This is a genomic window from Phycisphaerales bacterium, from assembly GCA_040217175.1.
Lineage (GTDB): Bacteria > Planctomycetota > Phycisphaerae > Phycisphaerales > UBA1924 > JAHCJI01.
Map to the genome: position 1 here is coordinate 1,265,233 of JAVJNT010000001.1, position 57,671 is coordinate 1,322,903.

At 68.4% G+C, this 57,671-nt stretch carries 51 protein-coding genes (2 of these 51 only partly in view); 25 read left to right on the forward strand and 26 right to left on the reverse strand.

The features are described 5' to 3' along the window. The 3 genes in view from RIA68_05485 to RIA68_05495 are tightly spaced (at most 50 nt apart) and all read left to right on the forward strand, a layout consistent with a single transcriptional unit that may run on beyond the window. On the forward strand, positions 1–985 hold the 3' portion of the coding sequence (locus tag RIA68_05485) for an MFS transporter (protein ID MEQ8316888.1). Its footprint begins 482 nt before the window's first position; 985 of the gene's 1,467 nt are visible here — the last part of the coding sequence; its start codon lies beyond the left edge, outside the window; it ends in the stop codon at positions 983–985. A gap of 50 nt (positions 986–1,035) precedes the next feature. Next, the gene (locus tag RIA68_05490) at positions 1,036–4,230 is read left to right on the forward strand and encodes an amidohydrolase family protein (GenBank protein ID MEQ8316889.1); all 3,195 of its coding nucleotides are present in this window, start codon (positions 1,036–1,038) and stop codon (positions 4,228–4,230) included. Then, the gene (locus RIA68_05495; protein ID MEQ8316890.1) at positions 4,230–5,576 is read left to right on the forward strand and encodes an amidohydrolase family protein; all 1,347 of its coding nucleotides are present in this window, start codon (positions 4,230–4,232) and stop codon (positions 5,574–5,576) included. Before RIA68_05490 ends, RIA68_05495 begins: the two co-directional genes overlap by 1 nt. Positions 5,577–5,582: 6 nt before the next feature. Here RIA68_05495 and RIA68_05500 read toward each other — a convergent pair whose 3' ends face one another. Beyond that, complete coding sequence (locus RIA68_05500) at positions 5,583–6,167, reverse strand: hypothetical protein (protein ID MEQ8316891.1); 585 nt, start codon at positions 6,165–6,167, stop codon at positions 5,583–5,585. A gap of 19 nt (positions 6,168–6,186) precedes the next feature. Between RIA68_05500 and RIA68_05505 the strand changes: the two genes are divergently transcribed. Further along, positions 6,187–7,560, forward strand: coding sequence for an aminotransferase class V-fold PLP-dependent enzyme (locus tag RIA68_05505; protein ID MEQ8316892.1), 1,374 nt, complete (start codon positions 6,187–6,189; stop codon positions 7,558–7,560). Further along, on the forward strand, positions 7,557–8,096 hold the full coding sequence (locus RIA68_05510; protein MEQ8316893.1) for a cysteine dioxygenase family protein: 540 nt from the start codon (positions 7,557–7,559) through the stop codon (positions 8,094–8,096). The genes RIA68_05505 and RIA68_05510 overlap by 4 nt, the downstream gene beginning before the upstream one ends. A 13-nt stretch (positions 8,097–8,109) precedes the next feature. On the opposite strand, the gene RIA68_05515 is transcribed toward RIA68_05510, so the two are convergent. Further along, on the reverse strand, positions 8,110–9,072 hold the full coding sequence (locus tag RIA68_05515; protein MEQ8316894.1) for a hypothetical protein: 963 nt from the start codon (positions 9,070–9,072) through the stop codon (positions 8,110–8,112). A gap of 28 nt (positions 9,073–9,100) precedes the next feature. Further along, on the reverse strand, positions 9,101–9,790 hold the full coding sequence (locus RIA68_05520; GenBank protein MEQ8316895.1) for a hypothetical protein: 690 nt from the start codon (positions 9,788–9,790) through the stop codon (positions 9,101–9,103). A gap of 176 nt (positions 9,791–9,966) precedes the next feature. Here RIA68_05520 and RIA68_05525 point away from each other — a divergent pair, with 176 nt between their 5' ends. Together RIA68_05525 and RIA68_05530 are read left to right on the forward strand one after the other, a co-directional pair. Continuing rightward, on the forward strand, positions 9,967–10,773 hold the full coding sequence (locus RIA68_05525) for a PEP-CTERM sorting domain-containing protein (GenBank protein MEQ8316896.1): 807 nt from the start codon (positions 9,967–9,969) through the stop codon (positions 10,771–10,773). 98 nt (positions 10,774–10,871) lie between these two features. Beyond that, on the forward strand, positions 10,872–11,645 hold the full coding sequence (locus RIA68_05530; protein ID MEQ8316897.1) for an NAD-dependent deacylase: 774 nt from the start codon (positions 10,872–10,874) through the stop codon (positions 11,643–11,645). On the opposite strand, the gene RIA68_05535 is transcribed toward RIA68_05530, so the two are convergent. From RIA68_05535 to eno, 10 genes are all read right to left on the reverse strand, one after another. Next, positions 11,642–12,613 (reverse strand): SDR family oxidoreductase, encoded by a 972-nt coding sequence (locus tag RIA68_05535; protein MEQ8316898.1) that lies wholly within the window; start codon positions 12,611–12,613, stop codon positions 11,642–11,644. The genes RIA68_05530 and RIA68_05535 overlap by 4 nt on opposite strands. Continuing rightward, positions 12,610–13,635: an NAD-dependent epimerase/dehydratase family protein gene (locus RIA68_05540; GenBank protein MEQ8316899.1), complete on the reverse strand. Its 1,026-nt coding sequence runs from the start codon at positions 13,633–13,635 to the stop codon at positions 12,610–12,612. The genes RIA68_05535 and RIA68_05540 overlap by 4 nt, the downstream gene beginning before the upstream one ends. A gap of 37 nt (positions 13,636–13,672) precedes the next feature. Beyond that, positions 13,673–14,398, reverse strand: coding sequence for a LysM peptidoglycan-binding domain-containing protein (locus RIA68_05545; protein MEQ8316900.1), 726 nt, complete (start codon positions 14,396–14,398; stop codon positions 13,673–13,675). Next, on the reverse strand, positions 14,399–17,968 hold the full coding sequence (secD, locus tag RIA68_05550) for a protein translocase subunit SecD (GenBank protein ID MEQ8316901.1): 3,570 nt from the start codon (positions 17,966–17,968) through the stop codon (positions 14,399–14,401). Positions 17,969–18,034: 66 nt separating this feature from the next. Next, entirely contained in the window at positions 18,035–18,577 is a 543-nt protein-coding gene (yajC, locus tag RIA68_05555; protein MEQ8316902.1) for a preprotein translocase subunit YajC, read from the reverse strand. A 48-nt stretch (positions 18,578–18,625) separates the two neighbouring features. Next, on the reverse strand, positions 18,626–19,891 hold the full coding sequence (locus RIA68_05560) for a tRNA guanosine(34) transglycosylase Tgt (protein ID MEQ8316903.1): 1,266 nt from the start codon (positions 19,889–19,891) through the stop codon (positions 18,626–18,628). 3 nt (positions 19,892–19,894) lie between these two features. Beyond that, positions 19,895–20,791, reverse strand: a complete 897-nt coding sequence (locus RIA68_05565; GenBank protein ID MEQ8316904.1) for a rhomboid family intramembrane serine protease — start codon at positions 20,789–20,791, stop codon at positions 19,895–19,897. Positions 20,792–20,870: 79 nt separating this feature from the next. Next, positions 20,871–21,878, reverse strand: coding sequence for a hypothetical protein (locus RIA68_05570; GenBank protein ID MEQ8316905.1), 1,008 nt, complete (start codon positions 21,876–21,878; stop codon positions 20,871–20,873). Continuing rightward, positions 21,875–22,450 (reverse strand): NUDIX hydrolase, encoded by a 576-nt coding sequence (locus RIA68_05575; GenBank protein ID MEQ8316906.1) that lies wholly within the window; start codon positions 22,448–22,450, stop codon positions 21,875–21,877. Before RIA68_05575 ends, RIA68_05570 begins: the two co-directional genes overlap by 4 nt. After that, positions 22,451–23,743 carry a phosphopyruvate hydratase gene (eno, locus tag RIA68_05580; protein MEQ8316907.1) on the reverse strand — a complete coding sequence of 431 codons (1,293 nt, stop codon included), beginning with the start codon at positions 23,741–23,743 and terminating at the stop codon, positions 22,451–22,453. A 168-nt stretch (positions 23,744–23,911) separates the two neighbouring features. On the opposite strand from eno, the gene RIA68_05585 reads away from it, so the two are divergent. Beyond that, on the forward strand, positions 23,912–24,607 hold the full coding sequence (locus tag RIA68_05585) for a PhoU domain-containing protein (GenBank protein ID MEQ8316908.1): 696 nt from the start codon (positions 23,912–23,914) through the stop codon (positions 24,605–24,607). Continuing rightward, positions 24,604–26,064, forward strand: coding sequence for an alpha/beta fold hydrolase (locus tag RIA68_05590; GenBank protein ID MEQ8316909.1), 1,461 nt, complete (start codon positions 24,604–24,606; stop codon positions 26,062–26,064). Before RIA68_05585 ends, RIA68_05590 begins: the two co-directional genes overlap by 4 nt. 2 nt (positions 26,065–26,066) lie before the next feature. Here the strand turns inward: RIA68_05590 and RIA68_05595 are convergent, their stop codons facing one another. The 4 genes from RIA68_05595 to hppD all read right to left on the reverse strand — a co-directional run bounded on the left by RIA68_05595 (position 26,067) and on the right by hppD (position 29,069). Next, the gene (locus RIA68_05595) at positions 26,067–27,044 is read right to left on the reverse strand and encodes a hypothetical protein (GenBank protein ID MEQ8316910.1); all 978 of its coding nucleotides are present in this window, start codon (positions 27,042–27,044) and stop codon (positions 26,067–26,069) included. Positions 27,045–27,119: 75 nt separating this feature from the next. Further along, positions 27,120–27,386 carry a hypothetical protein gene (locus tag RIA68_05600; GenBank protein ID MEQ8316911.1) on the reverse strand — a complete coding sequence of 89 codons (267 nt, stop codon included), beginning with the start codon at positions 27,384–27,386 and terminating at the stop codon, positions 27,120–27,122. Positions 27,387–27,393: 7 nt separating this feature from the next. Beyond that, positions 27,394–27,846 (reverse strand): DMP19 family protein, encoded by a 453-nt coding sequence (locus RIA68_05605; protein ID MEQ8316912.1) that lies wholly within the window; start codon positions 27,844–27,846, stop codon positions 27,394–27,396. 26 nt (positions 27,847–27,872) lie between these two features. Then, positions 27,873–29,069, reverse strand: coding sequence for a 4-hydroxyphenylpyruvate dioxygenase (gene hppD, locus RIA68_05610; protein ID MEQ8316913.1), 1,197 nt, complete (start codon positions 29,067–29,069; stop codon positions 27,873–27,875). A 226-nt stretch (positions 29,070–29,295) separates the two neighbouring features. Here hppD and RIA68_05615 point away from each other — a divergent pair, with 226 nt between their 5' ends. The 3 genes from RIA68_05615 to thrS all read left to right on the forward strand — a co-directional run bounded on the left by RIA68_05615 (position 29,296) and on the right by thrS (position 33,973). Beyond that, positions 29,296–30,231 carry an MBL fold metallo-hydrolase gene (locus tag RIA68_05615; protein MEQ8316914.1) on the forward strand — a complete coding sequence of 312 codons (936 nt, stop codon included), beginning with the start codon at positions 29,296–29,298 and terminating at the stop codon, positions 30,229–30,231. A 100-nt stretch (positions 30,232–30,331) separates the two neighbouring features. Then, positions 30,332–31,666 carry a hypothetical protein gene (locus RIA68_05620; protein MEQ8316915.1) on the forward strand — a complete coding sequence of 445 codons (1,335 nt, stop codon included), beginning with the start codon at positions 30,332–30,334 and terminating at the stop codon, positions 31,664–31,666. Between the two features lie 216 nt (positions 31,667–31,882). Further along, the gene (thrS, locus tag RIA68_05625) at positions 31,883–33,973 is read left to right on the forward strand and encodes a threonine--tRNA ligase (GenBank protein ID MEQ8316916.1); all 2,091 of its coding nucleotides are present in this window, start codon (positions 31,883–31,885) and stop codon (positions 33,971–33,973) included. A 36-nt stretch (positions 33,974–34,009) separates the two neighbouring features. On the opposite strand, the gene RIA68_05630 is transcribed toward thrS, so the two are convergent. After that, positions 34,010–34,468: a hypothetical protein gene (locus tag RIA68_05630; protein ID MEQ8316917.1), complete on the reverse strand. Its 459-nt coding sequence runs from the start codon at positions 34,466–34,468 to the stop codon at positions 34,010–34,012. Between the two features lie 192 nt (positions 34,469–34,660). Here RIA68_05630 and ispF point away from each other — a divergent pair, with 192 nt between their 5' ends. Then, positions 34,661–35,209 carry a 2-C-methyl-D-erythritol 2,4-cyclodiphosphate synthase gene (gene ispF, locus RIA68_05635; protein ID MEQ8316918.1) on the forward strand — a complete coding sequence of 183 codons (549 nt, stop codon included), beginning with the start codon at positions 34,661–34,663 and terminating at the stop codon, positions 35,207–35,209. Positions 35,210–35,226: 17 nt separating this feature from the next. Here ispF and RIA68_05640 read toward each other — a convergent pair whose 3' ends face one another. Then, positions 35,227–35,679: an HU family DNA-binding protein gene (locus RIA68_05640; protein ID MEQ8316919.1), complete on the reverse strand. Its 453-nt coding sequence runs from the start codon at positions 35,677–35,679 to the stop codon at positions 35,227–35,229. 203 nt (positions 35,680–35,882) lie between these two features. On the opposite strand from RIA68_05640, the gene RIA68_05645 reads away from it, so the two are divergent. Next, the gene (locus RIA68_05645; protein MEQ8316920.1) at positions 35,883–36,836 is read left to right on the forward strand and encodes an NAD(P)-dependent oxidoreductase; all 954 of its coding nucleotides are present in this window, start codon (positions 35,883–35,885) and stop codon (positions 36,834–36,836) included. A 10-nt stretch (positions 36,837–36,846) separates the two neighbouring features. Here the strand turns inward: RIA68_05645 and RIA68_05650 are convergent, their stop codons facing one another. Beyond that, positions 36,847–37,254 (reverse strand): hypothetical protein, encoded by a 408-nt coding sequence (locus tag RIA68_05650; protein ID MEQ8316921.1) that lies wholly within the window; start codon positions 37,252–37,254, stop codon positions 36,847–36,849. Between the two features lie 178 nt (positions 37,255–37,432). On the opposite strand from RIA68_05650, the gene RIA68_05655 reads away from it, so the two are divergent. After that, positions 37,433–38,317, forward strand: coding sequence for a hypothetical protein (locus tag RIA68_05655; protein ID MEQ8316922.1), 885 nt, complete (start codon positions 37,433–37,435; stop codon positions 38,315–38,317). 39 nt (positions 38,318–38,356) lie between these two features. Further along, complete coding sequence (locus RIA68_05660; GenBank protein ID MEQ8316923.1) at positions 38,357–38,896, forward strand: GNAT family N-acetyltransferase; 540 nt, start codon at positions 38,357–38,359, stop codon at positions 38,894–38,896. A 3-nt stretch (positions 38,897–38,899) separates the two neighbouring features. On the opposite strand, the gene RIA68_05665 is transcribed toward RIA68_05660, so the two are convergent. Both RIA68_05665 and RIA68_05670 read right to left on the reverse strand, forming a co-directional pair. Next, complete coding sequence (locus RIA68_05665) at positions 38,900–39,595, reverse strand: hypothetical protein (GenBank protein MEQ8316924.1); 696 nt, start codon at positions 39,593–39,595, stop codon at positions 38,900–38,902. Between the two features lie 38 nt (positions 39,596–39,633). Further along, a complete protein-coding gene (locus RIA68_05670; GenBank protein ID MEQ8316925.1) occupies positions 39,634–41,103 on the reverse strand; it encodes a DEAD/DEAH box helicase in 1,470 nt (489 codons plus the stop codon). A 294-nt stretch (positions 41,104–41,397) separates the two neighbouring features. Here RIA68_05670 and polA point away from each other — a divergent pair, with 294 nt between their 5' ends. From polA to prmC, 3 genes are read left to right on the forward strand one after another with little or no spacing between them, the layout of a single operon-like run. Then, entirely contained in the window at positions 41,398–44,328 is a 2,931-nt protein-coding gene (gene polA / locus RIA68_05675; GenBank protein MEQ8316926.1) for a DNA polymerase I, read from the forward strand. Continuing rightward, entirely contained in the window at positions 44,328–44,942 is a 615-nt protein-coding gene (locus RIA68_05680; protein MEQ8316927.1) for a GNAT family protein, read from the forward strand. The genes polA and RIA68_05680 overlap by 1 nt, the downstream gene beginning before the upstream one ends. Further along, a complete protein-coding gene (gene prmC, locus RIA68_05685) occupies positions 44,939–45,820 on the forward strand; it encodes a peptide chain release factor N(5)-glutamine methyltransferase (GenBank protein MEQ8316928.1) in 882 nt (293 codons plus the stop codon). Before RIA68_05680 ends, prmC begins: the two co-directional genes overlap by 4 nt. Before the next feature lie 47 nt (positions 45,821–45,867). On the opposite strand, the gene RIA68_05690 is transcribed toward prmC, so the two are convergent. Beyond that, entirely contained in the window at positions 45,868–46,392 is a 525-nt protein-coding gene (locus tag RIA68_05690; protein MEQ8316929.1) for a hypothetical protein, read from the reverse strand. 180 nt (positions 46,393–46,572) lie between these two features. After that, a complete protein-coding gene (locus RIA68_05695; protein MEQ8316930.1) occupies positions 46,573–48,498 on the reverse strand; it encodes a M28 family peptidase in 1,926 nt (641 codons plus the stop codon). 97 nt (positions 48,499–48,595) lie between these two features. On the opposite strand from RIA68_05695, the gene RIA68_05700 reads away from it, so the two are divergent. Continuing rightward, a complete protein-coding gene (locus RIA68_05700; protein MEQ8316931.1) occupies positions 48,596–49,912 on the forward strand; it encodes a hypothetical protein in 1,317 nt (438 codons plus the stop codon). Here RIA68_05700 and RIA68_05705 read toward each other — a convergent pair. Further along, positions 49,909–50,475 (reverse strand): hypothetical protein, encoded by a 567-nt coding sequence (locus RIA68_05705; GenBank protein ID MEQ8316932.1) that lies wholly within the window; start codon positions 50,473–50,475, stop codon positions 49,909–49,911. The genes RIA68_05700 and RIA68_05705 overlap by 4 nt on opposite strands. A gap of 96 nt (positions 50,476–50,571) precedes the next feature. Between RIA68_05705 and RIA68_05710 the strand changes: the two genes are divergently transcribed. From RIA68_05710 to RIA68_05725, 4 genes are read left to right on the forward strand one after another with little or no spacing between them, the layout of a single operon-like run. Next, complete coding sequence (locus RIA68_05710) at positions 50,572–51,258, forward strand: ABC transporter ATP-binding protein (protein ID MEQ8316933.1); 687 nt, start codon at positions 50,572–50,574, stop codon at positions 51,256–51,258. After that, positions 51,255–52,427 carry a hypothetical protein gene (locus tag RIA68_05715; GenBank protein MEQ8316934.1) on the forward strand — a complete coding sequence of 391 codons (1,173 nt, stop codon included), beginning with the start codon at positions 51,255–51,257 and terminating at the stop codon, positions 52,425–52,427. The genes RIA68_05710 and RIA68_05715 overlap by 4 nt, the downstream gene beginning before the upstream one ends. A 33-nt stretch (positions 52,428–52,460) precedes the next feature. Further along, on the forward strand, positions 52,461–53,531 hold the full coding sequence (locus RIA68_05720) for a metal ABC transporter substrate-binding protein (GenBank protein MEQ8316935.1): 1,071 nt from the start codon (positions 52,461–52,463) through the stop codon (positions 53,529–53,531). Between the two features lie 18 nt (positions 53,532–53,549). After that, entirely contained in the window at positions 53,550–54,773 is a 1,224-nt protein-coding gene (locus RIA68_05725) for a PQQ-dependent sugar dehydrogenase (GenBank protein MEQ8316936.1), read from the forward strand. Between the two features lie 23 nt (positions 54,774–54,796). Here the strand turns inward: RIA68_05725 and RIA68_05730 are convergent, their stop codons facing one another. Then, the gene (locus tag RIA68_05730) at positions 54,797–56,494 is read right to left on the reverse strand and encodes a cation:proton antiporter (protein MEQ8316937.1); all 1,698 of its coding nucleotides are present in this window, start codon (positions 56,492–56,494) and stop codon (positions 54,797–54,799) included. 210 nt (positions 56,495–56,704) lie between these two features. On the opposite strand from RIA68_05730, the gene RIA68_05735 reads away from it, so the two are divergent. Continuing rightward, on the forward strand, positions 56,705–57,671 hold the 5' portion of the coding sequence (locus RIA68_05735) for a tetratricopeptide repeat protein (GenBank protein MEQ8316938.1). The gene runs 668 nt beyond the window's last position; 967 of the gene's 1,635 nt are visible here — the first part of the coding sequence; its start codon is at positions 56,705–56,707; the stop codon falls past the right edge of the window.

The window sequence follows — 57,671 nt, forward strand, 5'->3', positions numbered from 1 at the left end:
CTACCAGGTGGGCGAGAACTTCCTGGCGTCGTTCCTGCCGAGCGTTTCGACGCGGCGGACGATCGGGCGTGTGAGCGCGATTGGCTGGACGATGGGCTACGTGGGCGCCCTGTCGCTGCTGGCGATCGTGCTGGGCATGATGCTGGCATTCGGGCTGCAGGACCCCGGTCGCTGGCGTGTGTTCTTCGTGTTCGCGGGGGTGTGGTTCCTGCTGGGCATCATCGCGCCGGGGGTGATCCTGAAGAAGGACTGTCGGCCGGCGATCGAGGCGGTTGACCCGTTGCGAGAGGCCGTGCGGCGGGTGCGCAAGTCGCTGGCCGGCGCCGGTCAGTTCGGCGAGCTCCGGCGGTTCCTGATTGCCTTCCTGGTATACGGGTTCGGGGTGCAGACGTTCATCGCCTTCGCGGCGATCATCGCGCGGGACTTTAACTTCACCGACGAGCTGCTGGTCGTGTTTACGGCTCAGTTGACCATCACGGCGGGCATCGCGGCGGTGGTGACCAGCACGTTCCAGGATCGTGTTGGTGCGAAGGTGACGGTGCTGTTCTACCTGGGCGTGTGGGTGGTGAGCTGCCTGGCGATGGTGGCGATGAGCATCGTCTGGCCGCACGGCGGGCCACAATGGCCGGTGTGGGTCGTGGGCAACGGGCTTGGCTTCGGGCTGGGGGGCATCGGGACGGCGTCGAGGTCGATGGTCGGCCGGCTGACGCCCGAGCACCGGACGGCCGAGTTCTTCGGGCTCTGGGGCATGGTGTACAAGTTTGCTGGCGCGGTGGGCGTGCTCGGGTTCGGCATCGTGGCCCGATTTGCTGGCGAGACCGCGTCGTTGCTGCTGCTGGCGGGCTTCTTCGCGGGCGGCTTGCTGCTGACGCTCCGCGTGCACGAGACGCGGGGCGTGCGGCAGGCTCGGAAGGCCGAGCGGAGCTTTGCGCTCGAATCCGGCGTCTCGCCCAGGGCGAGCGAGCGGCCGAATTCACAGGACTGATCGGGGAAAACGCGTCCGCCCGGGCACCCGCGTCTTGCTATGCTGGCGGCATGAACACATCCCTGCGATCTGCCGTCCGGCGCGTGCTGGCTGTCGGCCTGATGCTCGTGGGCGGCGCGGCCTTGGCCCAGCCCACCCAGCAAACGACGAGCGATTCTCCCCTAGCCGACCGACCGAACGGACCGCGGCACGCCGAGCCTGCGCGGTTCGCGCTGGTGGGCGGCACGGTGCACGCGAGGGCGGGCGAGGCGCCGTTCGAGGGCACCGTGTACATCGAGCACGGGCGGATCACGCTGGTCGATCGGCAGGGCGGCGAGCCGCCGGCGGGGTTCGCGATCATCGACGCGAGCGGGCTGCACTTGTACCCGGCGTTCGTCGAGGCGTATTACGAGGTCGACGCACCGTCGCCGGGCGAACCGGGATCTCCGGGCGTGCACTGGAGCAGCCTGGTCACGCCGCAGCGCTCTGCGCTCGACGCGGCGTGGATCGATTCGGGCGCTCGCTCGAGCCTTCGTAAGCTGGGCTTCGGCGCCGTCGGCATCGCGCCGGGCAGCGGCATCCTTCGTGGCTCGAACGCCGTGATCTCGCTTGGCGAGCCGTCCGACGACGCGAGCGGGTACCGGCCGTTGGTGCTCAGCGACTCGGTCGGGCAGGTGGTTGCATTCGAGAGCAGCGGCTGGGGCAGCCGCGCGTATCCGACGAGCCAGATGGGCTCGATTGCGCTCGTGCGGCAGACCTTGCTTGACGCGCAATGGCAGGCCTCGCAGGACGACGTAGCGAAGAACGCGCTGACGCCGCTCGAGGACGGCGAGGTGGCGCTGTGGTTCGACGTGCCGGGCGAGCTCGAGGCGCTGCGCGGCGTTTCGATGGCGCGGGAGTTCAATCGACCGGCGGTGATCGTCGGCAGCGGCAGCGAGTATCAGCGGCTCGACGCCTTTGCGCGGGCGGCCGAGGACGGCGCGCTCGCGATGATCGTTCCGTTGCGGTTCCCCAAGGCGCCGAGGGTGAAGGCGATCGCCGACACCGAGGCGATCGATCTCAACACGCTCATGGAGTGGGAGCAGGCGCCCACGAACGCCCGGCGGTTGCAGGACGCGGGCTTCGACATCGTGCTGACCAGCAGCAAGATCCCCAGCGGCATCGGCGGGCGGGGCGGCTTCCACAAGCTGCTGCGGCAAGCCATCGAGATGGGTTTGAGCGAGGACGACGCGCTCGCGGCTCTGACGACGCGGCCGGCGGACCTGTTGGGCGTGTCGAGCGAGGTCGGACAAATCGCGCCCGACATGCTGGGCAACGTCATCGTCGCGACGGGGCCGATCTTCGAGAAGGACACGACGATCCTCGACGTGTGGGTCGAAGGTCGCCGCCACCAGATCAACCTGCCCAAGCTCGAAACGCTCGAGGGCACGTGGGAGCTCACGCTCGCCGGCCGATTCCGGCTCGATCTGGCCGTCGATGACAAGGGCAAGGGCACGATCACCGACCCCGTGGCCGAGGTTGCCGAGGGCGAGGACCAGCCCAGCACGAAGGCCGTGCTCGATCGCACCGCCGACACGCTGACGGTGCTATTCGACCACGAGCCGTTCGGCATGCCGGGCGTGTTCACGCTGACGGGCACGGTGGTTGGCGACGAGATGGTGGGCGCGGGCGCCCGGCCGGATGGCGTGGCGTTCGAGTTTACGGGCTCGCGCGCCGCATCCGAGGACGAGGACGAGACCGCGGACGAAGAAGCGATGGACGAGGAAGATGCTGACCTGCCGCCCCAAGACCTGGGCGGATATCCGTTCGGCGCGTACTCGGTCGCTGCGATCCCCGAGCAGGGCTCGGTGCTGATCACCAACGCCACCATCTGGACGGTGAGCGACCGGGGCATCATCGATCGCGGGTGGATTGCGATCAATGACGGCAAGGTCGCCGCGATCGGTCAGGGCGATGCCCCGAGCCGGCGCGATGCGATCGTGATCGATGCCCGGGGCAAGCACGTGACGCCCGGCCTGATCGACGCCCACAGCCACACGGGTACGTGGACGGCCGGGACCAACGAGAGCGGCCAGGCCGTGACCGCCGAGGTGCGCATGGGCGACACGACCGACCCCAACCCCGTGAACTGGTACCGCCAGCTCGCAGGCGGGGTCACGACCGTGAACACGCTGCACGGCTCGGCCAACCCCATCGGCGGGCAGAACGTGATCCAGAAGGTCCGCTGGGGGTCGGTGCACCCGACCGACATGCACTTCGAGGGCGCCAAGCCCGGCATCAAGTTCGCGTTGGGCGAAAACGTGAAGCAGAGCAACTGGGGCAGCACCTTCACCGGTCGCTACCCGCAGACTCGGATGGGCGTGGAGACGCTGATCCGCGACCGGTTCGTCGCGGCGCGTGAGTACGCAGCCAACGGAATGAAGACCGAGAGCGGCCGGACCGACACCGAGCTCGAAGCACTCGCCGAGATCCTTGCGGGCGAGCGGCTGATTCACTGCCACAGCTACCGGCAGGACGAGATCCTGATGCTGTGCCGCGTGGCCGAGGAGTTCGGCTTCAAGATCGGTACGTTCCAGCACGGGCTGGAGTGCTACAAGGTGGCCGAGGCGGTGCGGGAGCACTCGATCGGCGCGAGCCTGTTCAGCGACTGGTGGGCGTACAAGGTCGAGGTGCAGGACGCCATCCCGTACGCCGGCCCCATTCTGCACGAGGCGGGCGTGAACGTCAGCTTCAACAGCGACAGCGACGAGCTCGCGCGGCGGATGAACGTCGAGGCGGCCAAGGCCGTGAAGTACGGCGGGCTGTCGCCCGAAGAGGCGATCAGGTTCGTGACGATCAATCCGGCGATCCAGCTCGCCATCGACGATCGCGTGGGCTCGCTCGAGGCCGGCAAGGACGCGGACCTGGTGATCTGGAGCGGCGACCCGCTCTCGACGATGAGCCGGGCCGAGCGGGTGTACGTGGACGGGCGGGAGTACTTCAGCCTGGAGCAGGACAAGGCCCACCGCGATCGGATCGCCAGCGAGCGTGAGCGGCTGATCCAGAAGCTGATGCGTGAGCAAGCCAAGCTGCCCGAACAGGAAGACGAACCCGAGCCGGAGAACGGAACCGACGAGGCAGAGGACGACGAAGATCCCGGCCGCCGAGGCGTGTACGCGTGGTTCTACGGGCACGACGGACGTGGCGGCGCTGGCGCAAGCCTGTGCGGCGCGTGCGGCGTCATCCCCGCCGAGTACTTCGAGATGATGGAACGGGAGGCCCGCTGATGCGCACTGCTATCACGACGCTGACGACCCTCGCGCTGGCGGCCGCCGGCATGGCCCAGGACCTCACGCCCCGCGGCGAGGTGCCCGATCACCCGATCGCCATCACGGGCGCGACCATCCACACGATGGTCGAGGGCGAGGCGCCGATCGAGGACGGCTGGGTGATGTTCGAGGACGGCGAGATCACGGGCGTGGGCTCTGGCGAGCGCATGTTCATCGCCACGACGCGGATCATCGACGGTACCGGGATGCACGTGTATCCGGGGATGATCGCGGCCATCACGCGGCTGGGGTTAACCGAGATCGGCTCGGTCCGGGCCATGCGCGACTACAGCGAGACCGGCAGCGTGAAGCCGGAGGTGCGGGCCGTGGTGGCCGTCAACCCCGACTCGACGCTGCTGCCGGTGGCGCGGAGCAACGGCATCCTGCTTGCAGGCACGTTCCCCACCGGCGGGCTCGTGAGCGGGCAGGCGGGCGTGATCAAGCTCGATGGCTGGACGTGGGAGGACATGACCGCCAACGCCAACGCGGGCATCATCCTGAATTGGCCGAGCGTGCGAGATCGGCACCGTCCCTTCGGCGGAGGGCAGTCGCTCTCGGCCAACGACGTGCGCGAGCGGATCGGCCGCATCGATGCGCTCTTCGACACGGCGGAGGCCTACCGCGATGCGCGGGCTGCCGACCCTGCAACGCCCGTCGATCTGCGAATGGAAGCCATGCAGAGCCTCCTGCCCAGCGCCGAAGAGCAGACGCCGGTGATCATCAACGCCGACAGCGTCGAGCGCATCCAGTCGGCCGTGACGTGGGCGGCCGGGCGCGGGCTGGAGGTGATCATCCAGGGCGGCCGTGATGCACCGCTACTGGCCGAACTTCTGAAGAAGCACGACGTGGCGGTCATCGTCGAGGGCGTGCACAACTTCCCGAGGCGCGGCGACGCGGACTACGACGAGGCGTTCACGCTGCCCGCACGGCTCGATGCGGCGGGCGTGCGGTGGTGCCTGGCGCCGGGCAACGTCGACGAGAACGTTCGCAACCTGCCGTACGAGGCGGCGATGGCCGTGGCGTACGGCCGCGACCTGGGCTTCGACGAGGCCGACGCGATGGCGTCGATCACGCGCGACGCGGCGCAGATCCTGGGCATCGGCGACGAGTACGGCACCATCGAGGCCGGCAAGAGCGCGACGCTCATCCTGACCGATGGCACGCCGCTGGAGATGACCAGCAGCATCGAGGCGGCGTACATCGATGGGGCCCGCGTCGACCTGAGCAACAAGCAGACGGTACTTCGGGATCGATACCGCGAGAAGTACCGCCGGCAGGGAATCATCGACGACGAAGGCAACTAGGCAGACTCAGCCCGGCGCGAGCACGAAGTCGTTGCTGGCGACGACTTCTTCGCCATTGGCCATGGTCGCTCGATAGACCACGCGGATGGTGAGCCGCCCGGCGAAGCTGCGGTAGGCGACGCCGCCGTCCAGGCGTGCGGCCTCGAGCTCTTCGAGGGCTCGGGGCAGCCATTCCGGCATCGCCGATTGGGGGACTTCGAGCACGTAGGTGCGCGTGACGTTGTCATAATGGCTGCGATTGGTCGCCAGGTCGTTGAGATTGATCTGTTCCCACGCCACCGGCTCGATGCGGTCGCCGTCGACTTCGCCGTCGGCGAGCAACTGCACCTGTACCTGGCCCAGGCCCTTGACCTGATCTTCCCAGGCATCGAGGAACAAGAAGTGCACGCGGAGTCGCCAGTCGCCCTCGCGAGACTCTGCCGCACGCGTGAGCGGGTGTACGAGGACGCGATTGGGTACGAACGGGTAGTCGGGCGGCGTCTCGTTCCACAGGCCCGTCTTCCAGGGCTCGTCGGGCGTGGCGCACCCGGAGAGGCCCGCGGCGCAGGCGGCGAGGATCAGGAGGCTCGTTGCGAGACGCCGGACGATCACGCCGCAACGATACCCGCGTATGGCACACCACGGACGGCATCAGAACCACTTGCGCACGCCTCCGGCGGCCGACCCGCTGGCACGCTGGTGGATTCATGAGCCCGGCGTGACCTTCCTCAACCACGGATCGTTCGGCGGGTGCCCGCAGGCGGTGCTCGAGACCCAGGCGGCCTGGCGGGCGCGGCTCGAGGGCGAGCCGGTGCGGTTCTTCGCCGAAGACCTCTTCGACCTGATCGACTGGGTCCGCGACGACGTGGCCCGGTTCGTTGGATGCGACCGGGGCGGGCTGGTGTTCGTCCCGAACGCGACGACCGGGGTCGCCACCGCGATCCACAACCTCATCGCCAGCGGGCAGGCGGCCGAGGGCAGCCAGGTGCTGCTGACCGACCACGAGTACCCGGCGTGCGCGAACAACCTCCGAAACATGGCCGGAGCGGCGGGGCTGGAGGTCGTGACGGCGAAACTGCCCTTCCCGGGCGCGACGCCGCAGGGTGTGGTCGACGCGGTGCTGGCGGCCGTGACCGAGCGCACGAGGATTGCGCTGCTCAGCCACATCACGAGCGCCAGTGCCATGGTGCTTCCGGTTGCCGAGCTCGTGGCAGAGCTGGAAGGCCGCGGCGTCCGCGTAATCGTTGATGGCGCGCACGCGCCGGGTCACGTCGACCTCGACATTGAGTCGCTCTCGCCGAGCTACTACGCGGCGAACCTGCACAAGTGGGTGTGCTCGCCCAAGGGCTCGGCCATCCTGTGGGTACACCCCGAGCAGCGGGCAAGGTGCCGGCCCATGATCCTGTCGAACCTCGCGGACAAGCCGATCGAGGGCCGTCCGCACCTGCACACCGAGTTCGACTACGTGGGGACGAATGATCCGACGTCGGTGCTGGCGGTGCCGGCGGCGATCCGGATCATGGCGGCAATCGCGACCGATCGGCACGCCCGTCGCTACCCAGCCAAAGCGTTCGATCTCGATCCGGCAGGCCTCGACGAGGCCTGGCACCAGATACGCACACGCAACCATGATCGTGCAGTAGACGGCCAGCGCACCGTGAGCAACGCCCTTGGGACCGAGTCGCCGGCTCCCGCGTCGATGATCGGCTGCATCGCGATGATCGAGTTGCCGATGGCGGATGCGGACGCCTGGGGGCAGCTCTCGGGGCGGCCGACGCGGTACGCCGACGCGTTGCAGGATCGGCTCATCGCCGGCTGGGGCATCCAGGTTCCGGTACTGCACCCGATTGCGAGCGAGACCGCCGGCGTTCCGAGACGTTTCGTGAGGATTTCGGCCCAGTTGTTCAACAGCCCGGCTCAGTATGCGTACCTGGCCGAGGCCCTGCAAGCTGAACTATCCGGCGAACGCGGTGAGGCACCGTATACTGACTCTGCAGCATCATGAGCACGCCCCAAACCACCTGCACCGTGACGCCGAAGCTTGCCGACCTCGTCGGCTACCTGGCGTCGCTGCGCGAGCGGGCCGACCTGGGCGAGCTCGAGCGACACCTGGCGGCCCTCGACCTGACGCGGCACGACATTGCTCCGGCGTGCGTCTTCGGCACGCGTGGCTATCGGCGCAACACGATCGCACGCGGGCAGTGGTACGAGCTTCTGGCCCTGTGCTGGCGGAGCGGCGATTGCACGCCGATCCACGACCACGAGGGCTCGAGCTGTGCGTTCAAGGTCATCGAAGGTCGCGGGACCGAGATTCGCTACGAGCCGACCGAGTGCGGCAAGGTGTGCCCCACGGGCCGGCGGATGCTCGAGCCCGGCACCGTGTGCGCCGCCGAGGACGACGACATCCATCAGGTCGCCAACATGCAGGCCAAGGGCGTCGACCTCATCACGCTGCACATCTATTCGCCGCCCATCAAGCAAATGGGCACGTACGACTTCGCAACCGGCGAGGTGACCCAGGCGAGCCCGGACGAGGTCTAAAGCTCCTGCCGGGTCATGCCAGCCCGACCGCGGCGTGCAGCTCCCGCAGCAGGCTTGCCGCGCGGGCGTGCGGCACGCTGTGCAGCACGATGGCGTCCGGCTCGTCGTCGGCGCCCGGCCCGAGGGCGGCGTGCGCTTCGTCTCGGACGTTGGCGGGCAGGTCTCGGCCGATGAGGGCGATCGTTGATCCGGTGTCGTGGCGGCTACTGGCGCACGCGATCGGGCCGGCGGGCCAGGCGTCGGCTTCGACGAGCGTGCCCTCGCCGGCGAGGGCGGCGTGGCGGACGCGGACGGGCAGGCGGGCGGCCTGGGCCATCTCGGCGGCATCGATCGCAAGCACGCGGGCCCCGTGCCGCGAGAGCGCTGTCATCGCGGGCCAGGCGAGCGTCTCGATGCGGCGGGCCTCGGGCACGATCGCGGGGTCGGCGGTCATGACGCCCAGCGTGTCGGTGTAGATCTCGCAGAGATCGGCGCCGAGCGTGACGGCGAGCGCGACGGCGGTGGTGTCCGACCCGCCGCGGCCGATGGTTGCGCGGTCGCCCGAGTCGAGCTCGCCCTGGAAGCCCGCGACGACGGCGATACGACCCTGGCTGAGCACCGACTCGATCCGGCTGGTGTCGATTCGGCCGATGCGGCTGCGGCCGTGCGGACCGTCGACCGAGATGCCGGCCTGCCGCGCATCGAGGCCGACCGCCGTTCCGCCCAGGGCATTGATGGCGATCGCGGTGAGGGCGACGGACACTTGCTCGCCGGCGGCCAGTAACTGGTCGAGTTCGCGCGCGGGCGGGCTCGCGTCGATCTCCATCGCGGTGCGCAGGAGGGCGTCGGTCGTGCGCCCCATGGCCGACACGACGACCGCCACGCGATCGCCCGTACGAGCCGCATCGACGGCTCGCTGCGCGCAAAGCCGGATGCGGCCGGCGTCGGAGACCGACGTGCCGCCGAACTTCTGTACAATGAGCCGCGGCCCGTTCACGGCTCGGTCGCTGGGCGGGCGCTCGTGCTCATCGCGATGCAGCGAGCTCGGCGTCGATCGACCAGCCCAAGGACTCGAGGGCACCACACCAGCGGTCGCGCAGGGCGTTGGCTCGGTCGGCGACGGCTGGGTCCTTTGCCCGCTTTCCTGCCGCGACCTCCCACCACCACGCCCGCCAGATCGGAACATCGAGATCGAGGGCGAGCTCGGCGACCTGGGCGTCGCTCAGGTCCATCAGCGGTGTCTGCACCTCGAACACGCCGACCCCGTGCTCGGACGCATCGAGCGTGACCAGACGCGAGATCAGCAGTGCCCGGTCGAGTTCTCGGGCGAGGCGATCCACGGTCGGCACCTCGTCGACGCCCAGGGGCTTCTCGGCATCGAACGCGCCGGCCTGCCAGGGGCAGACCAGGACGCCGTAGCCGTTGGCCATGCCATGGTGGACCGCCTCGGTGAGGTATCGGGTCCGGCGCGCTCCGGCGGTCAGGGCGGCCGGCGCAACGGCCGGGAAGTCGACGCACTCGGCCGCCTGAGACTCGGCGAGCGAGCGGATGCGAGCAGAGACGCCTTCGGCGTGGTCGGCGGCGACCGGAGCCGCCAGGACGCCGCAGGAGCCGGCCGAACCCAGGGCGTCCTGGGTCAGGCTCAGCGCGACCATGCCGGGCAGGTCACCGTCGCACAGCACGAGGGTTTTCTTGGGGGTGGAGGGTTGTGGCATGGTGTGATTATCGGCAAGCCGGCACCCGTGGGCTGTCGTACGGGGGCCGCGAGGTTCTGGCGGCCGGCGTTGCCAGGGTTTGGCTCAGTATTTTTTCTGGTTTTGCTGGCCCGGGCCCGGTCTTGGGGCATGTTGAAGGTGCGTCTCTAACCAGAGAAGAGAGCGGGAGATAGATGATGAAGACACCAAACATGACCCTGATGCTCGCTGCGGGCGTGGCTTTTTCGGCCTCGCACGCCGCGATGGCTCAGTATGACACGGGCGATGCCTGGCATCGTGCCAGCGATTGGGTGCCCGGTGCGGTGCCCGGCGGCACCGTGTTCAACCCCGGCCCCGGCTTCGACGGCGTGGGCGTGTGGCAGTACGAGTACGCCCAGGGCGGTGACGGCCTGAGCGGCGACAGCCCCTGGTACACCCAGGAGACCACGCTCCTCAACTGGGACAACAACTGGTGGGGCCACGGCTTCGGCACGTGGAGCAAGGGCAACGACGCCAACCCGCCCATCCGCCAGGGCAAGATGACCCACAACCTCGTCGGCACGATCTACGACGAAGCCCCGATCGTCCGCTGGATGCTGCCTGCCGGCACGCCCGAGCTGATGGTCGACATCGACGGCCAGTTCGACGTGCTGTGGACGGGCAACGAGTTCCGCGGAAGCGACATGGACGTCGAGCTCGTGATCGCTCGCGAGAGCGCCTCGGGGCAGTTCGACGTCCTGTTCAGCGACGTGCTCAGCAAGCCGACTTCGGGCGTGAGCATCGGCGACACCGCGAGCTCGATGGTCGATCTGTCGGACGTGATGCTCGTCGATGGTGATTCGCTCGTGATCTCGGGCCGCGGCGTGTCGAGCGTCGGATGGACCGAGGGCCGCTGGCTCGACATCAGCGATGACCTGACGATCACGGTCGTCCCGATCCCCGCGCCGGCCTCGCTCGCGCTGCTCGGCCTCGGTGGCCTCGCGGCCGTCCGCCGCCGCCGCTAGGGCTCAGGCCCGCTCCGCTCTCCTGGGGGCGCAACAAACCCACCAAAAGCCCCGGGCTGGATTCGTCCAGGCCGGGGCTTTCCTTCTATTCTCGCTCCATGACGATCGACGCCGACGGAACGGATCTGAACGCGGTTGCCGGGCTCGTCCGCGATGCCCGCCGCATCGCCGTGCTCACCGGCGCCGGCGTGTCGGCCGAGAGCGGCATCGAGACCTTTCGGCAGCCGCAGACCGGGCTGTGGGCTCGGTACGACCCGATGGAGTTGGCAAGCATCGGCGCTCTCGAGCGCGACCCGGAGATGGTCACCCAGTGGTATCACTGGCGGTTCTCGAAGTGTGCCGACGCCAAGCCGAACGCGGGACACGAGTCGCTCGCACGGCTGCAGTCGATCAAGCGCGAGCGTGGCGGCGACGTCGACGTGATCACGCAGAACATCGATGGGCTGCACCAGGCCGGCGGCGCCAAGGACGTCATCGAATTGCACGGCTCGATCCTGCGGTGGCGCTGCCAGGACACGGGCAGCACGCGCCCGATCGAGGAGGTGGACTTCTCGCGGTTCCCGCCGCGGTCGGAGGCTGGTGGCGTGCTGCGACCCGACATCGTGCTGTTCGGCGAGATGCTTCCGACCGAGGCCATCGAGGCCGCCGAGCGTGCAGTCATGTCGTGCGACTTGTTCCTGACGATCGGCACGAGCGCCGTGGTTTATCCGGCGGCAGGGTACATCGACCTGGCGATCTCGCGGGGCGTGCCAAGCATCGAGATCAACCCCGACGCGACGCCCATGACCGGCTCGGTAACGCATGCGCTCCGCGGGGCAAGCGGTGTCGTGCTGCTAGAACTGCTTCGCCGTAGCGGGGTCGAGCGTGCCTAGTAGTTCGGCGTTGGCGCCCGGAAGCCGTCGATGTCGATCGAGCGAAAGTACTCGATGGTCTTCTCGAGGCCCTCGCGGAGAGCGACCGTCGGCTGCCAATCGAGCTTCTGCTTGGCCAGCGTGATGTCTGGTTGGCGTTGCTTCGGGTCGTCGACGACGGCGTCACGGTGGACGATCTTGGACTTGGAGCCGCTCAGCTCGATGACCAGCTCGGCGAGTTGAAGGATGGTGAATTCGCCGGGATTACCGATGTTGACCGGGCCCGGGAAGTCATCGGGCCCGTGCATCATCCGGTAGATGCCCTCGACCAGGTCATCGACGTACTGGAAGCTGCGCGTTTGCGAGCCGTCGCCGTAGACGGTCAGGTCTTCGCCCTGCAGGGCCTGGCGGATGAAGTTCGAGACCACGCGGCCATCGTGCGGGTGCATGCGTGGGCCGTAGGTGTTGAAGATGCGGACGACCTTGATGTTGACGCCGTTGTGGCGGTGGTAGTCGAAGAAGAGCGTCTCGGCGGCGCGCTTGCCCTCGTCGTAGCAGGCACGTGGGCCGATCGGGTTGACGGCGCCCCGGTAGCTCTCGGGCTGGGGGTGGACCTCCGGGTCGCCGTAGACCTCGCTGGTCGAGGCCTGGAGCACGGTGGCGTTGCAGCGCTTTGCCATGCCCAGCAGGTGGATGGCGCCTAGCACGCTGGTCTTCATGGTCTTGATCGGGTTGTACTGGTAGTGACCCGGCGCGGCAGGGCAGGCGAGGTTGTAAATGTCGTCGACCTCGAGCCACAGGGGGTGGGTCACGTCGTGGCGGATGAGCTCGAAGTTCGGCCGATCGAGCAGGTGCGCGATCGTGCTCTTCTGGCTCGTGAAGAAGTTGTCGACGCAGATGACGTCCTGGCCCTCGTTGACGAGGCGCTCGCACAGGTGCGAGCCGACGAAGCCGGCGCCGCCGGTCACGAGGATGCGACGGATGCTCAAGGTCGTACTCCCGCTCGATCGTGTTGGTGCCTGAGGTACGCCGCGTAGGCCTCGATCGCTCGCACCGGGTCGTGCCGAGGCTCGAAGCCCAGGCCCCGCGCGGTCTGGCTCATGTCGGCGAGCGTGTAGTCCTGGTAGAACCGGCGGACGCTCTCGGGCATGTCGAAGTATTCGGTGGCCAGCTCGGTCTCGCCGAGGCCGAGCCCGCGGCGGACGGCGTCGGCGAGGTCGTTGAAGGTGGTCGGCCTGCCGCTGCCCAGGTTGTAGATGCCCGGCGTTGGCTTCCTGAAGTCGCCCAGCCCGAGGCCCGCGAGTACGCACTCGACCACGTCGTCGACGTAGACCTGGTCTCGCGCCTGGTCGCCGGGCGTGAACAGCCGCGGAGCGGTGCCGGCCAGCATCTGCTGCGCAAGCTTGTAGGCCATCGAGGCCATCGGGCCCTTGTTTGATTCTCCGGGTCCGAAGACGTTGAAGAAGCGCAGGCCGACGACGTGAGCATTCGGATCCCGGGCGTGCACGCGGCGGTGCGTGTTCTCCATCACCCACTTGCTGAACCCGTAGATGTTGTCGGGCTTGCCTGCGGCTTCGAGCGGGAAGGCGACGCGCTCGGCCGCCTGCGGCGGCGTGCCGTACGTCGCGGCGCTGCTCGCGTAGACCAGCCGGTGGCCGGCTTCGAGCACCGACTCGAGCAAGCCGTCCCATGCAGGGCCGGCGTTCTCGTCGAGCATCTGGGCTTGATCCTCGACGGTTGTGTCGGTGATGGCGGCCATGTGGACGATGCCCACGGCGCGGGAACCAAGCAGGGTGTGCAGGTAGGTCCAGTCCTGGGCGATGACCTCGCAGGAGACCGCGCCGAGGTCGTGGCGTTCGTAGGCCTCGACGAGGTTGCGGAACGAGCCCAGGCGAAAATCATCGATGCAGATGACGTGGGCATCGGGCCTGAACTTCGAGAGTGCGGCGCAGCAGTTCGAGCCCACGAAGCCGGCCCCGCCGGTAACGATGTAGGTAGATGGCTCGCTCATGAGGCCAAGGGTAGGTCGGCCCCTCGACAATTTCGGGCTATTCGGGCCTCTCGGGGATGTGCAGCACCTGGCCGGCGCGGATGCCACGGATCGACTTCAGGCCCAATCGCTCGCGATTGAAGGCGTAGATGAACTCGGCGTAGCGCGTGGTCTCGTAGTGCATGCGGGAGATGCCGCCCATGGTGTCCCCCTTCTGCACGAGGTACTCGGTGTAGCCGGCGGGTGGCGGTTCGGCGGGCGGAGCCTCGGCTGGGTTGCCTTCGCCGTCGACGAGCACGCCCTGGATGTTGTCGGGATCAACCGGCACGCGCCAGACCTGATCGGGCGCCAGGCGGCTGGGATCCTTGAATGGATTGGCCTGGGCGATGATGGGCGCCTTGGACTTGTCGCCGTAGTAGCGGCTGGCGATGTCGCCCAAGTTGCGATCGCTGGCGGTCGTGGTGTACAAGTGAAACCGCGGAGGCAGCACGCCGAGCTCGCCCAAATCGTGCACGATCGGATCGACGATGATCGGCTCAGGATCGGCGGGAACCTCTGGGACGACGGGTTCGAGGCTCGCGGCGTCAGCGAGTCCAACCGACTCGGTCGCCTCGGCTTCGTCTTCCCCGGCATCGGCCGTCTCCGCCGTGCTTGCCATCACCACCGGCGCCTCGCGGTGCACGGGCCAGAGCCAATACACGGCATTCCAGAGGCCCGCGAGTGCCAGCAGGCCGATGGCGGTCTGCTTGAACGTGCCCTGGTTGCCGCCGGTGCCGTCGCCCATTTACTCAGTCATCGGCTTGTCCGGGCTCTGGGCTGTCGTCGAGCCCGGCTGCGGGCCCGAGAACGGGTTGGCGTCGCCCGAACCATCGCCACCACCGGCACCCTTGCTGGAAGGATCGGCCTTGCTCGACCACACGAGCGGCGCGGCGACGGCCACCGACGAGTACGTACCCACCATCACGCCGATCAGCAGCACGTAGGCGAACGGACGCAGCCCCTCGCCACCAGCAAAGTAGAGCACGGCCACGGCGAACAGCGTGGTGCCCGAGGTGATGACCGTTCGGCTGAGGGTCTGGTTGATGGAGAGATTCACGACCCGGCGGTTGGCGTAGGGCAGCTTGCCGCGGTTCTCGCGGATGCGGTCCATGATGATGATCGTGTCGTTCAGCGAGTAGCCGATGATCGTCAGCAGCGCGGCCACCGTGTTCAGGTCGATGCGGAAGGGCAGCACGCTGAAGAAGCTCGCGACGCGGGCACCGGTGGGGAATTCGTAGACGAGCTCGGCCAGCGCGATCATGCCGAGGGCCAGGAGCACGTCGTGGGCCAGGGCCGTCAGGGCGACGAGCGAGTAGCGGACCGAACCGAATCGCACCCAGATGTAGATCGTGATGAGCACGAAGCTGATGACCACCGCGAAGATCGCGCGGCCGCGGAACTCCTCGGCGATGGCCGGGCTGAAGTTGCTGACGCTCGCCAGCGTGGTCGACGTGGTGAGCGCCTCACGGACGAGCTGCCACTCGAGCTGGCCGACGTCCTGCCACCAGCGATCGCGATCGCTGAAGTAGCTGGTCATCGGATCGATGGTCAGGAGCACGGCGGACCGCACGCTCTGATCGTCGTAGCTCTCGAGCACGCGGAGCTCGCGGGGACGGCCGAGGGTCGAGGAGAAGTCGGACTTGCCGCGCAGGAGATCGAGGCGCTGCTCGATCTGCTCGAGTGTCTGGCCCTGGCTGATGTTCTCCAGCACGAGTGCGGCGCCGCCGACGTAGCCGTCGACCTCGTCGCGGTACTGCGGCCGGCCGATGTGCGAGCCGAGCGGCGTCGGCCCGGTGATCGGGTACACCGGCCCCCGGCGGGCGTCGGTCACGTCGGCCTGGTCGAACGTCACCGCTGCCTGGACGTCGAGGACGTCTTCGAAGGCTACGGCGAGTGCGTCCTGTACCTCGTCGGAGTTGGTCGCCAGGGTCTTGATCTGGAACGTATCGCTCGTAACGCCGTCGTCATCGGGGTCGAGCGGCACGATGTCGGCCTGCTCGAGCAGCTTGAGCTGGCTGCCTTCTGACGCTTCTTCGGCCACGAGCATGATCCGGTCTTCGACGTCCTGCCGCGTGAGCATGAAGCGCTCGCCGGCCGGGTCGTCGCCGAATCGCAGCACGACCTGGGTGCCGCCGACGAACTCGGTATCGAGCATGCGGTCGCGCTGGTTGATGATGAGTGCCACGCTGGTCAGGACCGCCAGCAGTGAGATCGACCAGAAGACGTATCGCCCGCTGATCCAGTTGATCTTGGGCTCGAGCACGCGGTCGATCACGGGAATGGCCGTCGCGAGCATCGAGGTGCTCCGCCGGCCCAGGGCCTTGAGATCGAGGTCGTCGATCAGAACCGAAAGCAGCAATCGGCTGACGATCAGCGCCGAGATCATGGTGCAGACGACGCCCACGCCCAGCGTGATGGCAAAGCCCTTCACCTCTTGCGTGCCCACACCCACGAGCACGACGCAGACGATGAGGTTGGTCACGTTGCCGTCGACGATGGCGGACAGGGCCCGCTGGTAGCCCAGCTTGGCCGACTGGGCCAGGTCGAGGCCGTTGCGCAGCTCCTCACGGATGCGCTCGAAGATGAGCACGTTGGCGTCGACGGCCATGCCGAAGGTCAGCACGACGCCGGCGATGCCGGGCATGGTGAAGGCCGACTGGTTGAGCGCCATGGCGCCCAGGATCAGGGCGGCGTTGCAGCCCAGGGCGATGACCGCGATGACGCCGTACGTGAAGTAGTACAGCAGCATGAAGATGCTGACGGCGATGAGCGCGTAGATGCCGGCCTGCAGGCCGCTCTCGAGATTGTCCTGGCCCAGGCTGGGGCCGATGGTGTTCTCGCTGATTGGCTCGGGGCTCAGGCGGGCCTGGAGCGCGCCGGCGTTCAAGATCTGGATGATGTCGCGGAGTTCTTCGAGCGAGAAGTCGCCCGAGATGCTGCCGCTGGTCGAGATGCGGCCGCGCAGCACGGGGGCGGTGATGATGCGGTCGTCGAGGATGACCGCCATGTTGTCGCCCACGTGCTCGCCGGTGAGCTCGCCCAGGCGCTGGCCGCCGAGCGTGTCCATGTTGAAGACGATGTTGTTGCGGCCGATCTCGTCGCGGCCCATGAAGGCGCGGGAGACCTGCCACTCGCCTTCGGCGCTGGTCAGGCGGTTGCCCAGCTGGTCCCACACGAGCATCCAGTACATGCCGTCGTAGGGCTCGACCACGAAGCCGCGAGAGGCAAAGAACGACACCGGGTCGGCTTCGAGCGATTCGGCCTGGGCCAGCGTGTCGAACCACGACTCGACCTTGGCCAGCCGGAGCCAGACGGCGCCCTCGGGGCTCGAGTTCCGCGGACCGACCTCGCGCAGCTCTTCGCGCAGGGCGCTCTCGTCGGCGCGGCTGTTGGCCTCGACGGTGATGCGGAAGTCCAGCTCACCCGAGCCACGGAGCAGCCGCTTGAGGTCCTGGGGGTCGTCGAGCGAGCGGCGCTCGGTCGTGTAGATCTCGTAGACCTCGAGCACGCGCTCGAGCTCGGCCTGCAGCGAGCTCTGGCCCTGCCCGTCGGCCGGGGCGGCCCGCTCCATGAGCGACTCCCACGCCCGTTCGAAGGGGCTGGGAAGCTCGACGACCTCGTTGATCTCCGAGTCGATCTTGCGCGTCGGCTGGCGGCTGAACTCCAGCACGCGGCGCACCTCGGCGGGCGTGATCGAGAGCTTGAGCGCCTCGGCCCGCTTGTCGTCGTAGTCGAGCGACGCGAGCGCCGCCTCGGTCTCTGCCTGGTCGATGGCTTCCTCGTCGGGCGCTTCCTGGCCCAGCAGGTCGCGGTAGGCCTGCTCGGCGGACACGAGCCGGTCGTAGGCCTCGGCCGCGGCCTGCAGGCGGTCGGCCAACTCGGGGCTGCTCTGGCGGAACTCCTCGATGGCGGCCGTGCGGACCTGGGCCTCCTCGCCCATGAGTCGCTCGAAGCGCACGGGATCGATGGTGTACTGCTCGATGCGCAGGAGCTCGGCCTCGAAGTCTCGGCGGAGCTGCTTGACGTTCTCGGTGGGCAGCGGCATCGTGATCTCGAGGCGGTCTCGCCCCACCGGCACGATGCTGATGTCCATCTGGTTGCCGGGATCGATGCGCTCGCCCAGCACCGTCGCGAGCTGGTTGAGGATCTCCTGGGCGTTCTGCCCGGGCTCGATCTGCACGGCGTAGGTGAGCGTGACGCCGCCGGCGAGGTCCTTGCCCAGGCGCAGCTTCTCGTTGGGGGGCATGAAGCCCCAGATCGCGAAGGCGAGCATCGCCATCGCCAGCAGGCCCCATCCCAATCGGTTACGCATCATGTGTCGCGATTCCTCGTCGAACGTGCTCGCTCGCCCGCCGGGCGGACGCGGCCGGTCTTGCTCTTATCAGGGGTTGGAAGCTTGCGTCTCGGTCTCGGTCTCGGTCTCGGCCTCGGCAGCAGCGGTCTCGGTTTCGTTGGAGCCGCCTCGCGACGAGATGACCTGCTGGATGGCGCTGCGCGCAAAGCGCACGCGGTTCTGGCCGGCGTCGTCGACCTTGAGCACCACCTCGTCGGTGCGCACCTCGGCGACGACGCCGATGATGCCGCCGATGGTCTGGACCTTGTCGTTGCGCTTGAGGGCGTCAAGCATGCCCTGGCGCTCGCGCTGCTCACGCTTCTGCCGGCGGCCGCTGGTGAAGATCATGACCACCAGGAAGACGCCCATGCCCAGCATGAGGATCAAGATGGGATCGAAGCCCTGCGAACCGCTTTGCGTCGCGGGAGGGTTGGCGCCGCCCTGGGAGCCAGCGGCGCCCTGGCCCGTGGTCGCCCCACCACCGGCCGGCGTCTCGCCCGCGAGCGGCGAGGCATCCTGATAGGCCAGGATCGTCGAAAGGCTCGTGAGGTGGGTCGAGGGAAGAGAATTCGGTAGAAGCAGGCCTTCCACGGTCGCGCGGTCCTATTCGTTGCTGGGCCCGGCAGAACGCCGGGCGGATCAAACCTCGCCGCCGTCGGACGGACCGACGCGGGGGGCATGGTAAGCGGCCTGCGGGATGCCCGCCGCCGCCGATGGCCAGCGATCCGCGAAGCCGGCCCAGTCGTCGCTGGCGATCGTGGCCCGCAGGTCGGCCATCAGCCGCTGGTAGAACCGCAGGTTGTGCAGCGAGACCAGGATGGGTCCCAGCATCTCCTGCGACATGAACAGATGCCTGACATAGGCCCGACTGGCCGGGCGCCCGTGAATCGGACGGCAGGCCGGGCAGTCGCAGCCCGGCTCGAGAGGCTCGGGGTCCTCAGCAAACCTCGCATTCCGCAGCCGGATCTGGCCCTCCGGAACGAACGCGTTGGCGTTGCGGCCGTTCCTGCCCGGCAGCACGCAGTCGAACATGTCCACGCCCGCGCACACGGCGGCGACGATGTCCCTGGGGTAGCCCACGCCCATGAGGTACCTCGGCCTGGCCTCGGGCAGCAGCGGCGCGGTGAAGCGCACGATGCGGGCGATGTCCTCGCTGGTTTCCCCCACGCTGACGCCGCCGATGGCGTAGCCGGGCAGGTCGACGTTGGTCACGTGCTCGGCCGACCAGCGGCGGGCGGCTTCGTCGGTGCCGCCCTGGACGATGCCGAAGAGGGCCTGGGTGTCGGCCTTGGCGTGGGCGGCCTTGCAACGCTCGAGCCAGCGGATGGTGCGCTCGTTGGCGATCTTCAGCCTGGCGGCGTGGTCGTAGTGGCCCCTGATGCGGTCGCGCTCGTGGGCGGCCTGGAGCTTGAGGCGGGTCTGCGAGACCGGGCCCTCGCCCAGGTCGACCGCGGGCGGGCAGTCATCGAAGGCCATGATGATGTCGGCGCCGATCTTGTTCTGGATGTCCATCGACGCCTCGGGCGTCATGCGGAGCTTGCGGCCGTCGATGATCGATCGGAACGTCACGCCGTCCTCGTCGATGGCGTTGGTGTCGGCCATCGAGTAGGCCTGGTAGCCGCCCGAGTCGGTGAGGATCGGGCCGTCCCAGCCCATGAATCGGTGGGCGCCGCCGAACCGGTCGATGAGCTCGGGGCCCGGCCGCAGCCAGAGGTGGTAGGCGTTGTTGAGCACGACCTCGGCCCCGACCTGGCGGAGTTGCTCGTTGGTCACGCCGCGCACGGTGGCGCGCGTACCGACGGTCATGAACGCCGGCGTCTGGAACTCACCGTGCGGCGTCGCCACGACGCCCACTCTGCCCGCCGTGGCTCGACTGCGGCGCCCGATGTCGAACGAGATGGCCATGGGCTAGCCGCGACGCTGCCGGTCGGTGGCCTGCCGGAGGACGGCCTTCTCGGCATCGGTCAGGCTTCCCAGGCCCGAGGCCTGGACCTTGTCGAGCACGCGGTCGACCTCCCGCTGCGAGACGCTCGGCGCTCGTCCTCGCGGACGTCCGCCACGCTTGGGTGGCTTTGGCTTGCGCGAGTCTCCGAGCACGTCGAAGAAATCGATGAGGTGGTGGGTGTTGCGGATGAAGTAGAAGCCGGCGATGGCGCCACCGAGGTGGGCGGCCTCGCCGCCAGCGTTATTGCTGCCGATCAGTAGCATGACCAGCGCCAGCGCCACGAACCCGTATGCGAAGAACTTCATCTTCATCGGGATGGGCGGGAAGAGCAACTGCACGGTGGAGTTGGGCGCGATGTAGGCACACGCCATGACCACGCCGAACACGCCGGCCGACGCGCCGATGAGCGGCGTGGCCGGGTCGTTCATGAGCAGGCCGGGAACCTGGAGCCCGAGCACCCCGCCCAGCAGGTTTAGCAGCAGGTACATCAGCCCGCCGAAGATGCCGCAGACGAGGTAGAAGGCCAGGAACTTCTTGGGCCCGAGCTGGTCTTCGACGAGGCGTCCGAGGAACCAGATGCCCATCATGTTGAACGCCAGGTGGATGAAGCTGCCGTGCAGGAACTGAAAGGTCAGAAAACGCCAGAAGCCGAGCTGGAAGATGGCTTCAGTGGTCGAGAAGTGGCCCCACGTGAAGAACGCGGCCCACACGCCGGGCGCGACGTACGCAATGAGGTGGATGATGACGTTGACGGCGATGAGCAGCGTGCACATCGAGAATGGCAGCCCGCCCGAGCGGCCCGGCCTCAGCCCCGGGGGCGCCTGATCGCCTCGCATGTACGTTCGGTCGTGCAGCCCCATGTTGCGGTGGTCGTCCTTGCTCGCTCGGGATGCGGTGAGAGCCGTGAGATTCTGAGGGATCCGGCCGACATCCTATCGCCTAGCCGGCCCGGCCCTGCCGCTTCTTCTGGGATACGCGGTCGAGGAACTTTCGTTCGCGCGGCGTGAGCGAGGCCATGCCCTGCTGTGCGATCTTGGCCAGCAGCTTCTCGACGCGGGCTTCCTCTTCTTGCCGCTTCTTGATGGCCGAGAGCTGCGAGCGCGTCGGACCCTTGCGCTTCTGGCTCTGCTCGGCCGCCTCGTAGGCCGCGGCGTACTGGGGCTCGAAGCCCATCATCTTGAGGCCCTGCTTCTGCTGCCAGCAGGTAAACCCGCCGAAGAGCGCGATGCCTAGCAGCAGCATCTGGTCGGCGGCGAAGGCGACGACCGCGAGCGCGATGGCCGCGCCCACGCCGATGTTGCAGGAGATCCACAGGCTCTTCTCATAGCCGATCTTGCGCCACATCAGGCACTGCACGATGCGGCCCGAGTCCATCGGGTACATGGGCACCAGCATGTTGAACAGCAGCAGCACCAGATTGATGAAGTGCAGCGTGAAGACCGTGAGCTCGAACAGGCCCGTCCGCGGCCAGGGCGGTTGGAACGGGTTGAACACCGCGTACTGCCAGCCGTCGTTGACCAGCATCGACGCGATGCCCAGCGGCACGAGCAGCACGGCGTTTACGCCGGGCCCGCCGAGCACCGTGATGAGCTCGGCCTTCCACTGGTGCGGTGGACGGCAGTAGGCAAGCCCGCCCAGCGGCCACAGCATGATCTCGTCGGCCTCGCCCTTCACCCATCGGCAGGCGAAGCAGTGGCCGTACTCGTGCAAGAGCACCAGGCCGAACACGACCGTCAGCATGATGGCCGTGTAGATGAAACCCAGCGAGTTTGGGCTGCCGGCCGTGATCAGCCTGATGAGGACGAAGAGGATGAAGATGAGGTGGAGCTTGACGGTGATGCCCCAGAGGCGATATAGCGGCACCGCCCAGCGCATCGGGTTGTCGCCGTCTCCGAAGACGCGGCCGAGCCAGCCGCGCGGGCCAGATCCCCGCCAGTGCTCGCTCACACGCGCACTCCCAGCAGGCCCGCGGCCTGGGCCCGCAGGATGGGGATGACGCTCTTGGCGTCCTGCAATCTCCCGTCGTCGATCATCGCCAACGCCTCGTCGGCCCTCACCTCGTGCACCTCGATATGCTCGCCGTCGTCCAGGTCCTGGCCCACGTGGGTCAGGCCGCGGGCGACGAAGACGTGCATCACCTCGTCGGTCATGCCCGGCGTGGTATAGAACCGCCCGAACGGCTCGAGTGTTGCAGCCTCGTAGCCGGTTTCTTCGATCAGCTCACGCCGTGCGCAGGGCAGCGGCGCTTCGCCCGGGTCGATCGTGCCGGCGGGGATCTCCCAGAGCGTGCCCCCCACGGCCGGCCGCTGGTTGCGGATCATGACCAGCGTGGCACATTCCTGCTCGGTGGGCTCGTGCAAGATCGGCAGGATGGCGCACGCGCCGGGGTGGCGCACGACGGCCATCTCCCGCGCGCCGCCGCCTCGCCCGGGCAGCGTCAGCAGCTCGACGTTGAACTTGGCGCCTTCATAGAGCACGCGCGTCTCGATCGGCGTCGGCGTGGTGTCGGTGTTGCTCACTCAGGCACTTCCGCCGAAGAGGGCGCTGCTGCCGAGCTCTTGAGCGATGACGAGCAGGCGGTTGTACTTGGCGTTGCGGTCGCTGCGGCAGGGCGCGCCCGTCTTGATCTGGCCGCAGTTCGTTGCCACGGCCAGGTCGGCGATGGTGCTGTCCTCGGTCTCGCCGCTGCGGTGGCTCATGACCGCGCCGTAACCGTTGCGGCGGGCCAGATCGACGGCTTCCAGCGTCTCGCTGAGCGTACCGATCTGGTTGGGCTTGACGAGGATTGCGTTGGCGCAGCCTTCGTCTAAACCGCGTTGCAAGAACTTGATGTTGGTGACGAAGAGGTCGTCGCCGACCAGTTGGACGCGATCACCGAGGCGATCGGTCAGCTTCTTCCAGCCGGCCCAGTCGTGCTCGTCGAGGCCGTCCTCGATGGAGCGGACGGGGTAGTTGTCGCACCAGCCGGCCCAGGTGTCGATGAGCTCGTCGCTGGAGATGACCGCCTGGTCGCTCTTGAAGCGCTTGTAGCCGTCCTTCTTGTCCTTCTTCGCCTCGTTGGCCAGCTCGCTCGCGGCAGGATCGAGGGCGACGAAGATCTGCGTCCCCCAGCCGTAGCCCGCCTTCTTCGTGGCCTTCTCAAGGAACTGCAGCGCCTCTTCGGCGCTCCTGAAGTCGGGCGCGAAGCCGCCCTCGTCGCCGACGGCAGTGCTCAGGCCGGCCTCGTGCAGCAGGCCGCGCAGGGCGTGGTAGATCTCCACGCCGGCACGCAGCGCGGTCTCGAAGTCGTCGAAGCCCCAGGGCTGGACCATGAACTCCTGGAAGTCGAGGTTGTTGTCGGCGTGCTTGCCGCCGTTGATGACGTTGAGCATCGGCACCGGCAGCGTCCGGCCGGCCGCGCCGCCCACGCTCCGATAGAGCGGGAGCCCGGCCTCGGCCGCCACGGCGTGGGCTGCACCGAGCGAGACGCCCAGGATGGCGTTGGCACCCACGCTGCCCTTATTGGGCGTGCCGTCGGCGGCGAGCATGGCGTGGTCGAGGGCCGCCTGGTCTCGGGCGTCGAGGCCGATGATGGCCGGCGCGAGCCGGTCGGCGACGTTGGCAACCGCCGCGCTCACGCCCTTGCCCCCGAACACCGAAGCGTTGCCGTCCCGCAGCTCGACCGCCTCGTGCTCACCCGTGCTCGCGCCGCTGGGAACCATCGCCACGCCGACGGCGCCGCCGGCGAGCTCGACCGCGACGCGAACGGTCGGGTTGCCGCGAGAGTCGAGGATCCATCGAGCGCTGAGGCCGTCGACGCAGAATTCGTTCATGGGCGGAAGGGCTCCTCTGTTTCGGGCGGCACCGTGGTCGAAATCGGGCCTGCGGACAGGCTAGGCCCCGAGGTGGCCCGTACCCTGTGCTATCGGTCCGTCGGCCCTGCCGCTTGCCCCGACCTGGCTCGTCTCGGTGCCACATTCTTCGACCCTGGGAGTCGTTCCATGCCCGACAGCTTCAGCGATCGCCTCGACGCCCTTGCCGGACGCATCATCGAGCAGGGCGATCTGGTGCTGCAGATGGTCGAGGGCGGGTTCGACCACCTGTTCGCCCCCGGGCAGGACGGCCTGGACGGGCTGCGGGCCGCCGAGGAGAAGGTCGACGCCGCGGACGTCGCCATCGAGAAGTCCGCCGTGAAGCTGCTCGCCGACGCGACGGAGGGGCACGACCGCCTGCCCGACGCCGACCTGCGGCGATTGCTGACGATCGTGAAGGTCAACAACGAGCTGGAACGCATCGCCGACGCGGCACTGTCGTGCGGCACGCTAGGCCAGCGGCTGGCCGACGCGGGCAGCTCGCCCCCCACCACCTTCCGCGTGCTGACCAACAGCGTGGTCGGCATCGTGCGCGACGCCATGCGGGCGATGGGATCTCGGGACGAGCGGCTTGCCCGCGTCGTGCTGCAGAGCGACGAGGCGGTCGAGGCGTTCAAGGCGGCTCTCATGCGCGAGTGCGAAGCCAAGCTCCGTTCGGGCGAGCTCGACGCCGCCGACGCGTTCCTGCTCCTCGAGATCGCGACCGCGACCCACGCCATCGCCGAGCATGCGGCCAACATCGCCGAGCAATTGCTGTACCTCTACACGGGCACGATCGTGCGGCACGTGGAGGGCAAGTGGCGAGAGGTGGAGGTCGATTCGTGATGCACCGAACGAACTGCTCGATGCGGCTGCGTGCGGTTGGACGCGTCGCGTGCGCATGCATGCTGCTCGGGGTTGCGCCTCGTTCGATCGCCCAGCCAGCCGGGGATGCGCAGCCCGCTTGGGCGCAGCGCGACTCGCTCGAGGGGTATTGGCGCGGCGCGTACCAGCGGCAGGGCTCCGTGCTGCCAACCGAGCTCCGCATCGAGCGCGGCGACGACGGCGTGCTACGCGCCTCGCAGCAATTCCCCGATTGGATCTACTACGGCTGGCTCGATCCCGAACCCGTGACGGTTGAAAGAGGCGAAGACGGTCGGCCGACGCGCGTCAGCTTCGACGGGCTCTACGGCACGGCAGAGCTCGTGCTCGACGGCGACTATCGCGAGATGATCGGGAGTGTCGCGTCGTCGCACCCGCCGGTCACTCTACATGTCAAACGCGCGATCGCGCCGCCGGAGATCCGAGTCGAGGAGCGCTCGATGGTGGTGCGTTCGGACGTACCGCTCGCCGCCACGCTCGTACTGCCCGAGGGCGACGGCCCGCACGCCTGCATCGTCCACCTGCACGGCAGGGGGTGCCGACCCAGGCTCGCCCAGCGCTGGCGGGCGCGCGAGCTGGCCCGCTACGGCGTGGCGTCGCTCGTCTTTGACGCTCGCGGGTCGTCCGCCGACGGAGTCGACTGCGAGACCACGACGCTCCAGACCGTCGTCGACGATGCGCTCGCAGCCTATCGGCTGGCTCTCGACTCACCCCGCATCGACGCCTCACGAACCGGCTTCCTCGGAACGTCGGCCGGCGCGTGGACCGCACAAGCCGCCACCGAACTCGCGAAAGCAGATCCCGCAACACCCAATCCGGCGTTCATCATCACCTGGATCGGGCCCTCGACGAGCATCGAAGCCCAGCAGCGCGACGCGGGCGAGGCCATTGGCCGAAGCTTGGGCTTGAGCGACGCCGACATCGAACTCGTCATGCGTCAGATGGAACTCGCGATGGATCGCGAGCGCGAACCCGAGACGTTGTTCGACGAGTTCGAGCAGATCCGCGAGACGGCAGAGCAGGGCGGATGGCTCGAGTCCATGTTCGGGCCCGACGACTTCCCCAAGACGTCCGAGGAACTCGATCGCGTCTGGCTTCGTCGCTTCAGGTACGACCCGACCGACATGCTCCGCCAACTCGACGACGTGCCGTACCTGGCCGTCTTCGGCGAAGAAGACGACGTCGTACCCATTGATCTCAACGCGCCCAGGCTCGAACAACTGCTCGATGATGCCGGCAACACCGACTATCGCATCGTCATCATCCCGGGCCAGGGCCATAGCGTCGAACACGGTGACATGGCGCGGACGCTCAACGCGCCGGGGCCCGATGTGATGTACTGGAAGTTCGACCGCGTTGAGCCCCGATTCATGGAGAGCACGATCGAATTCCTGCGCGAACGTGGCTTCGCGACCAGGTAGATCTACTCTTCCGGAATCGCCGCCAGCACGCGGGCATCGTCCCCTTCGAGCACCAGCACCCGCAGGCGTCCGCCTCGGTCGCTGATCTCGCTGACGTGCACGCGGCCCTTCGGCCCGATCGCCACGCCGATGGGCGACCAGCGGCGGTCGCTCGTGTACACGGTCGAGACCTCACCCTCGGGCGAGATGCGCACGACGCGGCGTCCGGCGAAATACGTCACCAGGACGTTGCCGTCGGCGTCGAGGGCGAGGCCGTAGAGCCGATTCCAGGTCGTCTCCGGGCCTCCGCGGAAGGGCGGATCGTCGGGCTTGGGCTCGATCAGGCTCGGGCCCTGCGTCGTCACCGTGCAGCCGCCGTTGTCGTCGAAGCTGATCCGCCGAACGCGGTCGCGATCGAGCAGCAGCACCGAGCCGTCGGGCATGGGCCGCATGTTGACGATCATGCGGAAGGTCGCCTCGTCGCCCGAGCCGTCCAGGTACAGCTCGCCGCCGAGTGCGCCTGCGATGGTGCGGACGCGTGAGCCGTCGTGGTCGTCGGCGGCCCGCTGGCGGATGATGGCGCGCCACTTGCCGTCCTCGCCGCGCACGGTGTGGGCGAAGACGACCGACCCGTCGGGCATGCGGGCGAAGGCGTTGCTGCCGAATCGCTCCCGCACGGGCGGCGCGGGGATGAGCACGGTCCGCTCACCGTCGGGCGCGAGCGTGCGAAGCGACTGCGGCGCCTGCTCGTAGCCGGTGTGCTCGCGCTCGTAGACCAGCGTGCCGTCGGGCTCGAGCTGCAGCTCGTGCGTCCACGAGTCGACGACCGCCGGGCTGATCGTGCCGTCGGGCGCGATCCGCCAGATCGTCTCGGCCCCGACGTCCGCCACGTACACGGCCCCGTCGGCGGCGACCTCGAGCCCCGAGCCCGGGTGGGTCGCGACCGACAGCGGGAACAGGCGAAGGACGCTCAGGATGATCGCGGCGGATGCGGCTGGCATGGCGGACCTCCGCATCCGGGGATGCGCGAACCCGAGGCTGCCGTCAATGGTCGTGCCTTCGCCACGATCGGGGCGTCAGGCGTCCCGCCGGATGCTGATCCACACGTCGTCGAGCAGGCCCGAAGCGACGACGCCCTCGGCCGCCGGCGACCGCACGGACTCGGCCAACTCGCCCAGCAACGCTGCCAGCCGCTCGGGCTGCAGCCCTTGGCCCTCGAACAGCCCCGGCACGCCGGGGTCGGCCTCGAGGCCGTAGTCACTAAGGACGGGCTCGGGCACGTAGGGCTCGGCGCGGGGGGTGGCGTTGAAGCGGATTGCGATGGCGAAGGTAGCCGACGACAAGAGAACACTATTCCTGATCTGAGATGAATTGATCAGCACCAGCAATCTGACTGCGATGCTTCGACACGTACGAGTGCAGCAAATCAGTCAAGTCGTCCGGATACGACATGAATTGGTCATCGAACGGCTCGAACAGATCCTCGTCGATCTTGTCGAGTTGCTTTGCCCGCTTGCGTCGTTCCGCTGGCGGCTTGCTCGATGGAAACAGCGCGTTGGCTTGCGCCACGACTTCAGACGCTTGCTTCGCCCCGATCTGTTCCAAGGCCGTTGGGGCGAACCAAGCCGAGTCGCCCGAAGAATTCAGGTAGTACTGGGCGAAGCCGCCGTTGTTCACGTCGGCTTCGAGCTCCCAGATCGCGCGGAATACTTGCTCGGGTTCGGTCAGCTTCTCAAACGGCTTGTCCCAGAACAGATCAAGCGCGCGGTTCGCCAGTTCGCATAGCTCGCTGTTTTTTGACAATCACGCACCCCCGGAAGCAGCCAAGCTTACAGATTCCCCCGCTTCTCCTGCTCCAGTTCCAACGCCTCGAACAACGCCTTGAAGTTGCCCTTGCCGAAGCTCTGCGAGCCGCGGCGGCTGATGATCTCGAAGAAGAGCGTCGGGCGGTCCTGGAGCGGCTTGGTGAAGAGCTGGAGCAGGTAGCCCTCGTCGTCGGCGTCGACCAGGATGCCCAGGTCCTTGACCTTCTCGTGGTCTTCCTTCACCGCCTGGTGGCCGTTCTCGGTGAGCATGGTGTTGACGCGGTCCCACACCAGCTCGTAGTAGGTGTCGGGCAGGCTCAGGAAGTCGACGCCGCGGCGGCGCAGCTCGGCCACGCTCTTGAGCTCATCGTCGGTGCGCAGGGCAAGGTGCTGCACGCCGGGGGTCATGCTGTGCCACTCGAGATACTCGAGGATCTGGCTCTTCTTCTTGCCCGGGGCGGGCTCGTTGATGGGCATCTTGATGAGGTTGTTGCCGCTGGCCATGACCTTGGACATGAGGGCCGAGTATTCGGTCGAGATGTCGGCGTCGTCGAAGTGCTTGAACATCGCGAAGCCCATGACGTCCTCGTACCACTTGACCCAGTGGTTCATCTTGCCCTCTTCGACGTTGCCCACGCAGTGGTCGACGAAGCGCAGGCCGCACGGGTGCTGCTTGTTGTAGTCGTTCAGGGAGAACGGGCCGAAGTCGCGGAAGCCGGGCTGGAAGGTGCCGCCCTCCTTGACCTTGTCGAGCGCGTACGCGCCCTCGCGGCTGACGAAGCTGTGCACGGCCCGGCCGTAGGCCTTGATGCCGGCCATGGTGACGCTGCCGGTGTCGTCGCTGTAGGTCACCGGCTCGTAGGCGCTCTCGCCGCCGTTGCGCAGCACCTGCTCGTAGGCGGCCGTCGCGTCGGCCACCGTGAGGGCCACGTCCTTCACGCCGTCGCCGTACTTGACCAGCTCGTCGTTGATCGCGTGGTCGGGCGTTAGCGGCGTGGTCAGCAGCAGGCGGATGTTGCCCTGCGTGAGCAGGTACTGGGCCTGCTCGCGGCTGCCGGTGGTCAGGTCGGCGACCTGCTGGACCTGGAAGCCGAAGAGCTGGGCGTAGAAGACGGCCGCCTGCTTGGCGTTGCCGACGTAGAAGCGGACGTGGTCGATATCGATGAGGTCGAGCGGATCGACGACCTTGGAGCTACTGGTGCTGGTGGCGGCGGAGGTCATGATGGTGTCTCCGGGTCGGCCCGCCCGCGCCCGATGGGCCGCCCCCGCTCGCCGGATCGATTGCCCGGGTCCGTGCGAGAGCCAGCCTGTGCGGGTGGCCTTGCGTGTCCTTCAGTCTATGCGGTCGCGGGGCCTGATGATCCCCTACGAGGGCCCCGCGACGGCCCCTGGCAGCCGCCCGAGGGCGCCAATAAACCCGCTGGAACGGCGATTACGCTACAGAAGCATGGACGGGGAATCCTCACACAAGCGGCTCATCCGCGCGGCCCGGGCCCTGGCCCGCCAGTGGCGGCCGATCGTCGCCGAACGCGTGGCCGAGCGAGCCGGCCTGCGAACGCCCGACGAGCCCATGGCACCGGCCGGCAGCCTGCCGGATCGCGATGAATGGGAGGCCGCGAGCTTCGGCGCGTTCTGGTTCGGCCAGGCCACCAGCATGCTGCGCGTCGGCGGGCAGACCATATTGACCGACCCCCACTTCGCCGAGCACGCGGGCGTCGGGCTGCGCGGCAAGCCGACCGGCCGGCGGCGGTCGATCGCGCTCCCGGCGACCGTCGACGACCTGCCGCCCGTCGACGTGTTGCTACTGACGCATGCGCACATGGACCACTGGCACAAGCCCTCGCTCGAGCGGCTGGTGCGCCCGTCGACGACGGTCGTGGTGCCGAGACACACGCGTCGGCTGCTGCCCGGCCGCGGCAGCGGCTTCGGCTCGGTGGTCGAGCTGCGCTGGGAGCAGGCCGAGGACCTCGAAGGCATCGGCATCACGGCGTGGCCCTGCAAGCACTGGGGCGCCCGCTGGCTAGTCGACCGGCACCGCGGCTACAACGCATACGTCATCGAGGACGATTCCCGCAGGCTGCTCTTCGCCGGCGACACCGCCCACACGCACCACTTCGACGCGCTCGCCGACGAGACCAATCCCGTCGACACCGCGATCCTGGGCATCGGCAATAGCTACGAACCCTGGGACCGCGTGCACGCCACGCCCGAGCAGGCCGCCGCGATGGCCGACCGCATGGGCGCCCGCCGCCTCATGCCGATCCACCACTCGACCTTCCACGACCCCGGCGAGCCCGTCGGCGAACCCCTGGAACGACTCCGCAAGGCCTGGGCCCCGCGTGAGATGATCTGCGAAGACGTCGGCGTGGCGCACCTGGAGTGACCCTCGGCTGAGAGCTGCCCTTGGGGCATTCCCGTGCAACCGAAGATCGAAGAGCGAGTATCCTGAGTGACGTTCGTCTGCGATGCGAGAGGGATACTGCATGCAACACCAATGGACTCGGCCGTCGGGAGCACTTGCCTTGCTCTCGGTCACCTGCTTGGCGGCGATTGCCTCCGCCCAGACCTGCACGCCCCAGTGGGAGGCCCTGGGCTCGGGCACCGGTGGGTCGGCGTTTCCGGAGGTCGCCAGCTTCGGCGTCTTCGATGATGGTTCGGGAGCACAGCTCTACGTGGGAGGATTCTTCACCACTGCGGGCGGCATGCCCGCGAACTACATCGCCCGATGGGACGGCACGCAGTGGCGTGACCTCGATCAGGGCGTGGACCGCAACGTCGAGACGATGACCGTCTTCGACGACGGGTCGGGGCCGGCCCTGTACATCGGCGGCAGCTTCACCGAGGCCGGCGGCGCGCCGGCCGCCCGCGTGGTCCGCTGGGACGGCCGCTTCTTCGAGCCCATGAGCTTCGGGTTCAACCAGCGCGTCGGCGCCTTGGTCGTGTACGACGACGGCACCGGCCCCGCGCTGCACGCCCTTGGCTCGTTCACGCGGTCGGGGCCGTACGAGTTCGAGGGCGGCGCGAAGTGGAACGGCACGCGCTGGGTCGACCTTGGCCCGGGCGTGGGCATCACGTACGACGCCATCGTCTACAACGACGGCCGGGGTGACAAGCTCTACGCCGCCGGCCTCTTCACCGAAGACCGCGGCGCCGCCGGCAACCACATCGTCCAATGGAACGGCAGCATCTGGACCAGCGTGCGCGGCGGGACGAACGCCGAGATCTTCGCCCTCGAGGTCTTCGACGATGGCGATGGCCCCGCGCTCTACGCCGGCGGCATCTTCACGCAGGTCGACGGCCAGCCGGCCAACCGCATCGCAAAGTGGGACGGTGACCGTTGGTCGCCGCTCGGCACCGGTCTCAACGGAGCCGTCCGAGCCCTGCAGGTCTTCGACGACGGCACCGGCCCCGCCCTCTTCGCTGCCGGCGCCTTCACGACTGCCGGCGGCACCTCGTCGCCGCACGTTGCCAAGTGGAACGGCGCCACGTGGGTGCCCATGCCCGACGGCACCGACCGCAACACCAAGGCGCTCGAAGTGTTTGACTCGGGCGACGGACCCGACCTCTTCGTCGGCGGGCGATTCGACGAGGCAGGCGGCGTGGCAGCGAACAACATTGCCAAGTACGACGGCTGCCCGCCCCCGCCAAGCTGCTACGCCGACTGCGACGGCAACGGCGAGCTAGAGCTCTTTGACCTGCTGTGCTTCCAGAACGACTTCGCCCGCGGTCTGCCCAGCGCCGATTGCGACGCCGACGGAACCCTGACCCTGTTCGACTTCTTGTGCTTCCAGAACGCCTTCTTCGTCGGATGCCCCTGATCTCGGCTGGAGCCGCCGCGCGATCGAGCCGATATACTCAGCCCATGGCACGCACGACGACCACCACGACGACTACGCAAACCGCCTCCTGCGGCTAGTCTCGGCGTGGTCCCACACGAATCCCGAGCCCGGCCGCGAGGCCGGGTTTTTGTTTGGCCCCCGCTACCCTCTGAAACCATCGCAAGGCCCCCCGCCCGAACCCACGGAACCACAGCCATGAGCCAGCCAGTGACGATCACCCTCCCCGACGGCTCCACCCGCGACTTCGACGGGCCCACCACGCCGCTGGCCGTCGCCGAGAGCATCGGCTCGCGATTGGCCAAGGCTGCCGTCGGGGCCCGCATCAACGGCGAACTGGCCGACGTCAATGCCCCGATCGAGTCGGACTGCGAGCTCGCGATCCTCACTGAAAAGACCCGCGACGGCAAGCCCGACGAAGGAGCGCTCTTCCTGCTGCGCCACTCGACCGCGCACGTCATGGCCGAGGCCATCCAGCGCGTGGTGCCCGGGGCCATGCTCGTCTACGGCCCGCCGCTGGACAACGGCTTCTACTACGACATCGCCTTCCCCGAAGACCGACCGCTCCGTGAAGGCGACTTCGAGGCCATCGAGGCCGAGATGGCCAAGATCGTGAATGAGGACCGGCCGTTCACCCGCTACGAGTTGGAGTACAGCGAGGGGCTCGAGAAGCTCCAGCGCGAGGGCAGCAAGTACAAGCTCGACAACGCCCACCGCGCGCACGAGGCCGGCTCGCTCCAGCTCTCGTTCTATGCCACCGGCGAGCCCGGCAAGGACTGGGAGGATCTCTGCCGAGGCCCGCACGTGCCCAGCACCGGTCGCATCGGCGCGTTCAAGGTCATGTCGCTCGCGTCGAGCTACTGGCACGGCGATGAGAACAGCGACCGCCTGACCCGCGTCTACGGCACCAGCTTCTTCAGCAAGAAGGAGCTGGCCGAGCACCTCGACCGCCTCGAGCAGGCCAAGGCCCGCGACCACCGCGTGCTCGGCAAGAAGCTCGGGCTGTTCCACATCGACGAGGCCGTGGGCCAGGGCCTGGTGCTCTGGACCCCCGCCGGCGCGACCATCCGCCACGAGCTCCAGCAGTTCATCGGCACCGAGCTCGCCCGCCAAGGCTACCACGAGGTGTTCACGCCGCACATCGGCAAGCTCGACCTCTACCGCACCAGCGGCCACTTCCCGTACTACGCCGACAGCCAGTTCCCTCCGCTGGTCGATCGCGAGCACATGCACCAGCTCAGCGAAGAGGGCTGCACCTGCGCGCAGCTCAGCAACAACCTCAAGGTCGGCCAGATCGAGGGCTTCATGCTCAAGCCCATGAACTGCCCGCACCACATCAAGATCTACGACAGCCAGCCGCACAGCTACCGCGACCTGCCGCTGCGCCTCGCCGAGTTCGGCACCGTGTACCGCTGGGAGCAGTCGGGCGAGCTGAACGGCATGACCCGCGTCCGCGGCTTCACCCAGGACGACGCGCACTTGTTCTGCACGCCCGACCAGGTCGGCGAAGAGGTCCAGGGCTGCCTCGAGCTGGTCAAGATCATCTTCGGCGCGCTCGACATGCACGACTACCGCGTGCGTGTCGGCCTGCGCGACCCGGACAGCGGCAAGTACACCGGTGATTCGGCCAACTGGGACAAGGCCGAAGAGGCCTGCCGACAGGCGGCGCAATCGCTCGGCGTGCCCTTCACGGAGGAGCCGGGCGAGGCCGCGTTCTACGGGCCCAAGATCGACTTCGTCGTGCGCGACGTGATCGGCCGCGAGTGGCAGCTCGGCACCGTGCAGGTCGACTACAACCTACCCGAGCGCTTCGACCTGACCTACATCGGCCCCGACAACCAGCCCCACCGCCCGGTCATGATCCACCGCGCGCCGTTCGGCAGCATGGAACGCTTCATCGGCGTGCTCATCGAGCACTTCGGCGGCGCATTCCCCTTGTGGCTCAGCCCCGAACAGGTCCGCGTGCTGCCGATCAGCGAGAAGAGCAGCGACTACGCCCAGGAAGTGCTAGCCGCACTCAAGGCCGAGGGCCTGCGCGCGACCGTCGACGACTCGGACGGCCGCATCCAGGCGAAGATCAAGAACGCCGCCGAGATGCGCATCCCGTACCTCGCGGTCGTCGGCCCGCGCGACGCCGAGGCCGGCAACGTCTCCATTCGTGCTCGCGGCATCCAGAAGGACCTGGGTGCCCTGCCGATTGCAGACTTCGTCGCGGCGCTGGTCAACGAGCGCGACAGCAAGGGTGAGAGCTCGGTGCGGGACCGCTTTGCCGAGCCCGTCGGCGCATAAGAAAACCCGGACCAGGGCCCGGGCTTCCAGACTCGCTCAGCCCTCGTCGTCGCCCTCGGGCGCTTCGGCTTCCGCCGGCAGCGGTGCGGGCTCGCCGCGGGGGGCGTCGGGCTTGGGGTACTCGGGTGCGGGCCGCTCGTGCCAGTCGATGCGGCGGACGCCTTCGGGCGGGCAAGGCAATTCGTCGCTATCGATGACCTTGCCGCTCTCGACGTCCTTGACCTCCCACCGCATCTCGTCGGGCATGATCAGGTCCGTCTCGTCGCCCTCGTAGAAGCGGATGCGCATCTTGTTGCCCACGGCCAGGTCGTATCGCCACAACTCCTCGCCCGTGCGCGAGTCGACCAGCGTGATCGTCTTGGGGCTCCACGTTCGGCTGACATAGGGGTGACTGTCGCTGGACGAGTAGATGCAGCCGCCCATCGAAGCCGCAGCGGCGGCGAGGGCGACGACAGCCAGGCGAGCGGGACGGGCGATTCGAGGTCGATTCTGCATCGAGAACTCCAAGAGCGTGGCGGCCACCGATGCGGGCCGGAGGCAGGTCTTCGGGGGTCGGGCCCCTCGGTCTACGACGACCGATGCGGGCGGTTCGCGGGCCGATGACGGGCCCCAACGCTATCTCCTCTCTATCGTCAGGAACGCCAGTCGGGCTCACTCCAACACAGCATGCGGCGCCACCACTCCACGATGAACCAAACAAATTCCGATTATCGCGTCGGCGACCCGCCCTTCCGCATCGGCCACGGCTACGACCTGCACCGCCTCGAACCCACCGCGCCCGCCGGCGCCGGCAAGACGCTCGTCGTCGGCGGCCACCCGATCCCCTGGCCAGACGGCCAGCCCAAGGGGCCGGTTGCCCACTCCGACGGAGATGCGCTGCTCCACGCCCTCACCGACGCCCTGCTTGGAGCTGCCGGCCTCCCGGACATCGGCCAGCTCTTCCCCAACGACGATCCGTCCAACGAGGGCCGGGACTCGTCCGACTTTCTTGCCGAGGCCGTTCGACTCGTTCGTGGCGGCGACTGGGAAATCGCCAACGTCGACCTCACAGTGCTCTTGCAAAGCCCGAAGCTCGGGCCACACAAGGCCGAAGTCCGCGATCGCGTTGCCCGCTTGCTCGGGCTGCCGCCCCAGCGCGTCAATCTCAAGGGCAAGACGGGCGAGCAGGTCGGCGCGGTGGGCGAGGGCAACGCCATCGAGGCGCACGCCGTCGTCTTGCTCTGGCGTTCGACCTGAAGGCGAGCCGCCTCCCGCTATCGGCCCGGGGTACGGGCGGAGGAGCGCTGCTTGTGCTCGATCTGGCCGGCCGCGTGGCCCGGGCCGTGCGGCTTGGCGATGCCGTGGTTGGGGCTTTGCTGGTTCGAGCTTGGCTGGTTCGAGCCGCGCCGGCCTGAGCTTGCGTGCCCCGAATCCGCACGTTCGTCCGAGTTGCTCGGCTGCAGTCGTTCACGCAAGGCGGGCGACGCCTTGAACCCGCAGGTCTCGCTCGCGGGGATGCTGATGGGCTCTCCAGTCAGCGGGTTGGTGCCCTTGCGTGGCTCGCGGTGGCGGCGTGTAAAGGCGCCGAATCCGGTGATCTTGACTCGTCCATCCTCGATCAGACCAGAGGTAATGCCCTCGAGTACGCACTCGACGTAGACGGTGGCGTCGCTGCGTGTGACGCCCAAGTTTGAGGCAACATAGTCGACCAGGTGGCTCTTGTTCATTCTCACAGGCTCCGCTTCGGCGCTGCCCGGGAAACACACAGGTCATCGCTCTCTCAATTCGTGCGTCTACCGGCTTCGGATATCGGTGACCGGGCTCGAAATGATAAAATTCTTTCTGGGATTCCCCGACTTCTTCATATTGGAATGACCCCGAGCGGGTTGCACCTTGCACGTTCCCATTTTGAGATATGATCGAATCTCACATGGACAAACGACAGCTTGTCATCCAGACCGAAACGCTCGACCCGGTCGCGCAGGCCTGGCTCCGCGAGCACGCCGACCTGCGCGTCTGCCCACACGACGACCCCGCGTTCTTCGAGATCTTGCCCGAAGCGCGCGGCCTGGTCGTTCGCACCTACACCCGCGTCGATCGGGACCTGCTCGATCGGGCGCCGGAGCTCAGGGTCGTGGGCCGGGCGGGCGTGGCGCTCGAGAACATCGACGTCCAGGCGTGTCGTGCACGCGGCATCGAGGTCGTGCACACCCCAGCGGCCAACACCCAGGCGGTGGTCGAGTTCGTGCTGTGCCTACTGCTGGACACGCTCCGACCGCGCGTCTTCCTCGAAGGTCCGCTCGAGGGCAAGGCCTGGCACGACGCCCGGAACGAGTTGCAGGGCGAGTGCCACCTGGCCGACCTCGACGTGGGCATCCTGGGCTTCGGCCGCATCGGCAGCCGCGTGGGCAAGGTGCTCACGGCGCTGGGTTGCCATGTTCGATACCACGACGTCGTGGACATACCAGCCGAGGCACGGCACGGGTGCGAGCCGGTCTCCCTCGAAGAGCTCCAGGCGACCTCGCAAGTGCTCTCGGTGCACATCGACTGGCGCGAAGGCAACCACCACTTCGTCAACGCCGGCTTTCTTCGCCGGCTGCGTCCGGACTGCATCCTGGTCAACACGAGCAGGGGACTCGCGATAGACCCATCCGCCCTTGCCGACTGGCTCGCGGCGAGTCCCAAGGCACGCGCCCTGCTCGACGTGCACGATCCGCACGAGCCGCTGGACGCCGGTTATCCGTTACTGGGCGTGCCCAACGCGCACCTGGCACCGCACATCGCGGCAGCGACCGCCCCGGCCAGGCTGAACATGAGCTGGGTCGTGCAAGACGTGGTGGCCGTGCTCGAGGGGCGCGAGCCGATGCATCGGGCGCCTGGCTGATGGAGCGCCGCTACTCCGCGCTCCACACCACGTTGCCCGCCTCGTCGTAGAACTTCGCCACGGGCTGGCCCGACCGCATGACGCCGAAGAACGCACGGCTGTTGCCGTTGTCGTCGGCGAAGCCGATACGCAGGGCTTCCTTGGTAAAGCCGAGCCACGCGCGGGTGTGGCCCTTGTCGTCGGCCAGCGTCATGCCCGGGCCCGAGTCGGACAGCGAGAGCTTCATGCGCACCGTGCCAGCGCCATCGTGGAAGATGAACGTCGGGCCATCGCGATCGGCGGTCAGCACCGCGCGCTCGGCGCCGGTCTCGTCGACCAGGCGGAGCGTGCGCGTCGAGACGCCCTCGTTCAGCTTCTCGGTGAGGGCGCGGACGTGGGATTCCAGCGCGGCGATGCGTTCTTCGGTCGAGTTGGGCATGCGATTGCTACCGTGTCTTGGGTGGCTCTCTCGGGTGGCTCGCGGCACGCGAACGTGCGGCTCGCTCCACGTCGTCTCTGGCGTACCGTACTCGGCCCAAGCCGCCGATTCTCGCGCACGACAACATCGGCTTCCTCAGCAGGCAGAGGCACCGACGAGAGAGAGAAGGAACCCGGGCATGGCATCCCCAACCAACGTCTTCGCCGCCGCTGCAACGCTCGCCCTGGCCGGCGCCTTGGCGCTGCCCATGCTTGGTCTGACGCGCGCGAACTCGGGCAGCCATGCGGCGCTGTTCAACGCCCGCTCGGTCGCCACCGGCATCGAGGCGATGGCCTTCGACGCCGGCGTGTACGCGCCGGCCTTCCGCACGGCCCCCGACGGCACGATCACGCACTACTCGGCCGTCATGCTCGCCGGCGGCTACGCAGACGCGGCCGACTTCACGAGCCCCCTCGCCCCGGGCGGCGGCGCGCCGACCGCCGGAGACCACGTCGCCCAGGTCGACCGGCTCGCCTTTAGCGTCAACGGCGCGATCATGCCGCCCGAGCCGCTGGCCTACTCGGGCACCGACCGCCACTACCGCCCCGTCCGGCACGCGGCCGCCGTGCCGCAGTCGGGATCGCGGCTGGTACGCAGGGACGAAGCGATCGATCCCGCCCGTACGCTGCTGGTCACCGAGTGGTTGGCGGACGACGGCTACGCCGCGCTCGCCCAGGGCCCCACCATCGTGAGCCATCGGCCCATCGTGCCCTTCGTGGGCGTCACCGCCGGCCGCAGCCCGGAGCGCGAGCCGACGTCGGGCACGACCGATTCGCCGTTCGCCTACCCGCAGGCCGACGACGTCTTCACCGACAACGCTCGCTTCAACGAGGTCCTGACCAGCCGCAGCCCGACCGAGATCAATGCCATGGGCCGCTCGCATGTGTCGGGGAAGGGGGGTGGCTCCGCCGCCGTGATCATGCTCGACGGCTCGGCCCGCCTGGCCACGCCCCGCCAGAGCGTCGAGCAGCGACTCTGGGGCGAGGCGTTCCACGCGATCACCGGCGGCCGCGGCGTGCGGTAAACCCGACCCCACCCCCACCATCCGGCCTATCCTGCCTGCGTGATCAGGGTCGAACGCATCACGCCTAAGAGCCCGCTCTACCCGAGCTCGGTCGCCCTGCGCGAAAGCGTCCTGCTCAACCCCATCGGCTTCGATCACGCGAAGTTCACCAATGAGTACCCCGGCGTCGACGACCGAGCCGAGCACTTCGTGGCGGTCATGGACCACCCGACCGGCAACAGGGTCGTGGGTTGCCTGCTGCTCCTGACCGACGAGGAGCCCAGTGCGGGCGGCCAGACACAGGCAAAGGTCATGCAGATGGCCGTCGACCCGCAACGGCAGGGCGAGGGTCTCGGCCGCCGCCTGGTCGTCGCCGCCGAGGCCCGGGCCTTCGGAGAGCTCGGCCTCGCCCGCCTCTACTGCCACGCCCAGGACCGCGCCATCGGCTTCTACGAGGCGCTGGGCTGGACTCCCGAGGGCGAGCCCTTCGAGGAAGCGGGCATCGGCCACCGCAAGATGGTCTTCGACGCCCCGCCCCAGCCGACCGGCGACGCCGCCGAGGCGCTCGAGGGAGACCCGCTGTATGGGGATGGGGTCTAGGGATCACGCGTCGGTCGTGCGCCCCAGCCCGCACTCGGGGCACACAGAGATGCCATCACCAAGCTCGTAGTTGCACGCCACGCACCGACCGCGAGCACGGCGGCGGCGTGTGCGAACGAGGCGCACGCCTACGAACGGAACGAGCACGAGGGCCATGTAGAACGCCACGTTGCCCGCCAGCCCGGGCCAGATCGGGCGCAGGGGGATGGCCCACGCGCGCGTATGGCCGTATCTCGATTGCGCAGTGCGGCGGATCAGGTTGTCCGATGGCCCCGGATAGCTCCACCACCCCACCGCCGCGCGGAACGGGAAGCCCGACCAGTACACGTCGAGCCAATCGCCCTCGTGCTTGGCCGCCTCGACGGCGGCACGTGGCACCACGTTCTCGGCGATGGGCTCGAACGATGGCGTGGCGCTGAACGAATCGAGGAACAGCGGAACCCACGCCAGGTACTCGTTGGGCGGGTCGAACATCGACGCGGGCTCTCGGACGAACCAGTACACGCCCATCGACTGCGTCGGCCCCGGCAGCCGATCGCCCACCCACTTCGACAGCGGGTCGCGCAGCCTGAGCTCGGCCACCAGCGTCCCATACGGCACGCTGGCCACCGCCAGCACCAAGCCAACGACAAGGCTCACCACCACCATCCGCCCGGTCACCAACCGGTGCCGATTCGCGTTGGATGCCCCGCCGGCCATCACGCAGACGGTACGGGCGCACTGTCGCGGATGGTCGGCTAGCGCCGCGTGCCCTCGGGCCGGCGACCGCCGCGGGCGTTCTTGGCGCTGCCGCGGTAGCCCTTGCTCGGGCCGCGACGCGGTCCGCCCGAGCGGCGAGCGCCGCCGGGACCCGCGTTGGGGTTGGGCCGGCGCCCGGGCTTCTTGGAGCGAGGTCCGCCGCCGTTGCCTCGACGGGTGTTGTTGCCGTTGTTGCTCGAGCGCGCCGGCCTCTCCGGCCGGCGGTAGGGCTCGGCCAGCCCGCCCAGGTCGGCTGGCAGCTCATCACCCGGGCCGATGTTCGCCTTCGTGCGGCGCTCGACGTGCGCGAGGTCGCCGACCTCGTCGGGCTGGCAGAAGGTGATGGCCACGCCCGAGGCGCCGGCCCGGGCAGTACGGCCCACGCGGTGCACGTAGGTCTCCGCGTCGGCGGGCATGTCGAAGTTGATCACGTGCGTGATGCCGCTGACGTCGATGCCGCGGCTGGCGACGTCGGTAGCGATCAGCACGCCGCGGCTGTCTTTCTTGAACGCCGTGAGCGCCCGGGTGCGCGCGTTCTGGGTCTTGTTGCCGTGGATGGCGTTGGCGTGGATGCCCGCGCGGTCGAGCTGCTTCACGAGCCGGTCGGCGCCGTGCTTGGTCTTGGTGAAGACCAGCGTGCGGCCGACCTTGGCGTTGCCGGCGTGGTCGCGGCCGAGCAGGGCTCGGAGCAGGTTGCCCTTGTTGGCCTTGTCGACGACGTAGGCCTGCTGGGCGATGCGCTCGACGGTGGTCGACTCGGGCGTGGTCTCCAGGTGCACGGGATCCTTCAAGAGGCCATTGGCCAGTTCCTTGATGGCCTTGCTGGCGGTGGCGCTGAAGAGCAGAGTCTGCCGGGCGTCGGGCGTGAGGGCGGCGATGCGGCGCATGTCGGGCAGGAAGCCCATGTCGAGCATGCGGTCGGCCTCGTCGAGCACGAGCACTTCGATCGAGCCCAGGTCGACCAGCCCCTGCTGGTGCAGGTCCATCAGGCGGCCCGGCGTCGCGATGAGCACGTCGATGCCCGTCTTGAGGGCCTTTTCCTGGCGGAATTGGCTGACCCCGCCATACACCGCGGCGTGCCGCAGCGGCACGTTGCGGCCATAGGCGACGAACGAGTCGAAGATCTGCACGGCCAGCTCACGCGTGGGGCACAGCACCAGGGCGCGCGGGGCGCGACCGTACTTGCCACGTCCCTTCCCACCGCGATGCCCGGCCTCGAAGAGGTCGTGCAGGATGGGCAGCGCGAACGCAGCCGTCTTGCCCGTGCCCGTCTGGGCGGTGCCGAAGACGTCGCGGCCCTCGAGCACCGCCGGGATGGCCAGCGCCTGGATGGGGCTGGGCGTCTCGTACCCGCGCTTGGAGAGCACCCGGGCGATGGGGTCGGCCAGGCCGAGGGCGTCGAAGGTCGGCGTGTCGGCGGCTTGAGACTCGGTGTTCTGGGCTTCGGAGGGGACGGGGGAATCGATCACGGAACTGTTGGACAAATGCGCTGCTTTCGGCCCAATGCGGGCATCGCGGCATGCGGGCATCGCATGCCTGGGGAATCGATTGATCAAATGGCCCCATCGCGGGTGCGACGCTGAGAAAAGGCCAACTGACTCGTACCGAAGTTGGATCCCGGCGGTCAGGCCATGCCCAGAGCTTCGGGTGCGGTCGTCGGTCCGTTTGCGTCGGAAGCGTCCGCTGAGGCGAGAGTATAGGCCAACCGACAGCCCTCCCCGAGCATTCTCGTCGCCGCTGGCGGCCCGATAGCATCGCGGGCCATGGCCAAAAGCAGCTTCAAGACGCTCTATCTCGTGGACGGCTACGCCCAGTTCTTCCGGGCCTACCACGCCATCCGTACACCCATGACCAGCCCGGTCACCAAGGAACCCACCAACCTCACCTTCGGCTTCGTCGGCATGCTGCTCAAGCTCCTCCGCGGGGCCGCGGGCGGAGCAAAGCTCGTGGGCGAGCGGCCCGACTACCTGGCCGTCGCCATCGACGTCTCGGGCGACACCGAAACCGTGCGCAGCGAGATCGACAAGCAGTACAAAGCCAACCGCCCCCCGCCGCCCGAGGACCTGCCAGAGCAGGTCCAGCGGTGCATCTCGATCCTCGAAGCTATCGGCGTGCCCGTTCTCGGGGCCGAGCGGTACGAGGCCGACGACGTGATCGCCACGCTCGCCAAGCAGTTGGAGAGCGAGGCCAACATCCGCGTGGTCAGCAAGGACAAGGACCTCAAGCAGCTCCTGCATCCCGCCAACGACGGCACGCGGGCTGCCTTCGAGCTCTACGACGTCCACAACGACGAATTGATCACCGCCCAAGGTCTCATGGACGAGTTCAACGTGACGCCCCAGCAGTGGCGCGACGTGCTGGCACTGGCGGGCGACACCGTCGACAACATCCCCGGCGTCGAGGGCGTGGGCCCCAAGACCGCCGCCAAGCTCATCGCCGAGTGGGGCACGCTCGAAAATCTGCTCGAGAACGCCGACAAGATCAAGGGCAAGCGGGGCGAGCGCATCCGTGAGGCCGACGGCATCCTGGATCGCAGCAAGAGGCTCGTCTCGCTCATCGACGACGTCGACGTCGACTTCGACCTCGGGCGCGCCGCCTTCGACCGCCTCGACCCGGCCGCCCTCATGCCCATCCTCAAGGAGCTGGGCTTCAACCGATACCAGGACGAGCTCAAGCAGCTCCTGGGCGAAGACGCCGAGGCCGCGGCGGAGATCGAGCCCAAGCCGCCGACCGCCAGGACGGCCTCGAAGGCGTCGAAGGCCGACGCCGGGCAGGGCGGGCTGTTCGACGCCAAGAGCGACGACGCCCCCGACGCGGCCGACGGTGAATACGAAGTCGTCACGACCAAGGTCGAACTCAACAAGCTATCGAGTGCCCTGAAGAAGGCCAAGCTCGTCGCGATCGACACCGAGACCACGTCGCTGCGGCCCATGCTGGCCGACCTCTGCGGCCTGAGCTTCTCGACCGAGGCGGGCAAGGCCTGGTACGTGCCCGTGCGCTCGCCCGAGCCCGACGCCCACCTCAACGAGGCGACGGTGCTTGAGGCGCTCACGCCCATCCTCGAAGACGCCACGATGGCCAAGACCGGGCACAACCTGAAGTACGACCTGCTCGTGCTCCGGCGGGCGGGCGTCGAGCTCGCCGGCGTTGCGTTCGACACCATGGTGGGCAGCTACCTCATCGATGCCTCGCGCTCCTCGCACAGCATGGACGCGCTCTCGCTCGCGCTGCTCGGCCGCGAGAACATCTCGATCAAGACCCTCATCGGCACGGGCAAGAAGCAGAAGCGCTTCGACGAGGTCCCGCTCGACCAGGCGGCGCCCTACGCCGCCGAGGACGCCGACGTCTCGCTCCAGCTCCACGGCATCTTGGCCCCGCAGATCAAGGAAATGAACCTTGATGACCTCAACCACGACGTCGAGGTCCCGCTCATCGACGTCTTGGCCGAGCTCGAATGGAACGGCATCCGCGTCGACCCCAAGGAATTGGAGAAGCAGGAAGCGCGACTGAGCGACCGCATCGCCGAGCTGAAGGACCAGATCCAGGACGAGGCGATGGCCACCTGCGGGCGTACGTTCGAGCCCGATTCACCGAAGCAGCTCGCCGGCATCCTCTTCAACAAGCCCGACGCGGCCGACCCGGGCCTGGGCATCAAGCCGCTCAAGCGCGGCAAGACCGGCCCCTCGACCGACGCCGAGGTGCTCGAGAAGCTCGCCCAGGACACGACGATCGAGAGCCCGCTGCCGCAGCTCATCCTCGAGTACCGCCAGCTCACGAAGCTCGTGAACACCTACCTCGTGAGCCTGCGCGAGGAGATCAACCCCGACACGAAGCGCATCCACGCGAGCTTCAACCAGACCGTCGCCGCCACGGGTCGCCTGAGCTCGAGCGATCCGAACCTCCAGAACATCCCCATCCGCACCGAGATCGGCCGGGAGATCCGAAAGGCCTTCGTCGCGCCGCGTGGCCGCGTGCTCATCGCGGGCGACTACTCGCAGATCGAGCTGCGGATCCTCGCGCACCTGTCGAAGGACCCAGCCCTCATCGCCGCCTTCGAGGCGGGCGAGGACATCCACCGCGCCGTCGCGGCCCAGATCCACGGCGTGGAGCCCAAGGACGTCACGCGCGAGCAGCGCGACGGCGCCAAGATGGTCAACTTCGGCATCATCTACGGCGTCACCGCCTACGGCCTGGGACGGCGCTTGGGCATCGGCAACACCGAGGCCGGCGAAATCATCGAAGGCTACAAGAAGAAGTTCGCCGGCATCACGACCTTCCTCGAGGAGTGCATCGACCAGGCCCGCAGCCAGGGCTACGTCGAGACGATGCTCAAGCGCCGCCGCCCCATCACCGAGATCGACGCCAAAAACCCTTCAAGACGCTCCCTGGCCGAACGCATGGCCATCAACTCGGTCGTCCAGGGCTCGGCGGCCGACCTCATCAAGCTGGCGATGGTCGACCTGCACGCGCGACTCAGCCCCCACGCCGCACACCGGCGCGACGGTAAGAAGCCCGAGGTCGAGGGCGTGCTCATGCTGCTGCAGATCCACGACGAGCTCGTCTTCGAGGCCGACAAGAAGACGGCCGACGAGGCCAAGCAGCTCATCGTCGATCGCATGCAGAGCGCCATGGACCTCCGCGTGCCGCTGGTGGTCGAGGCGAGCGTGGCCAGCAACTGGTACGAGGGGAAGTGATGGACACGCCCCCACCCTGGACGCGGCCGCGGCCCTGGCCGCTGCCGATCGAGACCGAGCGGCTCGTGCTCCGCCACTCGACGCACGACGACGTGCCGGCCATCTTCGAGGCGGTCGATAACAACCGCGCCAAGCTGTTGCCGTGGATGGAGTGGGCGGAGCGCGAGAACATGACGGTCGCCCAGACCCACTACACCATCGAGAAGTTCATCCGCGAGGCCGAGCAGGACCTGCCGAGCGACCTGCTCATCTTGGTCTGTGATCGCAGCGACGAATCGCCCGTCGGTGGAACCGGCATGCACAGCTTCCGCCCCGACACGCACCAGGCCGAGATCGGCTATTGGGTCCTGCCAGGTCGCCAGCGGGCGGGCATCTGCACCGAGGCCGTCGCCGCTCTCACCGAGGTCGGCTTCCGCCCGCAGGATCGGAGCGGATTCGGCCTCCGCCGGCTCGAGATCGTCTGCTCGGCCGACAACCCGGCGTCGGCGCGCGTCGCCGAGAAAGCCGGCTACAAGCTCGAGGCAACGCTCCGCGCCCACCGCTGGGTGAGGGGCTTCGGCTGGAGCGATACGCTGGTATTCGGCGCCCTCGCCGATACATGGACCAAGCCATGACCACCGCCGCAAAGGAAGCCTGGACCACGCGCAAGCTGCTCGACTGGCTGCGCGGCGCTCTGAAAGACAAGGGCATCGACGACGCCCGCCTGTGCGCCGAGCTGCTCGTGGCCCACGTCATAGGCTGCCAGCGGCTGCGGCTCTACATGGAGGCAGACCGGCCCGCCACGCCCGACGAGCTCACGCGGCTGCGCGATCTCGCCAAGCGCGCCCTGAACCACGAACCCGTCCAATACCTCGTGGGCGAGGCCAGCTTCTACGGCATCTCGCTCAAGGCCGACAAGCGGGCACTCATCCCCAGGCCCGAGACGCAGACCCTCGTCGACGAGGCCGTCGCTGTGATCAAGGCCATCGAGGGACGTGCGCCGCTGGTCGCCGATGTCTGCACCGGTAGCGGCTGCGTCGCCATCGCGATCGCCAGCCAGGCTTCCACCGCAACCGTGCATGCGTGCGACATCGACGCCGAAGCACTGGCCCTCGCACACGAGAACTTCGAACGCACGAACCTCACCGATTGCATTTCCGTGTTCGAAGGCGACCTGCTCGCCGCCCTGCCAGACGGCGAGCCCTACGACGCCATCGTTGCCAACCCGCCCTACATCCCCGACGACGAGTGGGATGCGGTCGCGCCCAACGTCAAGGGCCACGAGCCGACGCACGCCCTCCGCGGCGGCGCCGACGGGCTCGACCTCGTCCGTCCGCTCGTCGCCCGGGCCGCCGATCGCCTGCGGACCGGCGGCCTACTCGCGATCGAGGTCGCCGCGGCCCGCGCCGACGAGGCGCTCGCGCTGCTTACGACCGATGACCGCTACGGCGAGTGCCGGATCGTGCGTGACTTCGCCGGACGGCCGCGGGTCATCGCCGCCCTCACCAAATGACAAGGCCCGCGGCGAGGCGGGCCAAGCTCACGTTCGGCGACGAGCCATCAGCGGCGACGACGACGAACGGCCACGAACACGAGACCAGCCGCAGCCAGCGCGCCCCCGCCCGGGAGCGGTACCGCGACTTCGAAGGTGCCCTCGCCGGGCTGGATGCCTCCGGGTCGATCCACGGTCGTGATCGTCGGCCGAGAGAGCAAATCCGGCAGCAGGCTGCCCGGACGATCGACGGTCGTCAGGATGGTGGACGAATTGCCCGGACCCTCGCCGAATGCTCCCGGATCGATGGTCAGCCGGGTGCCATCATCGGGGGCGAAGGGGCTCGGCCCCGCCATCGTGAACAAGAGCGAGGAGTCGGTCGGCCGTTCAGTGGTCGCGGTGCGTGCGAAGCCGGACGTCGGGGCGACCGCTGAAGGACCAGCCACGTCGAGGACGTACCGAACGAACCAGTCCTGCGAACCGGTCGCGTCGAATCGATCGTGCGTCGACGGAAGGGCCAAAGGATCGGCAAGAGCGGCGGGCGCGATCACGCCGGTCGCGGCCGCGACGATAACTGACGAACGGAGTTGCATCTTTGTTTCTCCCACTTATTCAAGACGCGTGCTCAAGACGCGTGCGTGCGGTTGCATTCCACGACGAGAATACAACAAATCCGGGTCGCTTTGACCCGGATGAAGTGGGTTTTATGGGTTGTCGGGAAAGTCGCTAGGACGCAAGGGTTTCAACGTGAGAGACGTCTCACGCAGACTGCCTTAGCGACCAGCGAGCGTGATCTCCAGCGTGACCTCTTCTTCACCCCGCTTTACGCCCACGTTCACGGTGTCGTCGGCGCTGTGCCGCGCCAGCAACTGGCGCCACGCGTCGGCGTCGGTCAGCTTCTGGCCATCCCAGCGAATGAGACGATCACCCGCCCGCAGACCGGCCCGCGCCGCCGGCGAGCCTTCCGAGATCTCGGCCAGCACGACGCCGTCGCCCTCGGCGTCGCTGTCGACGACGACGCCCACGTACACGCTGACCGCCGGGCGGTTCGCCTCCGCGGCTTCGCGCTGCTGACGCTGCTCTTCGGGGCTGACGAAGCGGAACCGCTCGGGCCGCACGGCCACGTCGGCCACGATGTTCTCGTAGAGGTGCACCGTCTTGACGGCGCCGACGCGATTGATCTTCCAGACCGTGTCGGCCGGCGTGTGGTAGTCCGCGTGGAAGTCGGCGATGATCGAGAACAGCACCGGAATACCCGCGCGGTAGAACGGCGTGTGGTCGCTCGCCCCGCTCATGGTCTCGGGCACCACGATCTCCAGCCCGCTATCCGCAAAGTACGGCTCGATGAACTCGCTCATGCCCTCGCCCGTGAACCCGCCGGCCATCAGCAGGCGGTCGTTGCTCACGCGGCCGATCATGTCCCAGTTGCACATCAGTACGTGGTCCTCGGCCGGCACGATCGGGTTGCGGGTGTAGTAGAACGACCCGTTCAGCCCGCTCTCCTCTGCGTCGAAGCCCACGATCAGGATCGAACGGCGCGGGCGGTCGTCGCCTTCGAGCCGCTTGCCCAGGCGGTCGGCCAGCAGCAGCAGCGCCGCCGTGCCCGAGGCGTTGTCGTCGGCGCCCGGGTGCAGTTCGCCCGGCCCGGAGCGCGAGCCGAAGTAGCCCATGCCCAGGTGGTCGAGGTGCGCGCCCACGACGATCCACTCGTCGGCCAGGTCGCCCACGCCCTGCAGCACGCCGCCGACGTTCTCGGCCATCAGGGCCTTGCGCTCGGCCATGCCATCGAGCTGCATCTCGAAGCCAAGTTCCTTCGCCGACGCGTCCTCGTCGGCGTGGCGACGAAGCTCGAGCATGGTCATGTCGCTACCCATGGCCTGCATCATGCGGTCGCCCGCGGTGTGCGAGAGCATCATCACGGGAACGTCGGCCTGCGCACCACCCTGGAAGCGAGCCAAGCGCTCGGCGCGGTTGTCCGACGCGCCGGGCGGGTTGATGATCACGATGCCAGCCGGCCCGCGCTCGGCAACATTGCCGACCTTGTTGCGGAACGCCGCACGTCCGCTCCAGCCACGCCGCCCCTCGTTCCACCGGCTGTTGCCGTCCTCGTCCATGGGCTCGAAGCGGAAGAGCACCGCGATCTTGCCCTCGAGCGACTCGATCCCATCGAAGTTGTTGTAGCCGTCGGGGCCATCTTCCATGCCGTAGCCGACGAACACGGCCTCGCCCGACACGGTGCCGTTCTGGCCCATGCCGGTCAGCATGAAGTCCTCTTCGGCTTCGAGTTCGATGCGCTTGCCGCCCATCGAGGCCGACATCGACTCGCGCTCGACCGTCCACGTGCCCGACAGCGGGAAGGGCTGGCGGTAGCTCGAGAAGGCGTTGCCGTCGGCATCCTCGAAGGCCGGCGTCAGGCCAGACTCGCGGAGGTAGTACTCGATGTAGTCCTTGGCCCGCTCGGCACCCTCGGAGCCGGGCACGCGACCCTGCATGTACGGGCTCGCCAGCGACGAGATGTGCACGTCGAACGTGCGCACGTCCTCGGGCATCTGCGAGAGCACGTCGGCGATCGGCGAGCCTTCGATGCTCTGGACGCTGCCGTGATCGTCGTGCCCATCACGGTCGGTCAGTCCCCACGCCGAACAGGCGGCGGCCAGGGCGAGGAGAACGGCGGGGGTTCGGAGGGTCTTCGTCTGCATGGGTCGGGTTCCTTTCGCCCAAGGGAGATGCGCGGGGGATCCCGCCACGTCAGGGCTCGCTAGGAGCAATATAGAGGACCTGACGTACCATCGTTGCGTGCGGATACCCCTGAAAATCGCGTTCCCAGCCCTGTTCTGCTGCCTCTGGGGGTCCGTGGCCGCCGCCGTGCATCCCCAGGACGGACCGCACGCCGACCTCCGCCTGGCCATCGGCGGCGAGGGCGTGACCTTCCAGGTCGGCCTCAACCTCGCCTTCATGGACGAGGCGGTCGGCCAGTCCCGGGAATCGATCGACCAGATCGACCCCGTCGAGGCGGAGGCGCTCGAGCAGGCCATGCGGGCCTTCATGGCCTCGGACGTCGTCGTCGAGATCGACGGCCGGATCATCCAGCCCGACGTTCAGTCGTACGAGTTCTTCGACGAGCCCGAGCCCTGGATGATCGGCGTGTTCCCCAAGTACGGCGCCCGCGCCCTCATCCGCTGCGCCATCACCGCGCGCTACGACGCCACAGACCCGCAGGTCGTCAAGGTCACCTGGCCGACCTACCCGCGGGACCTCGTCGCCGTCGAGCTCGAGGGCATGACCGGCCCCGACGGCCAGGCGCCATTCATGGTGCTCGAAGCCCTGGTCCAGACCTCCGACGGCACCGTCGACATCGCGCAGTTCAGCACGGCCAAGCCCACCATCGAGTGGTACGCCGACCAGTCGGGCGATGCCCGCTACGCCGCCATCCCACCGACGCCCATCGCCAGCGAGCCCCTCCGGCTCTCGCTGCTCGGACCCATCCTCTTCCTCGTGGGCTTGCAGGCGGCCGTCATCGTGATCCGCAAGAAGAAAGCGCTCGCGGGCGCAGCGATCCTCGTCGCTGCCGTCGCGTCGGGCATCGCCGCGGCCATCGTGATGCCGCTGCTGGCCGTCCCCATCCCCGGCACCGGCGGCGGGCCCGCGCTGCCCAGCGACGAGCAGGCCGCTGCCATCTTCGAGCCACTGCACGACAACCTCTATAAGGCCTTTGATTATGGCAGCGAGGGCGAGATCTACGACGCGCTGGAGCGCTCGGTCAGCGGCCCGCTGCTCGAGAGCCTGTACACCCAGGTCTACAACTCGCTGGTGCAGGCCGAGCAAGGCGGCATGCTGGGCATCGTCACTGGCGTCGATCCGATCGACCTGAGCGTCCGATCCATCGCCACCGACGACGAGGGCCGCGCGCGCATCGAAGCCCGCCACCGCTGGAGCGTCGAGGGCACGGTCTACCACTGGGGCCACAGCCACACCCGCGTGCACGAATACGAGGCCGACTACACCATCGCCGCCCTGGACCAGGGCTGGCGGATCGTGGGCCAGCGGATGCTCGAGCAGCGACGCGTCGACGAAGACGGCGTGATCGACACGCCCGAGCGCGACGCGTTCTAGCGACGCCGGCGGCCGAGCAACACACCCGACCCGATCACGAGCGCACCCGCCGGAGCCGGTACGACGCGGATGGTGGCCTCACCCGCAACCAGATCGCCAAGCCGAGACTCGCCGAAGACGCTGTCGCGTGAGGGGTACACGTCGAAGCGCGAGGTCAGGGTCGAGAGGCGAACATCCAGCGGCAACACGTCGGAGGGTGCGGTGTACGTTGCACTCCAGAACGCGATGGGGTTGGTGCCCATCGTGCCACACGGCGGACAATTGAGCTGGCCGGCGAGGATGCCCTCGATGCCCGTGGCGGCCGCGCTGCCGGGCTGGGTGCCGGGGCCGTTCATGGGCTCGACCAGTCGCCAGTCGCTCAGGCCACGGGCGCCTTGCGAGCTCACGAAGTCGGTCTCGACGAAGGCCATCGCCCATTCGCTTGGATCGTGGCCGGCCCACAGCGTGATCGTGGTGCTCTCGCTCGGCATGAGCACCGGCTGATCGACTTCGATCGTGATGGCCGGCTGCCCCACCGCTCGGCTTGCAAGTGCGATGACGACTCCGAGAACCAGCATCCGCATCGCGTACCTCCCACGAACAGGCCACTCAACCCCCAGACCGGTTCGCCTGGCGCCGAGGCCGGTTCCGCCAACCCAGACGAGAGCCTATCACTACCCGTGTCCGCCCCGCTGCTGCGAGCAACGAACCTGAGCCACGCCTTCGACCAAGCCGAGGGCCCGTTGTTCGAGTTGCCGGGCTTCGAGGTCGCCGCCGGCCGGCACGCCGCGGTCGTCGGCCCCAGCGGCTGCGGCAAGACCACGCTGTTGCGCTTGCTCACGGGCATCCTCTCTCCGACCGCCGGCACGATCGAACTCGACGGACACCGGCTCGACCAACGAAGCGAAGCCCGCCGCCGCGCCCTCCGCATCGCCACCGTCGGCTTCGTCTTCCAGCGCTTCGCGCTGCTGGACTACTGCACGGCCCTCGAGAACATCCTGCTCCCGCTCCGCCTGCATGGCTCGGTCGCGCTCGATGGCAATGCCCGCGACCGCGCGCGCGAGCTCGCCGAGCGCACCGGCATCGCACACACGCTCAAGCGCCGGCCCGATCGCCTCAGCCAGGGCGAGCAGCAGCGCGTCGCCATCTGCCGGGCGCTCATCACGAACCCGAAGCTGATTGCCTGCGACGAACCGACTGGCAACCTCGACCCCGCACGAGCCGCATCGATCATGGACCTGATCCTGGAACAAGCCGAGCACACGGGCGCGACGGTGCTACTGGTCACCCACGATCACCTCCTACTGCCACGCTTCGAGCACGTGCTCGACATGGGCAAGCTCGCGCACGAGGCTGCCGTCACATGAGGCTCCTGCCGCTCATCTGGTGGCACGCCTGGCGGCACCGCGGCCGGTCGGCCCTGCTGGTCGGGTGCGTGGCCATCGCTCTGCTCGTCCCGCTGCTCAGCCGATCGCTCGCCGCGCGGTTCGAGGCCACCCAGCGTGAGCGCGCCGAGATGGCTCCCTTGGTCGTCGGCGCTAAGGGCGGCCGCTTCGACCTCGTCCTCGCCTCGCTCTACTTCCGCCCTGCACCGCTCGACCCGCTGGAACACCGCCACTTCGATCGACTCTCGCAGGATCCGCTAGCGACGGCCGTCCCCATCCATGCACGATTCACGGCCGCCGGCGACCCGATCGTCGCGACCGACGTCGGCTATTTCCAGCGCCCGGCTGTGCCGCTACCGCTCGCCGATGGCCGCATCTTTGCGCGCATGGGAGAGGCGGTCGTCGGCGCGAACGTCGCCGCGCGGCACGGCCTTGCCCCCGGCTCTTCGATCTTCAGCGACGTTGCCGAGGCGTACGACATCACCAAGCCGCCCTCGCTCAAGCTCAACGTCGTCGGCGTGCTCGCTCCCACCGGCACGAGCGACGACGAGGCCCTGTTCGTCGACCTCGAGACCGCGTGGCTGCTCGAAGGCTTCGCCCACGGCCACGATGACGCCGAGCAGATCGATCGCCCAGACCTCGTGATCGCCCGCGATCAGGACCGCGTCGCGCTGAGCGAGGCCCTGCGGACCTACCAGGAAGTCACCGAGGAGAACGCCGCCAGCTTCCACGTCCACGGCTCACGCGACGCCTTCCCGCTCACGGCGGTGCTTCTCTACCCCGTCGATGCGCGCGCCAAGACCATCTTGAGCGCCCGGCTCAACGCCCGCGACGATCTCCAGGCCATCGAGCCGAGTCAGGTCGTCGACGAGCTCATCGCCTTCGTCGTGCGCCTGCGGCTGGTCTTCGACGCCATCTCCGTGGTGCTGGCCGCCAGCACCGCGGCGCTCATCGCCCTCATTGCCGTGCTTGGCTACCGCCTGCGGGCCGACGAGCTGCGCACCCTGGCCGACATGGGCGCCTCGCGCGCGACCGCGGCGGTGCTGGTGGGCGGCGAGCTCCTGGCCCTCGTACTGCTCGGTATTGGTCTGGCCGGTTCGCTTGCCTGGCTGGCGATCCTGCTGGTAAGCCGTGCATCGGCATTCGTATAGTCTGCGAACCGGCACGAGAAGGAGAGCCTCCCCATGCGCACGCCCATCGTCCTCGCGTCCACGATCCTGATCTCGCTCGCGGGCACGGCCCTGACCGGCTGCCAGGAAGAGCAGTCTCCGGCCGGTGGCCAGTCCGCATCGATCACCGATGAAGTCGCCACCACCTTCTATCCGACCACGTACTTCGCCGAGCGCATCAGCGGCGATCTCGTCGCCGTGCGGAGCGGGCTGCCAGAGGGCGAAGACCCGATCTTCTGGCAGCCCGACGCGGCCACGCTGAGCAACTATCAGAACGCGAAGCTCGTCATCACGAACGGGGCCGATTTCGAAAAGTGGGTCGCCGGCGCCGCCCTGCCGCGCGGCCGGACCGTCGAGAGCCTGAGCGACGCCGACCTCGACGCCACCGGTGGTCCCATCACGATGGAGACCACCACGCACAGCCACGGCCCGAGCGGCGAGCACACGCACGAGGGGCTCGACGGCCACACCTGGGTCAGCCCCGACATCGCCATCGTGCAGGCGACCAACATCGCCGAGGCCATGAAGACCGCCTGGCCGCAGCACGCCGAGGCGTTCGACGCCAACCTCGCGTCGCTGGTCGAAGACCTCGAGATGCTCCGCGTCTCGCTGGACGACCTCACGCCCCTCGTCGGCGAGCACCGCCTGCTCGCCAGCCACCCCGCGTACAACTACCTCGCCCGTGACTTGGGCTGGGACGTGCACAACCTCGACCTCGACCCCGAGAGCGACGACGTGCAGGCGATCGTCGATGCCGTGCACGATGCGTTGCATCACCACGAGGACCACGCGCACGATCACGAGCATGGCGAGGATCACGGCCACGACCATTCGCACGAAGAGGGCCGCGCACATGACGAGGGCGACGGCGACCAAGACCACGACCACGAGCACTCGCACGGCGACGAGCCCGTAATCCTGCTCTGGGAGGGCGAGCCGACCGGGGCCATCCGCGCCGCGATCGCCGACGAACTGGGCGTCACGAGCGTGCTCTTCACCCCGGCCGAAGGCCAGCCCGAGTCCGGGGACTACATGGACGCCATGCGGGCCAACCTCGATCGGCTCCGCGAAGCGCTCGGCGGCTGAGGGCCCGTACCCTCCGGCATGCTGCGAACCGCCACGCTTGCCGCCCTCGCCCCATTCGCCTTAACGCTCCCGGCCTGCGGCCAACGGGCCGAGTTGCCGACCTCGGGCCCCTCGCCGATCTATTCGAACAGCGAGGAAGACAGCCCCAAGGCCACCGGCTATCGCACGGAGACCGTGATCGAGGGGCTGGGCCGCCCCTGGTCCGTCGCGTGGCTGCCCGATGGCGGCGTGCTCATCACCGAGCGCGGCGGGCGCGTGGTGCTGGCCGAGCCCGATGGCGATGGCGGCTTCGAAGCCCCCGTCCCGCTCGGGGGCGCCCCCGAGTCTTCCCGCCTGGGCCAGGGCGGCATGATGGACGTGTCGCTGCATCCCGCGTTCGAAGGCAACGCCCTGGTCTACTTCACCCACGCCACCGGCGACGGCCGGGCCAACCGCACCGCGCTCTCGCGGGCGCGCCTCGTGCGCGGCGAGGCAGTGGTGCGATTCGAGGACACCGAAGAGCTGTTCCGCGTCACGCCCGACAAGCCTGGCGGCCAGCACTTCGGCTCGCGCCTGGTCTGGCTGCCCGACGGCACGCTGCTCATGTCCGTCGGCGACGGCGGCAACCCGCCCACCCGCGTCGGCGGACGGCTCGCCCGCGACAACCCGCAGTTCCTCGACAACGCGTGGGGCAAGGTGCTGCGCCTCAACGACGACGGCACCGCGCCCGACGACAACCCGTTCAGTGATCGCGAGGACGTCGGCCGCTTCGTCTACAGCTACGGACACCGCAACATCCAGGGCATGGACATCGAGCCGCAGAGCGGCCGTGTTTGGGCAACGGAGCATGGGGCGCTTGGTGGGGACGAGCTCAACCTCATCGAGCCGGGCAAGAACTACGGCTGGCCCAAGGCGACCTACAGCATCCACTACAACGGCGACGAAATCAGCGATGAGGTCAGCCTCGATGGCATGGTCGACCCCGCGTGCGTCTGGACGCCGGTGCTCGCCGCCTGCGGCCTTGCCTTCTACACGGGCGACCAATTCCCCCAGTGGCAGGGCGACCTCTTCGCCGGCGGGCTCGTCAGCCGCCAGGTCCGCCGCGTGATGCTCGATGGCGAGGGCGATGGCATCACGGTTGAGGCCAACGAGACCCTCCCCTTTGGCGCCCGCGTCCGCGACGTGCGGCAGGGACCGGATGGCTATCTCTACGTCCTGACCGACGAGCGCAATGGCAAGCTAGTCCGGATCGTACCGGAGTAGCCCGCCCGGCCACCGGCGCCGCGTCAGTCCGAGGGTGCGAGCCGGCGGCGCAGGTCGGCGGCCAGCCGCTCGCCGGTGAGGGTCTCCTCGTCGACCAGGTCGTGGGCGCCGCTCTCGCGGATCTCCTGGACGTAGCGGTGGTAGCGCGCCCGGGCGATGACGTGCGCATCGGGCGCCGCCACCCGCACCAGGCGGACGATCCGCGCGGCCATCGCCGGATCGGGGATCGTCACCACCACCGTGTCGGCCGTCCTGACGCCCGCGTGGTGCAGCACGTCCTCGTGCGTCGCGTCGCCCACGTGGCCGACCAGCCCCATCGCCTGGGCAGTCTTGATCGCCTTCACGTTGAGGTCGAGCACGACCACCTCGCGGTCGTGGCCGGCCAGCATCCGCCCCACCGCCTGGCCCGCCGGACCGAAGCCGACCACGACGATCCGACCCGCCGCCGCGTGCGCGGGCGTGCCCACCGGCGGGGCAGGCGCCGAGACCAGCCGGGCGCGGCGAAGGCCCGCGATGATCCGCGGGGCCAGCCAGGGGGCCGTCGAGACCAGGTAGGGCGTCAGGAACAGCGAGATGATGGTGGCCGAGACCAGCAGCCGCAGGGCGTCGTCGTCGATGAGGCTGCCGTGGGCCGACATCGCCAGGATGAACGAGAACTCGCCCACCTGGGCCAGGCACAGGCCGGTCATCAGCGCGCTCTCGTGGGCCTGGCCCAGCAGGCGCAGGATCGCCCACACGACCAGCGCCTTGCCCACGACGATCGCCGCCAGCACGCCCAGCACCAGCCCCACGTTGCCCAGCAGCCACGCCGGATCGCCCAGCATGCCGATGGACCCGAAGAACAGCGTGACCAGCAGCGTCTGCAGCGAGGCGATGTCGGCCCGCACCTGCGTGGCGAAGGGCGAGGCGGCCAGCAGCATGCCCGCGACGAAGGCCCCCAGCGCCGGCGACAGCCCGAACTCGTGCGACGCCCACGCCGCGCCGAGCCCCACCACCACGGCGATCAGGATCGGCAGGTCGCGGCTGTGCCGCAGGGCCTCCAGCCGCAGCAGCCACGGCATCGCGTACCGCAGCAGCACGAACAGCAGCGCGACGAGCACCGCCGCCCCGCCCAGCACGCGGGCCAGGGCCCAGCCGGCCTCGGCCAGCCCGGCCCCGCTCTCGCCCGCGCCATTCCCCGCGCCACCCCCCACACCACCCCCCTCGCCCGCCAGCAGCGCCACGAGCAGCACCAGCGGCACGACGGCCGCGTCCTGCACTAGCAGGATGCCCAGCGCGTGCCGCCCGTGGTTCGATTCGATCTCGGCCCGGGCCACCAAGAGCCGCAGCACGCAGGCCGTGCTGCTCAGGGCGATGATCGCCCCCAGCGCCCACGCCGTGCGCGCCGGCACGCCCAGCAGCAGGCACGCCCCGGCCACGAGCGACACGGTCACCCCCACCTGCAGGAACCCGCCGCCGATGGCCACCCGCCCCAGCCCGACCAACCGCCGCCAGGAGAATTCGAGGCCGATGGTGAAGAGCAACAGCGCGATGCCCAGCTCGGCGAGCAGCTCGACCTGCTCGCCCGAGCCGACGATCCCCAGCACGTTGGGCCCCACCAGCGTGCCGGCCGCCAGGTAGCCGATGATCGGGCTCTGCTTCAGGCACGCGCACACGATCCCGAGTGCCGTCGCGGTCGACAGCAGGAGCAGGACGTCGAGCAGCACCGACCAGGATCCCATGGCGGGCAGTCTATCGGTGCCCCGAGGCTGACCCCAGCAGCCCGCGTCCGCGACGTGCGGCAGGGGCCCGACGGGTTCCTGCACGTACTGACCGACGAGCGCATCGGCAAGCTGATCCGGATCGTGCCGGAGTAAGAAGCGCGGAACGCTGACGGGCCAGCAAAGGTCAATTCCCTGGGCGCTCCTGCCCGGCCGCTACACTGCACCTCCGTGTCCGGAGCCACCACCATACGGAGTCCGCTCGGCCGCTTCGTTGGCGGGGCGTGCGCCATGGGCGGCAGCGCCGCGGCCGGCCTGACGACCTCGGCCATGGTTGCGGGTGCCGTGACCCCACCCGTTGGCGTTGCAATCCTTGGGACGCTCGCACTCTTTGCGGGCGGCGCGGCGGTTTACCAGGGTGCCAAAGCGAAGCAGGCCGACAAGACCACCGACGAGATCCTCCAACGCCTGACGAAGCTCACCCATGAGCACCGATCGCTGTCGCGGGCGCTGGCTCTGCTGCCCGAGGACATCGGCGGTGGCTCGAAGGAAATCGCCGAACGCATCCGCACGCTGCGCACCGCCTTCGCCGATGACGACCCGGCGGTCGTGGCGGATCGCGTGCAAGGCGTGCCCGACCTGGCCGCCTTCCTCGAGGCACAGACGGAAGAGCGCGAGGCGATGGACGACCAGTTCCGCCAGGGCCTGAGCGTGCTAATCGACGAGGCCATCGCGCAGGGCCGCTTCCGGGCCGAGGCCATCGCGGCGCTAACGGGGCTAGATGCCAAGCTGGACGCGGTGCAAGGCGGCATCAGCGAGGTTCGGCGGACGCAACTGACCGACAGCAAGAACATCGCGCGCATCCGCGAACTTCTCGAGCAACCCCACCTCACTGATGAGCAACTCAAGGACCAACTCCGTGCCGAGATCGAGGCCGAATACGCCGACAAGCTCGCCCAGGAGCGCGACGCGCGCGAGGTCGCCGAGCGCGCAGCAGAGGCGGTGATGGACGTGCGGCACGTTGAAGGCATCGAGACCGCCCTGCGCGAGCACGGCGGCCAAGCCATCGTCGACGCGCTGCTCGCCCTGCCCACGCCGACGGAGGAGACAAGGGTCAGCATCCATCGGAAGGTGGCCGAGTGGGCCTATCTGATCGGCAATATCGAGCAGGCCGAACGATCAATCGGGGTGCTGCTAG

Coding starts and splice junctions, on each gene's coding strand:
- RIA68_05520 (MEQ8316895.1), bottom strand. CDS start 9,790: ATGCCACAACCCTCCACCCCCAAGAAAACCCTCGTGCTGTGCGACGGT.
- RIA68_05695 (MEQ8316930.1), bottom strand. CDS start 48,498: ATGCAGACGAAGACCCTCCGAACCCCCGCCGTTCTCCTCGCCCTGGCC.
- RIA68_05655 (MEQ8316922.1), top strand. CDS start 37,433: ATGGCATCCCCAACCAACGTCTTCGCCGCCGCTGCAACGCTCGCCCTG.
- secD (MEQ8316901.1), bottom strand. CDS start 17,968: ATGATGCGTAACCGATTGGGATGGGGCCTGCTGGCGATGGCGATGCTC.
- RIA68_05560 (MEQ8316903.1), bottom strand. CDS start 19,891: ATGGCCATCTCGTTCGACATCGGGCGCCGCAGTCGAGCCACGGCGGGC.
- ispF (MEQ8316918.1), top strand. CDS start 34,661: ATGAACCAAACAAATTCCGATTATCGCGTCGGCGACCCGCCCTTCCGC.
- RIA68_05530 (MEQ8316897.1), top strand. CDS start 10,872: ATGACGATCGACGCCGACGGAACGGATCTGAACGCGGTTGCCGGGCTC.
- polA (MEQ8316926.1), top strand. CDS start 41,398: ATGGCCAAAAGCAGCTTCAAGACGCTCTATCTCGTGGACGGCTACGCC.
- RIA68_05705 (MEQ8316932.1), bottom strand. CDS start 50,475: ATGCGGATGCTGGTTCTCGGAGTCGTCATCGCACTTGCAAGCCGAGCG.
- RIA68_05680 (MEQ8316927.1), top strand. CDS start 44,328: ATGGACACGCCCCCACCCTGGACGCGGCCGCGGCCCTGGCCGCTGCCG.
- RIA68_05630 (MEQ8316917.1), bottom strand. CDS start 34,468: ATGCAGAATCGACCTCGAATCGCCCGTCCCGCTCGCCTGGCTGTCGTC.
- RIA68_05665 (MEQ8316924.1), bottom strand. CDS start 39,595: ATGGCCGGCGGGGCATCCAACGCGAATCGGCACCGGTTGGTGACCGGG.
- RIA68_05690 (MEQ8316929.1), bottom strand. CDS start 46,392: ATGCAACTCCGTTCGTCAGTTATCGTCGCGGCCGCGACCGGCGTGATC.
- hppD (MEQ8316913.1), bottom strand. CDS start 29,069: ATGACCTCCGCCGCCACCAGCACCAGTAGCTCCAAGGTCGTCGATCCG.
- RIA68_05495 (MEQ8316890.1), top strand. CDS start 4,230: ATGCGCACTGCTATCACGACGCTGACGACCCTCGCGCTGGCGGCCGCC.
- RIA68_05585 (MEQ8316908.1), top strand. CDS start 23,912: ATGCCCGACAGCTTCAGCGATCGCCTCGACGCCCTTGCCGGACGCATC.
- RIA68_05595 (MEQ8316910.1), bottom strand. CDS start 27,044: ATGCCAGCCGCATCCGCCGCGATCATCCTGAGCGTCCTTCGCCTGTTC.
- RIA68_05615 (MEQ8316914.1), top strand. CDS start 29,296: ATGGACGGGGAATCCTCACACAAGCGGCTCATCCGCGCGGCCCGGGCC.
- RIA68_05545 (MEQ8316900.1), bottom strand. CDS start 14,398: ATGGGCGACGGCACCGGCGGCAACCAGGGCACGTTCAAGCAGACCGCC.
- RIA68_05725 (MEQ8316936.1), top strand. CDS start 53,550: ATGCTGCGAACCGCCACGCTTGCCGCCCTCGCCCCATTCGCCTTAACG.
- RIA68_05620 (MEQ8316915.1), top strand. CDS start 30,332: ATGCAACACCAATGGACTCGGCCGTCGGGAGCACTTGCCTTGCTCTCG.
- RIA68_05540 (MEQ8316899.1), bottom strand. CDS start 13,635: ATGAGCGAGCCATCTACCTACATCGTTACCGGCGGGGCCGGCTTCGTG.
- RIA68_05505 (MEQ8316892.1), top strand. CDS start 6,187: ATGGCACACCACGGACGGCATCAGAACCACTTGCGCACGCCTCCGGCG.
- RIA68_05510 (MEQ8316893.1), top strand. CDS start 7,557: ATGAGCACGCCCCAAACCACCTGCACCGTGACGCCGAAGCTTGCCGAC.
- RIA68_05565 (MEQ8316904.1), bottom strand. CDS start 20,791: ATGGGGCTGCACGACCGAACGTACATGCGAGGCGATCAGGCGCCCCCG.
- RIA68_05490 (MEQ8316889.1), top strand. CDS start 1,036: ATGAACACATCCCTGCGATCTGCCGTCCGGCGCGTGCTGGCTGTCGGC.
- RIA68_05650 (MEQ8316921.1), bottom strand. CDS start 37,254: ATGCCCAACTCGACCGAAGAACGCATCGCCGCGCTGGAATCCCACGTC.
- eno (MEQ8316907.1), bottom strand. CDS start 23,743: ATGAACGAATTCTGCGTCGACGGCCTCAGCGCTCGATGGATCCTCGAC.
- RIA68_05730 (MEQ8316937.1), bottom strand. CDS start 56,494: ATGGGATCCTGGTCGGTGCTGCTCGACGTCCTGCTCCTGCTGTCGACC.
- prmC (MEQ8316928.1), top strand. CDS start 44,939: ATGACCACCGCCGCAAAGGAAGCCTGGACCACGCGCAAGCTGCTCGAC.
- RIA68_05715 (MEQ8316934.1), top strand. CDS start 51,255: ATGAGGCTCCTGCCGCTCATCTGGTGGCACGCCTGGCGGCACCGCGGC.
- RIA68_05720 (MEQ8316935.1), top strand. CDS start 52,461: ATGCGCACGCCCATCGTCCTCGCGTCCACGATCCTGATCTCGCTCGCG.
- RIA68_05645 (MEQ8316920.1), top strand. CDS start 35,883: ATGGACAAACGACAGCTTGTCATCCAGACCGAAACGCTCGACCCGGTC.
- thrS (MEQ8316916.1), top strand. CDS start 31,883: ATGAGCCAGCCAGTGACGATCACCCTCCCCGACGGCTCCACCCGCGAC.
- RIA68_05525 (MEQ8316896.1), top strand. CDS start 9,967: ATGAAGACACCAAACATGACCCTGATGCTCGCTGCGGGCGTGGCTTTT.
- RIA68_05640 (MEQ8316919.1), bottom strand. CDS start 35,679: ATGAACAAGAGCCACCTGGTCGACTATGTTGCCTCAAACTTGGGCGTC.